The 57,671-nt window shown below is 70.5% G+C and carries 43 protein-coding genes, 1 tRNA gene and 1 pseudogene (2 of these 45 running past the window's edge); 17 read left to right on the forward strand and 28 right to left on the reverse strand.

The genetic code is table 11. The features are described 5' to 3' along the window. Positions 1 to 579 carry the 3' portion of a right-handed parallel beta-helix repeat-containing protein gene (locus AB0I16_RS00835; RefSeq protein WP_363247122.1) on the forward strand. Its footprint begins 393 nt before the window's first position, so 579 of the gene's 972 nt are visible here — the last part of the coding sequence; its start codon lies off the left edge, out of view; it ends in the stop codon at positions 577 to 579. A gap of 153 nt (positions 580 to 732) precedes the next feature. Here the strand turns inward: AB0I16_RS00835 and rpsA are convergent, their stop codons facing one another. Further along, the gene (gene rpsA, locus AB0I16_RS00840) at positions 733 to 2,241 is read right to left on the reverse strand and encodes a 30S ribosomal protein S1 (protein ID WP_062780336.1); all 1,509 of its coding nucleotides are present in this window, start codon (positions 2,239 to 2,241) and stop codon (positions 733 to 735) included. Between the two features lie 342 nt (positions 2,242 to 2,583). On the opposite strand from rpsA, the gene AB0I16_RS00845 reads away from it, so the two are divergent. Together AB0I16_RS00845 and hrpB are read left to right on the forward strand one after the other, a co-directional pair. Next, a complete protein-coding gene (locus AB0I16_RS00845) occupies positions 2,584 to 3,405 on the forward strand; it encodes a class I SAM-dependent methyltransferase (protein WP_363247123.1) in 822 nt (273 codons plus the stop codon). A gap of 25 nt (positions 3,406 to 3,430) precedes the next feature. Then, the gene (gene hrpB, locus AB0I16_RS00850) at positions 3,431 to 5,989 is read left to right on the forward strand and encodes an ATP-dependent helicase HrpB (RefSeq protein WP_363247124.1); all 2,559 of its coding nucleotides are present in this window, start codon (positions 3,431 to 3,433) and stop codon (positions 5,987 to 5,989) included. Positions 5,990 to 5,999: 10 nt separating this feature from the next. Here the strand turns inward: hrpB and AB0I16_RS00855 are convergent, their stop codons facing one another. From AB0I16_RS00855 to polA, 5 genes are all read right to left on the reverse strand, one after another. Further along, positions 6,000 to 6,998: a DUF3068 domain-containing protein gene (locus tag AB0I16_RS00855; protein ID WP_363247125.1), complete on the reverse strand. Its 999-nt coding sequence runs from the start codon at positions 6,996 to 6,998 to the stop codon at positions 6,000 to 6,002. A 42-nt stretch (positions 6,999 to 7,040) separates the two neighbouring features. Further along, on the reverse strand, positions 7,041 to 7,175 hold the full coding sequence (locus AB0I16_RS00860; RefSeq protein WP_363247126.1) for an SPW_0924 family protein: 135 nt from the start codon (positions 7,173 to 7,175) through the stop codon (positions 7,041 to 7,043). A gap of 174 nt (positions 7,176 to 7,349) precedes the next feature. Then, positions 7,350 to 9,161 carry a lytic transglycosylase domain-containing protein gene (locus tag AB0I16_RS00865; RefSeq protein ID WP_363247127.1) on the reverse strand — a complete coding sequence of 604 codons (1,812 nt, stop codon included), beginning with the start codon at positions 9,159 to 9,161 and terminating at the stop codon, positions 7,350 to 7,352. Positions 9,162 to 9,342: 181 nt separating this feature from the next. After that, positions 9,343 to 10,392, reverse strand: a complete 1,050-nt coding sequence (locus AB0I16_RS00870) for a serine hydrolase (RefSeq protein ID WP_363247128.1) — start codon at positions 10,390 to 10,392, stop codon at positions 9,343 to 9,345. A gap of 437 nt (positions 10,393 to 10,829) precedes the next feature. Next, positions 10,830 to 13,493 (reverse strand): DNA polymerase I, encoded by a 2,664-nt coding sequence (gene polA, locus AB0I16_RS00875; RefSeq protein ID WP_363247306.1) that lies wholly within the window; start codon positions 13,491 to 13,493, stop codon positions 10,830 to 10,832. 215 nt (positions 13,494 to 13,708) lie between these two features. Between polA and AB0I16_RS00880 the strand changes: the two genes are divergently transcribed. From AB0I16_RS00880 to AB0I16_RS00920, 9 genes are all read left to right on the forward strand, one after another. After that, complete coding sequence (locus AB0I16_RS00880; protein ID WP_363247129.1) at positions 13,709 to 16,003, forward strand: FdhF/YdeP family oxidoreductase; 2,295 nt, start codon at positions 13,709 to 13,711, stop codon at positions 16,001 to 16,003. Positions 16,004 to 16,058: 55 nt separating this feature from the next. Next, a complete protein-coding gene (locus AB0I16_RS00885; protein ID WP_363247130.1) occupies positions 16,059 to 16,532 on the forward strand; it encodes a hotdog fold thioesterase in 474 nt (157 codons plus the stop codon). 118 nt (positions 16,533 to 16,650) lie between these two features. Continuing rightward, a complete protein-coding gene (locus AB0I16_RS00890; protein WP_363247131.1) occupies positions 16,651 to 17,052 on the forward strand; it encodes a hypothetical protein in 402 nt (133 codons plus the stop codon). Continuing rightward, the gene (locus tag AB0I16_RS00895; protein ID WP_363247132.1) at positions 17,049 to 17,690 is read left to right on the forward strand and encodes a Tat pathway signal sequence domain protein; all 642 of its coding nucleotides are present in this window, start codon (positions 17,049 to 17,051) and stop codon (positions 17,688 to 17,690) included. The genes AB0I16_RS00890 and AB0I16_RS00895 overlap by 4 nt, the downstream gene beginning before the upstream one ends. Positions 17,691 to 17,980: 290 nt before the next feature. After that, positions 17,981 to 19,231, forward strand: coding sequence for a branched-chain amino acid ABC transporter substrate-binding protein (locus AB0I16_RS00900; protein ID WP_363247133.1), 1,251 nt, complete (start codon positions 17,981 to 17,983; stop codon positions 19,229 to 19,231). Positions 19,232 to 19,349: 118 nt separating this feature from the next. Continuing rightward, positions 19,350 to 20,279, forward strand: a complete 930-nt coding sequence (locus AB0I16_RS00905; RefSeq protein ID WP_363247134.1) for a branched-chain amino acid ABC transporter permease — start codon at positions 19,350 to 19,352, stop codon at positions 20,277 to 20,279. A gap of 5 nt (positions 20,280 to 20,284) precedes the next feature. Beyond that, positions 20,285 to 22,129 carry a branched-chain amino acid ABC transporter permease gene (locus tag AB0I16_RS00910; RefSeq protein ID WP_363247135.1) on the forward strand — a complete coding sequence of 615 codons (1,845 nt, stop codon included), beginning with the start codon at positions 20,285 to 20,287 and terminating at the stop codon, positions 22,127 to 22,129. A gap of 3 nt (positions 22,130 to 22,132) precedes the next feature. After that, entirely contained in the window at positions 22,133 to 22,957 is an 825-nt protein-coding gene (locus AB0I16_RS00915; RefSeq protein ID WP_363247136.1) for an ABC transporter ATP-binding protein, read from the forward strand. Next, the gene (locus tag AB0I16_RS00920; protein WP_363247137.1) at positions 22,954 to 23,670 is read left to right on the forward strand and encodes an ABC transporter ATP-binding protein; all 717 of its coding nucleotides are present in this window, start codon (positions 22,954 to 22,956) and stop codon (positions 23,668 to 23,670) included. Before AB0I16_RS00915 ends, AB0I16_RS00920 begins: the two co-directional genes overlap by 4 nt. Positions 23,671 to 23,758: 88 nt before the next feature. Here the strand turns inward: AB0I16_RS00920 and AB0I16_RS00925 are convergent, their stop codons facing one another. Beyond that, positions 23,759 to 24,418, reverse strand: a complete 660-nt coding sequence (locus tag AB0I16_RS00925) for a response regulator (protein ID WP_363247138.1) — start codon at positions 24,416 to 24,418, stop codon at positions 23,759 to 23,761. Positions 24,419 to 24,518: 100 nt separating this feature from the next. On the opposite strand from AB0I16_RS00925, the gene AB0I16_RS00930 reads away from it, so the two are divergent. Beyond that, positions 24,519 to 24,591 (forward strand) — tRNA-Leu (locus tag AB0I16_RS00930). Positions 24,592 to 24,699: 108 nt separating this feature from the next. Further along, positions 24,700 to 25,479: a helix-turn-helix domain-containing protein gene (locus AB0I16_RS00935; RefSeq protein ID WP_363247139.1), complete on the forward strand. Its 780-nt coding sequence runs from the start codon at positions 24,700 to 24,702 to the stop codon at positions 25,477 to 25,479. 3 nt (positions 25,480 to 25,482) lie between these two features. On the opposite strand, the gene pyk is transcribed toward AB0I16_RS00935, so the two are convergent. Together pyk and AB0I16_RS00945 are read right to left on the reverse strand one after the other, a co-directional pair. Further along, the gene (gene pyk / locus AB0I16_RS00940) at positions 25,483 to 26,919 is read right to left on the reverse strand and encodes a pyruvate kinase (RefSeq protein WP_363247140.1); all 1,437 of its coding nucleotides are present in this window, start codon (positions 26,917 to 26,919) and stop codon (positions 25,483 to 25,485) included. Between the two features lie 123 nt (positions 26,920 to 27,042). Continuing rightward, complete coding sequence (locus AB0I16_RS00945) at positions 27,043 to 27,762, reverse strand: SIMPL domain-containing protein (protein WP_363247141.1); 720 nt, start codon at positions 27,760 to 27,762, stop codon at positions 27,043 to 27,045. Between the two features lie 155 nt (positions 27,763 to 27,917). On the opposite strand from AB0I16_RS00945, the gene AB0I16_RS00950 reads away from it, so the two are divergent. Beyond that, complete coding sequence (locus AB0I16_RS00950; RefSeq protein ID WP_363247142.1) at positions 27,918 to 29,729, forward strand: 5'-nucleotidase C-terminal domain-containing protein; 1,812 nt, start codon at positions 27,918 to 27,920, stop codon at positions 29,727 to 29,729. A 31-nt stretch (positions 29,730 to 29,760) separates the two neighbouring features. On the opposite strand, the gene AB0I16_RS00955 is transcribed toward AB0I16_RS00950, so the two are convergent. The 8 genes and pseudogenes from AB0I16_RS00955 to AB0I16_RS00990 form a co-directional block, all read right to left on the reverse strand. Continuing rightward, positions 29,761 to 30,960: a GDSL-type esterase/lipase family protein gene (locus AB0I16_RS00955; RefSeq protein ID WP_363247143.1), complete on the reverse strand. Its 1,200-nt coding sequence runs from the start codon at positions 30,958 to 30,960 to the stop codon at positions 29,761 to 29,763. A gap of 87 nt (positions 30,961 to 31,047) precedes the next feature. Beyond that, positions 31,048 to 32,499, reverse strand: a complete 1,452-nt coding sequence (locus tag AB0I16_RS00960) for a SidA/IucD/PvdA family monooxygenase (protein WP_363247307.1) — start codon at positions 32,497 to 32,499, stop codon at positions 31,048 to 31,050. Beyond that, the gene (locus tag AB0I16_RS00965; RefSeq protein ID WP_363247144.1) at positions 32,496 to 33,920 is read right to left on the reverse strand and encodes an aminotransferase class V-fold PLP-dependent enzyme; all 1,425 of its coding nucleotides are present in this window, start codon (positions 33,918 to 33,920) and stop codon (positions 32,496 to 32,498) included. The genes AB0I16_RS00960 and AB0I16_RS00965 overlap by 4 nt, the downstream gene beginning before the upstream one ends. Positions 33,921 to 34,057: 137 nt before the next feature. Beyond that, on the reverse strand, positions 34,058 to 34,570 hold the full coding sequence (locus AB0I16_RS00970; RefSeq protein ID WP_363247146.1) for a hypothetical protein: 513 nt from the start codon (positions 34,568 to 34,570) through the stop codon (positions 34,058 to 34,060). Positions 34,571 to 34,695: 125 nt separating this feature from the next. Beyond that, positions 34,696 to 34,914 (reverse strand): annotated as a pseudogene (locus AB0I16_RS00975) (NAD(P)H-binding protein); the annotation flags it as partial. A gap of 142 nt (positions 34,915 to 35,056) precedes the next feature. Further along, complete coding sequence (pepN, locus tag AB0I16_RS00980; RefSeq protein ID WP_363247147.1) at positions 35,057 to 37,621, reverse strand: aminopeptidase N; 2,565 nt, start codon at positions 37,619 to 37,621, stop codon at positions 35,057 to 35,059. 86 nt (positions 37,622 to 37,707) lie between these two features. Further along, positions 37,708 to 38,106, reverse strand: coding sequence for a chorismate mutase (locus tag AB0I16_RS00985; RefSeq protein ID WP_363247148.1), 399 nt, complete (start codon positions 38,104 to 38,106; stop codon positions 37,708 to 37,710). A gap of 11 nt (positions 38,107 to 38,117) precedes the next feature. Continuing rightward, positions 38,118 to 39,026 carry an AraC family transcriptional regulator gene (locus tag AB0I16_RS00990; RefSeq protein ID WP_363247149.1) on the reverse strand — a complete coding sequence of 303 codons (909 nt, stop codon included), beginning with the start codon at positions 39,024 to 39,026 and terminating at the stop codon, positions 38,118 to 38,120. Between the two features lie 133 nt (positions 39,027 to 39,159). On the opposite strand from AB0I16_RS00990, the gene AB0I16_RS00995 reads away from it, so the two are divergent. Then, a complete protein-coding gene (locus tag AB0I16_RS00995; protein WP_363247151.1) occupies positions 39,160 to 40,908 on the forward strand; it encodes a beta-galactosidase family protein in 1,749 nt (582 codons plus the stop codon). Positions 40,909 to 40,958: 50 nt separating this feature from the next. Here AB0I16_RS00995 and AB0I16_RS01000 read toward each other — a convergent pair whose 3' ends face one another. Together AB0I16_RS01000 and AB0I16_RS01005 are read right to left on the reverse strand one after the other, a co-directional pair. Further along, positions 40,959 to 44,066, reverse strand: a complete 3,108-nt coding sequence (locus AB0I16_RS01000) for an endo-alpha-N-acetylgalactosaminidase family protein (protein WP_363247152.1) — start codon at positions 44,064 to 44,066, stop codon at positions 40,959 to 40,961. A 191-nt stretch (positions 44,067 to 44,257) separates the two neighbouring features. Next, on the reverse strand, positions 44,258 to 45,055 hold the full coding sequence (locus tag AB0I16_RS01005) for a serine protease (protein WP_363247153.1): 798 nt from the start codon (positions 45,053 to 45,055) through the stop codon (positions 44,258 to 44,260). Positions 45,056 to 45,330: 275 nt separating this feature from the next. Between AB0I16_RS01005 and AB0I16_RS01010 the strand changes: the two genes are divergently transcribed. Next, the gene (locus AB0I16_RS01010; protein ID WP_363247154.1) at positions 45,331 to 46,266 is read left to right on the forward strand and encodes a hypothetical protein; all 936 of its coding nucleotides are present in this window, start codon (positions 45,331 to 45,333) and stop codon (positions 46,264 to 46,266) included. A 112-nt stretch (positions 46,267 to 46,378) separates the two neighbouring features. Here the strand turns inward: AB0I16_RS01010 and AB0I16_RS01015 are convergent, their stop codons facing one another. The 9 genes from AB0I16_RS01015 to gltB all read right to left on the reverse strand — a co-directional run. After that, positions 46,379 to 47,227 carry a pentapeptide repeat-containing protein gene (locus AB0I16_RS01015; protein ID WP_363247155.1) on the reverse strand — a complete coding sequence of 283 codons (849 nt, stop codon included), beginning with the start codon at positions 47,225 to 47,227 and terminating at the stop codon, positions 46,379 to 46,381. Positions 47,228 to 47,867: 640 nt separating this feature from the next. After that, complete coding sequence (locus AB0I16_RS01020) at positions 47,868 to 49,418, reverse strand: DEAD/DEAH box helicase (protein ID WP_363247156.1); 1,551 nt, start codon at positions 49,416 to 49,418, stop codon at positions 47,868 to 47,870. Between the two features lie 142 nt (positions 49,419 to 49,560). Then, entirely contained in the window at positions 49,561 to 49,764 is a 204-nt protein-coding gene (locus AB0I16_RS01025) for a cold-shock protein (protein ID WP_037661310.1), read from the reverse strand. A 235-nt stretch (positions 49,765 to 49,999) separates the two neighbouring features. Continuing rightward, on the reverse strand, positions 50,000 to 50,572 hold the full coding sequence (locus AB0I16_RS01030) for a dihydrofolate reductase family protein (RefSeq protein ID WP_363247157.1): 573 nt from the start codon (positions 50,570 to 50,572) through the stop codon (positions 50,000 to 50,002). A gap of 166 nt (positions 50,573 to 50,738) precedes the next feature. After that, the gene (locus AB0I16_RS01035; protein WP_363247308.1) at positions 50,739 to 51,533 is read right to left on the reverse strand and encodes a carbohydrate ABC transporter permease; all 795 of its coding nucleotides are present in this window, start codon (positions 51,531 to 51,533) and stop codon (positions 50,739 to 50,741) included. Between the two features lie 83 nt (positions 51,534 to 51,616). Continuing rightward, the gene (locus AB0I16_RS01040) at positions 51,617 to 52,558 is read right to left on the reverse strand and encodes a sugar ABC transporter permease (RefSeq protein WP_363247310.1); all 942 of its coding nucleotides are present in this window, start codon (positions 52,556 to 52,558) and stop codon (positions 51,617 to 51,619) included. 95 nt (positions 52,559 to 52,653) lie between these two features. Beyond that, positions 52,654 to 53,919: a sugar ABC transporter substrate-binding protein gene (locus AB0I16_RS01045; protein ID WP_363247158.1), complete on the reverse strand. Its 1,266-nt coding sequence runs from the start codon at positions 53,917 to 53,919 to the stop codon at positions 52,654 to 52,656. A 331-nt stretch (positions 53,920 to 54,250) separates the two neighbouring features. Continuing rightward, entirely contained in the window at positions 54,251 to 55,711 is a 1,461-nt protein-coding gene (locus AB0I16_RS01050) for a glutamate synthase subunit beta (RefSeq protein ID WP_363247159.1), read from the reverse strand. Beyond that, on the reverse strand, positions 55,704 to 57,671 hold the end of the coding sequence (gltB, locus tag AB0I16_RS01055) for a glutamate synthase large subunit (RefSeq protein ID WP_363247160.1). The gene runs 2,610 nt beyond the window's last position; the window shows 1,968 of its 4,578 coding nt (coding positions 2,611-4,578); its start codon lies beyond the right edge, outside the window; the stop codon is at positions 55,704 to 55,706. The genes AB0I16_RS01050 and gltB overlap by 8 nt, the downstream gene beginning before the upstream one ends.

A 57,671-nucleotide genomic window follows, 5' to 3' on the forward strand; every position in this document is an offset into this window, starting at 1 on the left:
GACGGCGTCACGGTGCACGGCCTCGCCATGGAGGGCGTCCACTTCCGCAAGTCGAGCCGCGACGGCGTGATCAGGAACTCGCGCGTGTACGACACGGGCAAGGACGGCCGCGGCATGGGCGAGGGCATCTACGTGGGCACCGCCAACACGCTCTCCGACAGGAGCGACAACGTCCAGATCCTCGGCAACACGATCGGACCCGGCGTCGGCGGCGAGGCGGTCGACATCAAGGAGGGCACCACGGGCGGCAAGGTCGCGGGCAACACGTTCGACGGCAAGGGCCTGACCGGCGTCCACTACGACGACTCATGGGTCGACGTGAAGGGCAACGACTACGTCATCGAGAACAACACCGGCAAGAACACCACGAACAACGGCTACGAGACCCACTCCCAGCAGTCCGGCTGGGGCTGCGGCACGGTCTTCCGCGGCAACAGGTCCACGCTGACGGGCGCGACGGGCGACAAGCGGCTCGCCATCAACGTGACGAACCACCGCGGCGGCTGCGAGACGACGGTCCACGCCGACAACACGGTCACGGGCGGCAGGGGCCTGACGAACATCCCGGTCACGCCGTAGCAGTGGCGGCGGAGCCCCGGAAGAGGACCCGGAGGGTCCCTGAAGGGGTGCGGGGAACCGCGCGACAAGCCCCCGGCACGCGAAACGGGCCCGCGTCCCCCCGAAGGGAAACGCGGGCCCGCAGCGCTATTCAGCTACGCCCAGGGGCGAGCCTCAGCTCTGGCCACCGGCCAGCTTCTCGCGGAGCGCGGCGAGCGCCTCGTCCGAAGCCAGGGCGCCGGAGTTGTCGTCCGACTCCGAGGAGTACGAACCGCCGCCGCCACCGGACGCGGCCGGAGCGGCGCCGGCCGGAGCCGCCGCACCCTCGGCCTCGGCCTGCGCGTCGGCCTCGCGGCTCTTGATGACCTGGGCCTGGTGCTGCTCGAAGCGCTGCTGCGCCTCGGCGTACTGGGTCTCCCAGGCCTCGCGCTGGGTCTCGTAGCCCTCGAGCCAGTCGTTGGTCTCGGGGTCGAAGCCCTCGGGGTAGATGTAGTTGCCCTGGTCGTCGTAGGACGCGGCCATGCCGTACAGGGTCGGGTCGAACTCGACGGCCGACGGGTCGGCGCCGAAGGACTCGTTGGCCTGCTTCAGCGACAGCGAGATCCGGCGACGCTCAAGGTCGATGTCGATGACCTTGACGAAGATCTCGTCGTTGACCTGGACGACCTGCTCCGGGATCTCCACGTGGCGCTCGGCCAGCTCGGAGATGTGGACCAGGCCCTCGATGCCCTCGTCGACGCGCACGAACGCACCGAACGGAACGAGCTTGGTGACCTTACCGGGGACGACCTGCCCGATCTGGTGCGTACGGGCGAACTGCTGCCACGGGTCTTCCTGCGTCGCCTTGAGCGACAGGGACACGCGCTCGCGGTCCATGTCCACGTCGAGGACCTCGACGGTGACTTCCTGGCCGACCTCGACAACCTCGGAGGGGTGGTCGATGTGCTTCCAGGAGAGCTCGGAGACGTGCACGAGACCGTCGACGCCGCCGAGGTCCACGAACGCACCGAAGTTGACGATCGAGGAAACGACGCCGGAGCGGACCTGGCCCTTCTGCAGGGTCGTGAGGAAGGTCTGGCGGACCTCGCTCTGGGTCTGCTCAAGCCAGGCACGGCGGGACAGGACCACGTTGTTGCGGTTCTTGTCCAGCTCGATGATCTTGGCCTCGAGCTCCTTGCCCACGTAGGGCTGGAGGTCGCGGACGCGGCGCATCTCGACGAGGGAGGCCGGCAGGAAGCCACGGAGGCCGATGTCGAGGATGAGACCACCCTTGACGACCTCGATGACGGTACCGGTGACGATGCCGTCTTCTTCCTTGATCTTCTCGATCGTGCCCCAGGCACGCTCGTACTGAGCGCGCTTCTTGGACAGGATCAGACGGCCTTCCTTGTCCTCCTTCTGGAGAACCAGGGCCTCGATCTCGTCACCGACGGCGACGACCTCGTTCGGGTCGACGTCGTGCTTGATGGAGAGCTCGCGGCTCGGGATGACGCCTTCGGTCTTGTAACCGATGTCGAGCAGGACCTCGTCCCGGTCGACCTTCACGATGACGCCGTCGACGATGTCGCCGTCGTTGAAGTACTTGATCGTCTCGTCGATCGCGGCGAGGAAGGCTTCCTCGTTACCGATGTCGTTGACCGCTACCTGCGGGGTGGTGGCGGTGGTCTCGGTGCTGCTCGTCATGTGGGTAAGGGCTCCGGTACGGACATTGAAGTCGTAGGTACTGCAACGCCGGAGCCGATTTCGCTCTGCAGAAGCCGGACAGCCTAGGAAGCGCGACTCCCGGAAAACGGAAGGCGCCTCGACAACCGAGGGGACATACAACAGACGCGAGCGCAGCCTGCTATGTCTGAGGAGCGCAGGCTCGCAGCGCAACTTGTAGCATACGGGGGCAGCCGGGCAGGGTCAATGCGCGAAGGCGCACACCCGGGGCGGATCGCCGCATACCCGGCACAAAACCTGTCACATGAGGCCACACGGGCCGCACGGCGCGCCCTCGCGACGGGTCCGACGAAGATTACGACGATGGAGCCGATCATCCAAGAGTCCGAACCGCCCGAGCCGGAAGCCACCCGCCGTGAGGCAGACGTCACCGAGAGCAGCCGCGCCAACCGCGGCTGGTGGGACCGGAACGCCGACGACTACCAGATCGAGCACGGCACGTTCCTCGGCGACGACCGCTTCGTGTGGGGCCCCGAGGGGCTCGACGAGGTGGAGGCGGAGCTCCTCGGCCCGCCCGAGGAGCTGAAGGGCAAGGACGTCCTGGAGATCGGCGCCGGCGCCGCCCAGTGCTCGCGCTGGCTGCTCTCCCAGGGTGCCAGGCCCGTCGCCCTCGACCTCTCGCACCGCCAGCTCCAGCACGCGCTGCGCATCGGCGGTTCCGTGCCGCTGGTGCAGGCCGACGCCGGGGTGCTGCCCTTCAGGGACGGCTCCTTCGACCTGGCCTGCTCCGCCTACGGCGCGCTGCCCTTCGTCGCCGACCCGGTGCTCGTCCTCAAGGACGTGCACCGCGTGCTGCGGCCCGGCGGCCGGTTCGTCTTCTCCGCCACGCACCCCATCCGCTGGGCCTTCCCCGACGAGCCCGGCCCCGAGGGCCTTTCCGTGGCGGCCTCCTACTTCGACCGCACTCCGTACGTGGAGCAGGACGAGGAGGGGAACGCCGTCTACGTGGAGCACCACAGGACCATCGGCGACCGGGTGCGGGACATCGTGGCGGGTGGCTTCCGCCTGGTCGACATCGTGGAGCCGGAGTGGCCCGCCTGGAACACCCAGGAGTGGGGCGGCTGGTCCCCGCTGCGCGGCAACCTGATCCCGGGTACGGCCATCTACGTGTGCGTACGGGACTGACCGGATCATCCCTGAGACTGACCGGGTGATCCCTGACGCCGCCGCACTGAACCTGCCCGTCCGCGAGGCGCTGCCCGCCCTCCGCACCGCTCTGGAGGGCCCCGGCAGCGCCGTGCTCTGCGCGCCGCCCGGCACCGGCAAGACGACGCTGGTGCCGCTGGCGCTCGCGGGCCTGGTCGACGTGGCGGGCGCCAGTACCGGCGTACGCCGTGTCGTCGTCGCCGAGCCGCGGCGGATCGCCGCGCGGGCCGCCGCCCGGCGCATGGCCTGGCTGCTCGGCGAGCAGGTGGGCGACCGCGTCGGCCACACCGTGCGCGGGGAGCGCGTCGTGGGCCCGCACACGCGCGTGGAGGTCGTCACGACCGGTGTCCTGCTCCAGCGGCTCCAGCGCGACCAGGAGCTGGACGGCGTGGACGTGGTGATCATCGACGAGTGCCACGAGCGGCACCTGGACGCCGACACCGTGGCGGCCTTCCTCGTCGACGTACGGGCCGCGCTCCGGCCCGAGCTGCGTCTGGTGGCCGCGTCCGCGACGACCGACGCGGCGGGCTGGGCGCGGGTCCTCGGGGACGCGCCCGTGGTGGAGGCGCGGGGCGTCAGCCACCCGGTGGAGGTCGTCTGGGCGCCGCCCGCGGCTCCCGTGCGGCCCCCGCACGGCATGCGGGTCGACCCCGCGCTGCTCACGCATGTGGCGTCCGTGGTGCGGCGGGCCCTCGCCGAGCGGGACGGGGACGTCCTGTGCTTCCTGCCCGGGGCCGGCGAGATCGCGCGGGTGGCCGGGCAGCTCGACGGCCTGGGCGTGGAGGTGCTCCAGGTGCACGGGCGGGCTCCCGCCGCGGTGCAGGACGCGGTCCTCGCCGGTTCCGCGGGCCGCCGGGTCGTGCTCGCCACGTCCGTGGCCGAGTCGTCGCTGACGGTGCCGGGGGTGCGCGTGGTCGTGGACTCGGGGCTGGCGCGCGAGCCGCGCGTGGACCACGCCCGGGGGCTGAGCGCCCTCGCGACGGTGCGCGCCTCGCAGGCGGCGGGGCGGCAGCGCGCGGGCCGGGCGGGGCGCGAGGCGCCGGGCGCCGTCTACCGCTGCTGGGCGGAGGCCGAGGACGGGCGCCTGCCGCGCTTTCCGGCGCCGGAGATCAAGGTGGCCGACCTCACCGCGTTCGCCCTCCAGGCGGCCTGCTGGGGCGATCCCGACGCCTCTGGGCTCGCTCTGCTCGACCCGCCGCCCGGCGGTGCGATGGCGGCGGCGCGTGGCGTGCTCGCGGCGGTCGGGGCGGTGGACGCGGAGACGGGGCGGGTCACGGAGCGCGGCGCCCGGCTGGCCCGGGTGGGCCTGCATCCGCGCCTGGCCCGCGCCCTCCTCGACGCGGCGCCCCTGGTGGGCCCGCGGGAGGCCGCGGAGGCCGTCGCCCTGCTGAGCGAGGAACCGCCGCGGGAGTACGGGGACGACCTGGGCGCGGCGTGGCGGTCGGCGCGCCGGGGCGGGGACGGGTACGCGGGGCGGTGGCGCGCGGAGACGAGGCGGCTGGCCGGGGCCCTGACCACCGCCGGGGGGCAGGCGGGCGGGAAGGGGGGCGTCCGCGGGGGCGGTGCCGTGGAGGCGGCTGCGGGGGCCGTGGCGGCGCTGGCCTTTCCCGAGCGGGTGGCCCGGCGGGTCGGTGGCGGGGCCTATCTCATGGCCGGCGGAACCCGTGCCGAGCTGCGGCCGGGGTCGGCGCTGACCGGCGCCCCCTGGCTGGCCGTGGCCGCCGCGGACCGTCCCGTCGGCGCCGGCCACGCGCGCGTGCTGCTGGGCGCGCCCATCGACGAGGACGTCGCGCGGAGCGCCGCCGCGGCGCTGTACCGGGCGGGGGACGAGGTGGCCTGGTCCGGGGGCGATCTCGTGGCGCGGCATGTCGAGTACCTCGGAGCGGTGGAGCTGAGCGCCCGCCCGCTCCGTGACCCGGAGCCCCGTCTCGTACGACAAGGTCTGTTGAGCGGGCTGCGGGATGAGGGGACCGAGCTGCTGAAGTGGTCCCGTGGGGCGCGTGAGCTGCGGCAGCGGCTGGCGTTCCTGCGCCGGCACCTCGGCGCGCCCTGGCCCGACGTGTCGGAGGACGCTCTCCACGCGTGCGTGGACGAGTGGCTGGAGCCCGAGCTCTCGCGGGCGCGGCGCCGCTCCGACCTCGGCGGGATCGACGCGGGGCAGTGCCTCGCGCGGCTGCTGCCGTGGGCCGGGGGCCAGGCCGTGCGCCTGGACGAGCTGGCCCCCGAGCGCCTCGAAGTGCCGAGCGGGTCGCGTGTGCGGCTCGACTACGCCGATCCGGAGCGGCCCGTCCTGGCGGTGAAGCTCCAGGAGATGTTCGGCCTGGCGGAGACTCCGCGGATCGCGGACGGGGCCGTGCCCGTCCAGGTCCATCTGCTCTCCCCCGCGGGGCGCCCGGCGGCCGTCACGGCCGACCTCGCGTCGTTCTGGCGCGAGGGCTACCGCGCGGTCCGTGCCGAGCTGCGCGGCCGGTACCCGAAGCACCCCTGGCCCGAGGACCCCGCGGCAGCGGAGCCGACCCGGTACACCAAGGCCCGCCAGGCGCGTCGTGAGGCGGGTGCGTGACGCCCCGCGCCTAGGCGGTGGCCGGCTGCGGTGCGGTGCCGCTGGAGGCCGTCGGTCCGGGGCCGCCCCTTCCGCGGCCGCGGGCCTCCAGCCAGAGCGAGAGGGCGAGCAGGAGCAGCCCGAGGCCGAGGAAGCCCCAGGGCAGGTAGGAGGTCAGCAGGAGCACCAGGACGCGCTGGGACGTGACGAGGTCGACCGTGTCCTCGACGTAGTCCCCGCGCATCTTCACGTGCCCCTCGAAGACCGTGAGCTTGTCGCGGTCGCCCAGGAGGGTGCCGCCGCGCAGCTCGTTCTTCTGGATCTCCTCGCCGTAGACGGGTGCCCCGGTGGCCGGTTCGACCCAGAACTTGCGGACGGTGGTGTACCAGCGTGTCGTGCCGGTCTCGCTGAGCGACTCCGCGGTGATGCCCTTGACCGGCATCGTCTTGGGGAAGGGGACCTTCGTCCAGGGGATGGTCTGCTCGAAGTAGTAGACCTCCAGGCCCCGGAAGTTCCGCGTCCCCTTGTAGTGGATGGGCTTGGTGACGCGGGCCTGCGCGTCGAAGTACGCGTAGTCACGCTTCTCGGTCAGGAACGGCCACTTGAACTCGATGCCCTGGCGCCTGACCGGGTCCCCGTCGACGGACTCCCCCGCCGCGTGCACCGGTTCCTGGCTGTGGGCGTCGAAGATGTAGCGCTCGGGGATCTTGGAGACCATCTTGCCCTTGTCGTCCTCGACGTAGCTGAGGGCGTCCCAGACCACGACGTCGCGGTCGGTGCTCTCCTCGATCTTCTCGGACGCCTCCACGTTGCCCTTGAGGGTCTGCACGATGGTGACCTTGTCGATCTTCTTGGCGGTCATCGTCCCGTAGTCGATCAGGGTGGGGTTCTCCGCCTCCAGAACCGCGTCCTGGTACTGGCCCGGCGGGATCTTCGCGAGGCGCGGGAAGGCGTACCAGCGCGTGAGCGGTGACATGGCCGTGAAGAACACGGCGAAGGCGAGCAGGACGAGGCCTGCCTTGCGGCGCATCGCGACGGGCCCTCCCTCCGTCTACGGGGCTCTGGGCGGTGGCTAGGGGTGCTCGGGCACCGTGGTGAGCAGCGGCTCCGGTGAGGTCTCGCCCGGCGGGGCGCCGATCGCCGTGACGGTCAGGACCAGGGCGAACGCTGCCGCGAGCCCGATGGCGGCGGCGACGAGAGCGCGCATACGGGGCCTTTCTGCCGGACTCCGACGGGAACTGATAGGGCGTCAGGTCCGGGCACCGTAGCAACGCGGCGGCCAGATGAGAACACGTCGCACGAGAGGACCGCCCCCGCGCCGTGGTCGGCGCGGGGGCGGTCCTCTCGTGGCTTCGCGGGCGTCCCGCGTCGCGGGGGCGGGTCAGGCGGCGGGCCCGTCCGTCGCCTCCGGGGCGTCCGGTGCGGTCGTGGCGCCGGGTGCGGTCGTGGCGTCCGGTGCCGCCGTCTCCGCGACCTTCAGTTCGACGGTGAGCGTGGCACCGCCCTCGGTGACGACGCGGAGCACGTACGTGCCCGCCGCGTCGTCCGCGTACAGCTTCGGCAGCCGCAGCAGGCCGTCGCGGTCGGTCTTCAGGCCCTTCAGGGCGCGCACCGGCCTGCCGTCCGCGTCCTTGAAGTAGGGGCCCTTGTCGTTGACGGTCGCGTCCGCCGCGGACTTGACGAGGGTGGCGGTGGCCGCGACGCCGTCGGCCGCCTCGCCCTTGTAGGTGGCCCTGACCTCGACCCGGTCCGCGAACTCCTTGCCCGGCGCGCAGGTCAGGGCCTTGTCGCTGGTCCTCTTGAGGGCGTCGGCCCGGCGCGCGGTGACCTCGCCGGCGACGTCGAGGCCCGGCAGCTTCCGGCCCACGACCGTGGCCCGCACGGCGAACGCGCCCGTCTTCTCCCCCGCCCTCAGCGCGGGAGCGGTGGCCTTGCCCGCGGCGTTGGTGGTGACGTAGACGCTGCGCACCCCGCCCTCGAAGCGGGTGTCGGTGTCGCCGACGACCCTGAACTTCACCTTGACCTTGCCGACGGCCGCGCCCGACTTGGCCTCCGCGCGCACCGAGACGCGCCCGGCGAAGGCGTCGCCCGCCGTCGCGGAGAGCTTGCCGGTGCCCGCGTTCTCCAGGCGGGCGACCCGCTCGGAGGGCGAGGGGGTCGGGCCGGGGGTCTCGGAGCCGCCGCTGGACGGGGGCGTGGTGGGTCCCGTGCCGCCGCCGTTGCCCGGGGTGGTCGGGTCCGTCGGCTTGCCGGAGCCGCCGGGCCCGTCCGGGTTCTTCGGCTTGTCCTGCTTGTTCGACCCGCCGGGCTTCGGGGTGGTCGACGGAGGGGGCGTGGTGACCGGCGTCGGGCTCGCGCCGGGGACGTTCTCGTCGCTGCGGTCGTCCGGCAGCACACCCTTGCCGTCCGGGACCTCGTGGGTGCCCTTGCGGTAGTACTCCAGCCACGACAGGACGGTGTTGTAGTACTCCGTGGAGCGGTTGTAGCTCAGGATCGCCTGGCGCAGGTCGGCGGCGACGGACAGGTCACGGTCGTTGGCGCACAGGTAGTGGCCGGCCGCGAGCGCCGCGTCGTAGATGTTGTTGGGGTCCTTCTTGCCGTCGTCGTTGCCGTCCCGGCCCGCGAACGCCCACGTCGAAGGGATGAACTGCATGGGGCCGACCGCGCGGTCGTGCGTCGTGTCGCCGTCGTAGGCGCCCTTGTCGGTGTCGGTGATCTTCGCGAAGCCGATGCCGTTGAGGGGCGGGCCGAGGATCGGCTTGAGCGTCGTGCCGTCGGCGTCGACACGGCCGCCGCGGGCCTGGCCCGACTCGACCTTGCCGATGGCGGCGAGCAACTGCCAGGGCAGGTTGCAGCCGGGCTTGGACTCGGCGAGGGCGGACTCAGCCTTCTTGTATGCGTCGAGGACGGTGGCGGGCAGGCCCGCCTCCACCTCCTTGTCACCGCCGTTCGGCGGGGCGCCGGTCGGCGGCACGGGGCTGTGCAGGGGCGGCAGATCCGTGTAGTAGGGCGAGTCACCGGTCGCCGAGTCGCCCGACGGCGAGGGCGCGTCCGCGGCTCCCGCCGCCGTCCCGTCGCGCGGGACACCCGTCACGCCCGGAGCCTGCGACGCGGCGAGCGCCGCCACCGCCGCCGCGGCGACCGCGCTGGTCACCGCTCCCCTCCGCAGCCGCCTGCCCAATACCGGCGCCATGACCGAGCCACCCCTCCCCTTCGCAGACCGTTGCGCGCCGACCCCGCCTCCGTACACGCCTGCCTACGTGCGCGCGTGCTCCCCGGCGGGGTGACCCTGGCGACACTACGACAACTTCCGGCGCCCGGGCACCCGTTCGTGCCCGGTTTTTACCGGTTGACCGACGGTCGCGACAGGGCTGTTACGTCATGGGGCCGCCGCCCGGCCTCTCCGCCGGAGCCGAACCGTCCGGAACCTCGCTGATCTCGCTCTCCGGCGTGAAGTCCTGGCCGACGGCGCGGCCCCTGTTGAGGTTGCGGTGCACCGCCTGCGCGACCCGTTCCACGGTCCGTACGCCGTAGGCCATCGAGGGGTTGCCGTGGGAGAGGATCGCCATGCGGTACGTGCGGCCGTCGCCGGCGAACGTGCCGATGCTGTGCACCCGCCAGCCGTGCTTGGCGCGCGGCAGCCAGCCGTTCTTGAGGTGGGCGCGGACGCCGCGCGGCACCCCCGCCGGCACGCCCCAGCGCTGGTCGCGCCGTACGTCGGCCATCTGCCGCAGCCCGTACGCACGCGCGCGTGCCGTGAGGACGCCCCGGTCGTCGGCGAGCGCGCCGAGCAGGCGCAGCTGGTCGGCGGCCGTGGTGGCGGTCAGCCCCCAGTAGCCGTAGGAGCCCGGGGTGGTGCGGGTCGTTCCCGCGACGCGCAGGAACCGCTTGAGGTAGGCGTGGCCGAGGTCGGCCCAGAGCCGCCGGGCGGCCTCGTTGTCCGAGCGGGTGATCATGGGGCGGATCTTCGCCCGCTCCCAGGAGGTGAGCGAGCGCCGCAACCCCTGCGCCCGGCGCAGCGTGGCCTCCATCATCAGGACCTTGGCGATGCTCGCCGAGTCGTAGCGGCGGTGGTTCGCCAGCCGGCAGACGGTGCGGGTGCGGCTGTCGTACACGGCGATGGAGACGGTGCCCCGCCGGTGGGCCAGCGCCGCCCTGATGTCCTGGCTCATCCGGCCGGCGAGGGTCCGGTCCCCGTCGGCGGTACACAGGTCCGTGCCCGTGCCCGTGCCCGTGCCCGTGGCCGCGCCGCCCGCCGTGCCCGTGGCCGCGCCGCCCGCCACTCCGGCTGCCGTGCCCGTGGCCGCGCCGGTGCCCTGCGCGTGGCCGGCTTCGGCGGCGGTCACCGGCACCGGGGCCAGGAGGACCGCGGCGAGTGCCGCGGCGAGCACGGAGCGGCGGCGCTTCGGCAGGCTAGGGATCATTTCGCCATCCTTGCCGCGTCCGCGGTGCCGGGCGCGGGGGCGACCCCCACGCGAGTGAGGCCGTCCCTCGTCAGCCCCGGAAAGGGCGAAGCCTGGCAGAAGCGAAGCCCCGGGCAAGGGGCGCGGGGAACCGCGCGAACACCCCGGACGCACCCGCGGCCGAACACGAACCCGCAAGCCCCGGCGCAACCACCGCCACGGGCCTCCGGTGCCCGTACACCTACAGGCGCATCGTGGCCGACCGCGCAGTTCCCCGCGCCCCTCACGGGGCACCCCCCAACCCCGGAAGAGGGCGAAGCCCCCGCCAAGAGACGCGGGGAACCGCGCGAACACCCCGGACGCACCCGCGACCGAACACGAACCCGCAAGCCCCGGGAAGGGGCGAAGCTCGGCAGGGGCGAAGCCTCGGGCAGGGACCGCTGCCCCGCCCGGGAGGGCTAGTGCGCCGCGGATTCCCAGTTCGGGCCCACCCCGACCGACACGTCCAGCGGAGCCCGCAGCGTCACCGCTCCCGCCATCTCCCTGCGCACCAGCTCCTCCACCCGGGCGCGCTCGCCCGGGGCGATCTCCAGGACGATTTCGTCGTGGACCTGGAGCAGCATGCGGGAGTCGAGCTCCGCCTCCGTCAGGGCACGGTGCACGTTCAGCATGGCGATCTTGACGATGTCCGCCGCCGTGCCCTGGATCGGGGCGTTCAGCGCCATCCGCTCGGCCATCTCGCGGCGCTGGCGGTTGTCGCTGTTGAGGTCGGGGAGATAGCGGCGGCGGCCGAGCATCGTCTCCGTGAACCCCGTGGCGCGGGCCTCGTCGACCGCGCGGCGCAGATAGTCCCGCACCCCGCCGAACCGCTCGAAGTAGGTGTCCATCAGGCCCCGCGCCTCACCCGCGTCGATGTTCAGCTGCTGGGAGAGGCCGAACGCGGAGAGGCCGTACGCCAGGCCGTAGGACATGGCCTTGATCTTGCGGCGCATCTCGGCGTCGACGGCGTCACGCTCGACGGCGAAGACCTGCGAGGCCACCGTGGTGTGCAGGTCCTCGCCGGAGGTGAACGCCTCCAGGAGGCCCTCGTCCTCGGAGAGGTGCGCCATGACGCGCAGCTCGATCTGGCTGTAGTCCGCGGTCATCAGCGATTCGAAGCCCTCGCCGACCACGAAGCCGCGCCGGATCGCCCGGCCCTCGTCCGTGCGGACGGGGATGTTCTGGAGGTTCGGCTCCGTGGAGGAGAGGCGGCCCGTGGCCGCGACCGTCTGGTTGAACGTGGTGTGGATGCGGCCGTCCGCGGCGATCGACTTGATCAGGCCCTCGACGGTGACCCGCAGCTTCGCCTGCTCGCGGTGGCGGAGCATGATGACCGGCAGCTCGTTCTCCGTCTGGGCGGCGAGCCAGGCCAGGGCGTCGGCGTCCGTGGTGTACCCGGTCTTGGTCTTCTTCGTCTTCGGCAGGTTCAGCTCGCCGAAGAGGACTTCCTGGAGCTGCTTGGGCGAGCCGAGGTTGAACTCGTGGCCCGCGGCGGCGTGCGCCTCCTTCACCGCCTGCTGCACGGCTCCGGCGAACTGCTGCTCCATCGCCTCCAGGTGCGCGCGGTCGGCGGCGATGCCGTGCCGCTCCAGCCGGGCCAGGAGCGCGGACGTCGGCAGCTCGACGTCGGCGAGCAGCTCGCTGGCGCGGACCTCCCGCAGCTTTTCGCCGAAGGCGGTGCCCAGGTCGAGGACGGTGCGGGCCTGCGACATCAGCGAGTCGGCCTCGGCCCGGTCGTCGTCCTCCGTACCGAAGGCGAGCTGCCCGTCGGCGGCGGAGGCGGGCGCCAGCTCACGGCCCAGGTACTCCAGGGAGAGCGCGTCCAGGGCGAAGGAGCGGCGGCCCGGCTTGACCAGATACGCGGCGAGGGCGGTGTCCATGGTGACGCCGTCCACGCTCCAGCCCTGCTCGGGGAAGACCCGCATCACCGACTTGGCGTTGTGCATGACCTTGGGCTTGGCCGGGTCGGAGATCCACGCCGCGAAGGCGTTCTCGTCCGCCTCGTCCAGGGTGGCCGGGTCGAACCAGGCGGCCGCTCCCCCGGCGGCGGCGAGCGCCACCTCGGTGACCGTGCCCGAGCCGAGCTGCCAGGTGTCGACCGTGGCGATGCCGAGGACCGCCTTGCCGTGCTCGGCCAGCCACGGGGCCAGCTCGCCCGCGCCGAGCACCGCGCCGTCCAGCTCGACGCCGGGCTCGGCCGGGGTCTGCTCGGCCTCCTCGGCGCCCGGGTCCACGGCGAGGAGCCGCTCGCGCAGCGAGGGGTTACGGATCTCCAGGGTGTCCAGGACCATGGCGAGCGCCGTCCTGTCGTACGGAGCGCGCTCCAAGTCGTCGACCGTCCTGGGCAGTTCGACGTCGCGGACCATCTCGGTCAGGCGGCGGTTGAGCTTGACCGCCTCCAGGTGGTCGCGGAAGTTCTGCCCGGCCTTGCCCTTGACCTCTTCGGCGCGCTCGACCAGGTCGGCGAAGGAACCGAACTGGTTGATCCACTTCGCGGCGGTCTTCTCGCCGACGCCGGGGATGCCGGGGAGGTTGTCCGACGGGTCGCCGCGCAGCGCCGCGAAGTCGGGGTACTGGCTGGGGGTGAGGCCGTACTTCTCCTGGACCTTCTCGGGGGTGAAGCGGGTCAGCTCCGAGACGCCCTTCGTGGGATACAGCACCGTGACGTGGTCGGTGATGAGCTGGAAGGAGTCCCGGTCGCCCGTGACGATGAGGACCTCGAAGCCGGCCGCCTCCGCCTGCGTGGCGAGCGTGGCGATGACGTCGTCCGCCTCGAAGCCCTCGACGGCGAAACGCACCGCGTGCATCGCGTCGAGCATCTCGCCGATCAGCTCGACCTGCCCCTTGAACTCGTCCGGGGTCTTCGAGCGGTTCGCCTTGTAGTCGGAGAACTCCTCGGAGCGCCACGTCTTGCGCGACACGTCGAACGCCACCGCGAAGTGCGTGGGCGCCTCGTCGCGCAGCGTGTTCGCCAGCATCGACGCGAAGCCGTAGATCGCGTTCGTCGGCTGGCCCGTCGCCGTCGTGAAATTCTCCGCGGGCAACGCGAAGAACGCCCGGTAGGCCAGGGAGTGCCCGTCCATGAGGAGCAGGCGCGGGCGCTGCCCGGCGCTCGCCTCGCCGGCCTTCGTCGCCGCGGTCTCGGACTTCTTCTTCGCTGCTGTTTCTGCCACGTCCCCGATCCTGCCACGCCCCACTGACAGTCCCGGACTCCACGGCACCCGGACCCGGCGATGTCACCGCCGCGTGCGAGGATCGAAGGACGTAGCTCACGCCCGTGCTCGAAGGGGAGCCGACCATGGCAAGCAAGCCGCCCAAGGGCGATCCGGTCCAGGACGCGCCGCAGGTCGCCCCGGCGCAGCACGCGGCGGCGGGCCTTCCCGCCATCGGTCACACCCTGAAGACGGCGCAGCGGCAGATGGGCGTGCGCCGCACCGCCCTGACCCTGCTCCGCGTCAACCAGAAGGACGGCTTCGACTGCCCCGGCTGCGCCTGGCCCGAGCCGGACCACCGCCACAAGGCGGAGTTCTGTGAGAACGGCGCGAAGGCGGTCGCCGAAGAGGCCACGCTGCGCCGCGTCACGCCCGCCTTCTTCGCCGAGCACCCGGTGGCCGACCTCGCCACCCGCAGTGGTTACTGGCTGGGCCAGCAGGGCCGCCTCACCCACCCGATGTATCTCGCGGAGGGCGCCGAGCGGTACGAACCGGTCTCGTGGGAGCGGGCCTTCGACATCGTCGCCGAGGAGCTCACCGCGCTGGACAGCCCGGACGAGTCCGTCTTCTACACCTCGGGCCGCACCAGCAACGAAGCCGCGTTCCTCTACCAGCTCTTCGCCCGCGAGTTCGGCACGAACAACCTCCCCGACTGTTCGAACATGTGCCACGAGTCGTCCGGCTCCGCCCTGACCGAGACGCTCGGCGTCGGCAAGGGCAGCGTCCTCCTCGACGACCTCCACCGGTCGGACCTGATCATCGTCGCCGGGCAGAACCCGGGCACGAACCACCCGCGCATGCTCTCCGCCCTGGAGAAGGCGAAGCACAACGGCGCGAGAATCATCACCGTCAACCCGCTGCCCGAGGCGGGCCTGGAGCGCTTCAAGAACCCCCAGACCCCGCAGGGCATGCTCAAGGGCACCGCCCTGACCGACCTCTTCCTCCAGGTCCGCCTCGGCGGCGACCAGGCCCTCTTCCGCCTCCTGAACAAGCTCATCCTCCAGACGGAGGGCGCGGTCGACCAGGAGTTCATCGACGCCCACACCCATGGGTACGAGGAGTTCGCCGCCGCCGCGCGGGACGCCGACTGGGACGACACCCTGAAGGCCACGGGCCTGGAGCGCGCCCGCATCGAGGAAGCCCTGCGCATGGTCCTCGCCTCCGAGCGCACCGTCGTGTGCTGGGCGATGGGCCTGACGCAGCACAAGCACTCCGTGCCCACCATCCGCGAGGTCGTCAACTTCCTCCTGCTGCGCGGCAACATCGGCCGCCCCGGCGCCGGCGTCTGCCCCGTCCGCGGCCACTCGAACGTGCAGGGCGACCGCACCATGGGCATCTTCGAGCGGCCCGCGCCCGCCTTCCTCGACGCCCTGGAGAAGGAGTTCGGCTTCGCCCCGCCCCGCCACCACGGCCTGGACGTCGTCCGCGCCATCCGCGCCCTGCGCGACGGCGACGCGAAGGTCTTCTTCGCCATGGGCGGCAACTTCGTGGCGGCCTCCCCCGACACCGAGGTGACCGAGGCGGCCATGCGCAAGGCCCGCCTGACCGTCCACGTCTCCACCAAGCTGAACCGCTCGCACGCCGTCACCGGCGCCCGCGCCCTGATCCTGCCCACCCTCGGCCGCACCGAGCGCGACGTCCGGGGCGGCACGGAGCAGTTCGTGACCGTCGAGGACTCCATGGGCATGGTGCACGCCTCCCGCGGCCGCCTGCGGCCCGCGAGCCCGGCGCTCCTCTCCGAGCCCGCCATCGTGTGCCGCCTGGCCCGCCGCGTCCTCGGCAGCGCCTCGCGCACCCCCTGGGAGGAGTTCGAGCGGGACTACGCCGCCGTGCGCGACCGCATCGCGCGCGTGGTCCCCGGCTTCGAGGACTTCAACGCGAGGGTCGCGGCCCCCGGCGGCTTCGCCCTGCCGCACGCCCCGCGCGACGAGCGCCGCTTCCCCACCGCCACCGGCAAGGCCAACTTCACGGCCGCCCCCGTCGAGTACCCGGCCGTGCCCGAAGGGCGGCTGCTGCTGCAGACCCTGCGCTCGCACGACCAGTACAACACCACCATCTACGGCCTCGACGACCGCTACCGCGGCATCAGGAACGGCCGCCGCGTGGTCCTCGTCAACCCCGACGACGCCCGCGCACTCGGCTTCCCCGACGGGGCCTACGCCGACCTGGTCAGCGAGTGGCGGGACGGCGTGGAGCGCCGCGCGCCCGGCTTCCGGATCGTGCACTACCCCACGGCGAGGGGCTGCGCCGCCGCGTACTACCCCGAGACCAACGTCCTGGTGCCACTGGACGCCACCGCGGACACCAGCAACACCCCTGCCAGCAAGTCCGTCGTCGTACGCCTGGAACAATCGGCGGTCGACCAAGCGTTCGCCCAGTGATGGCTGAGCGCTTGCTCAGCGACAGGTGCGACGACGAACGGACGGAGCCGGGCCCATGGGCGAGCAGCACAGCGTGAAGTTCCCGCAGGAAGTCATCGACGAGTACGCCGCACTCGGCGTGGACCTGCCCTCCCTGTTCTCCGCGGGACACCTCGGCACCCGCATGGGCGTCCAGATCCTCGAAGCCTCCGCCGAGCGCGTCGTCGGCACCATGCCCGTCGAAGGCAACACCCAGCCCTACGGCCTGCTGCACGGCGGCGCCTCCGCGGTGCTCGCCGAGACCCTCGGCTCCGTCGGCGCCATGCTCCACGGCGGCATCACCAAGCTCGCCGTCGGCGTGGACCTGAACTGCACCCACCACCGCGGCGCCCGCTCCGGCCTGGTCACCGGAGTGGCCACCCCCGTCCACCGGGGCCGCTCCACGGCCACGTACGAGATCGTCATCACCGACGAACAGGACAAGCGGGTCTGCAGCGCCCGCCTGACCTGCATGCTGCGGGACGCCCCCGACGGCGGCGCACCCCACTGACCACCACCCCGGGGCCCGGCCGCTCCCCGGCACCGCCGAGGAGAGCAGCCGGGCACCGGGTTACGCCGGAGCCGCGCGCACCATTGTCGGCGCGCGCACCCCGGTCTAGCGTCGTCGCATGAGGCACCGGACACGGCTCTGTGCGCTCGCCCTCACCACCACCCTCACCCTCACGACGGCCGCCTGCGCCGATCCCGGCCCGGACCCCGGCCACGCCGACGGCACCGCCGCCCCCACACCCTCCGCCCGCACCACCTCCCCCGCCGAGCTGTGCACCGCGATCATCACCAAGTGGGCCCGGCAGCTGTACGCAGCGCGCGACTCGACGTACGGCGACTACCAGTCGATGGGCCTGTCCAACGGGCAGTACACGATCCTGCGCGACATCCTGGACGCCGCCCGCGCCGAGCGCGAGGAAGGCTCCGAGGCGGCCGGACGCAAGCTGATCGACCGGCAGGCGCGCGAACGCTGCGCCGAACGCCACCAGGACGGCGGACCGAGCGGCGGGCCCTGGGTGTGAACGCCATCGGCCCCGTCGAACCGGGCGAGGACACCTACGACCGCGAGAGCACCCCCGCGCCCCCGCTCCCCCGGCTCTCCCCGCGCCGGCTCTCCCCGCGTCACCTCTCCCCGCACCGCCTCTCCCCCCGCCGCGCCCCGCACCGCCGCACCGCCCTCGCCGCGGTCGCGGCAGCCTGCGCCGGCGCCGCCGGAGTGACCCTGTACCTGACGCGGCCGGCACCGCCGCCCGAGCCGCTCCCGCCCTGGCCGTCGCAGAGCGTGTCGGTGGCATACGCCGGCGAGATGTCACGACCGCACGCCGGGGACCGGAACTTCACCTTCGCCGTCATCTTCCGGCAGGGGGCGGCCCCGCCCACGACCGTCCGCCGCGTCGCCCAGCCCTCGGCAGCCCTTTCGGTGACCGCATCACCGCCCACCCCATTCGCGGTGAAAACAGGAAAACCCCGGAAGTTGATCATCACGATGCACATTCGCGAATGCGGAGAAGTGCCACGGAATGCCGGACTCCCTTTCCTGGAAGTAACACTGCGTAATGCGCGCGCAAACGAGAAGCACAGTTACATCCTCGGTCCGGAATACGCGAACGATCTTTCCGGAGCGCTGACCGCCGCATGCCCGCGAACACCGCTGTCATGAGTCAAACACCCCGACACTCCTGCAAGTTGCGCTGGGAGTTCTCAGCATGTGGATACGCCGAGAACGGACGAATGAGGCTGGATTCAGCCCCAACCACCCCTCCCGTTCCAGCCCGGAATACTCCGTGGCATAACAAGAGCGTCACAGCCTTGGTCCGACCACTCCACCTGGCACAAAGCCACCCTTAGAGTCACGGCCAGTCACCGCGCCCACCGGATTCCTGTCAGTTCGGTTCCGCGCTCGACTCGGCATCCCAACAAGGGACAGCCGTGCCAGGGAAAGGACTGATCGTGCGTCAACGTTCGCTCATAGCCATTACCGCCGCACTCACCGCGGGGGCCCTCACCCTCACCGCCTGTGGCTCGCGCGACGACAGCAAGGACAAGGACGACGCCGGGGGCGGCGGCACCACAGTCGTCATCGGCGTCGACGCGCCACTGACCGGTGACCTCTCCGCACTCGGCCTCGGCATCCGCAACTCCGTCGACCTCGCCGTCAAACAGGCCAACCAGAAGGACTACGTCGACGGCATCACCTTCAAGATGGAGTCCGCCGACGACCAGGGCCAGCCCTCCTCCGGCCAGACGAACGCCACCAAGTTCGTCGCCAACAAGGACATCCTCGGCGCCGTCGGCCCCCTCAACTCCTCCGTCGGCGAGTCCATGCAGAAGGTCTTCGACGACGCCAAACTCGTCCAGGTCTCCCCCGCCAACACCAACCCGGCCATGACCCAGGGCCCGGACTGGAACGGCGGCAAGAAGGTCCGCCCCTACAAGGCCTACTTCCGCACCGCCACCACCGACGCCATCCAAGGCCCCTTCGCCGCGCAGTACCTGTACAACAAGGCCAAGAAGAAGAAGGTCTTCGTCATCGACGACAAGAAGACCTACGGCGCCGGCCTCGCCGCCACCTTCAAGGACGAGTTCACCAAGCTCGGCGGCAAGGTCGCCGGCACCGAACACGTCAACCCCGACACCAAGGACTTCGGCGCCGTCGCCACCAAGATCCGCAACTCCGACGCCGACGTCGTCTACTACGGCGGCGAGTACCCCGCCGCCGGCCCCCTCAGCAAGCAGATGAAGAAGGCCGGAGCCAAGATCCCCCTCGTCGGCGGCGACGGCATCTACAGCGCCGACTACATCAAGCTCTCCGGCAAGGACGGCAAGGGCGACTACGCCACCTCCGTCGGCCAGCCCGTAGAAGAACTCCCCTCCGCCAAGGAGTTCATCGCCAACTACAAGAAGGCCGGCTACAAGGAAGCCTACGAAGCCTACGGCGGCTACTCCTACGACTCCGCCTGGGCCATCATCGAAGCCGTCAAGAAGGTCGTCGAGGACAACGACGGCAAACTGCCCTCCGACGCCCGCGCCAAGATCGTCGACGCCATGCAAGACGTCTCCTTCGACGGCGTGACCGGCAAGGTCTCCTTCGACGAATACGGCGACGCCACCAACAAGCAACTCACGGTCTACCAGGTCAAGGACACCACCGACCCCGCCAAGGGCTGGAAGCCCGTCGAGTCCGGCACCTTCACCGGCTGACCCACCACCCGCAGCCACGACACAGCCGCGCGGGGCGCTGCCCGACAGCGCCCCGCGCGGCGTCACATCCGACACGTGTCGTCATCCGTCGTTATTCGAAAGACTCGGAGGACCTGCGGTGCACGAACTGCCGCAACAGCTGGTCAACGGCCTGCTACTGGGATCCATGTACGGCCTGATCGCCATCGGCTACACAATGGTCTACGGCATCGTCCAGCTCATCAACTTCGCCCACGGCGAGATCTTCATGGTCGGCGGCTTCGGCGCCCTCACCGTCTGGCTCTGGCTCCCCGGCGGCACCACCATGTGGGTGGCCATACCCCTCATGCTCATAGGCGCCGTCATCGTCTCCACCACCGTCGCCGTCGGAGCCGAACGCTTCGCCTACCGCCCCCTGCGCGGCGCCCCCCGACTCGCACCACTCATCACCGCCATCGGCCTCTCCCTCGCCCTCCAGCAAGCCATCTGGGCCTGGTACCCCAACGCCAAATCATCCCGCACCTTCCCCGAGATCCCCGGCGACTCCATCCACATCGGCAGCGTCACCATCCAGCCCGGCGACGTCTTCCTCGTCGTGGCCGCACCGATCTGCATGTTCGCCCTCGGCTGGTTCGTGATGAAGACCCGCGTCGGCCGCGGCATGCAAGCCACCGCACAAGACCCCGACACCGCCAAACTCATGGGCGTCAACACCGACCGCGTCATCGTCGTCGCCTTCGCCCTCGGAGCCGCCTTCGCCGGCATCGCCGCCGTCGCCTACGGCTTCCGCTACGGCGAAGTCAACTTCCGCATGGGCTTCCTCTGGGGCCTCAAAGCCTTCACCGCCGCAGTCCTCGGCGGCATCGGCAACATCTACGGCGCCATGATCGGCGGCCTCGTCCTCGGCGTCGCGGAAGCACTCGCCACCGCCTACATGAACAACATCCCCGGCATGGACAAGCTCGGCGGCCAGTCCTGGGCCGACGTCTGGGCGTTCGTACTCCTCATCGTCGTCCTCCTCGTCAGGCCCCAAGGCCTGCTCGGCGAGCGCGTCGCGGACAGGGCGTGAGAACCATGAACACACACACCACCACGGCCGACAACGCCCACCCCCACAAGGAAAAGCCGGCCACCGGCCTCATCCCCCTCCCCACCACCACCGCCCGCGCCCTCGCCACCGGCGGCGGCGCCCTCACCGTCGTCTCCGCCTTCCTCGCCTGGACCTGGACCGCCGCATTCCCCGGCGACCTCACCGTCTACGGCTACCCCGGCGGCCTCCAATGGCTCGTCCTCATCACCGGCGCCCTCACCACCCTCTTCGGACTCGCCTCCTACGACATCAAGGGCATCCGAGCCATCACACCCGGCAACGCCGACGCCGCCACCAAATACGCCGCCCTCGCAGCCTTCACCACCACCTGGTACACCGTCCTCGCCATCAGCGTCCAACTCGGCGGACTCGCCAACCTCGACCCCGGCGGCTGGATCGCCGCCATCGCCACCCTCACCGCCCTCACCGGCGCCCTCGCCCTCCCCTTCCCACGACCCCACACCTACCCCATCGACCCCGAAGACACCGGCCTCGAACAGTTCAAACACCGCATACGCAACGGCACCACCGTCCTGCGCAGCGCCTTCGCCGCCGAAGCACCACCCACCCCACGCCGACTCAACTCGTACCTCGAAATCCTCATCATCATCACCGCCCTCGCCACCGGCCTCCTCGTCTTCACCTACGGCATCGGCACCGAATACGACGAACTCTTCATCGGCTTCCTCATCTCCGTCGGCCTCGGATTCGCCGCACTCGCCAAAGCCGGACTCGTCGCCCAGATCTCCGTCTACACCGCACGCCACCGCAACATCACCCTCATCGGCGCCTTCCTCGCCGCCGCCGCATTCCCCTTCACCCAGAGCGACGACCAATACGCCACCATCGGCGTCTACATCCTCATCTTCGCCACCGTCGCCCTCGGCCTGAACATCGTCGTCGGCCTCGCCGGACTCCTCGACCTCGGATACGTCGCCTTCCTCGGCGTCGGCGCCTACGCCGCCTCCATGGTCTCCGGCTCCCCCAGCAGCCCCTTCGACATCCACCTCCCCTTCTGGGGAGCCATCCTCGTCGGCGCCGCCGCCTCCCTCGTCTTCGGCGTCATCATCGGCGCACCCACCCTCCGCCTCCGCGGCGACTACCTCGCCATCGTCACCCTCGGATTCGGCGAAATCTTCCGCATCGTCGCCATGAACTCCGACGGCGCCTCAGGACCCGACATCACCAACGGCTCCAACGGCATCAGCTCCATCCCCAACCTCAAAATCCTCGGCTTCGACTTCGGCATCGAACACAGCATCGCCGGCTTCACCATCGGCCGATTCGCCAACTACTTCTTCCTGATGCTGCTCATCACCCTCGTCGTCGTCCTCGTCTTCCGCCGCAGCGGAGACTCACGCATCGGACGCGCCTGGGTCGCCATCCGCGAAGACGAAACCGCCGCCCTCGCCATGGGCATCAACGGCTTCCGCGTCAAACTCATCGCCTTCGCACTCGGCGCCTCACTCGCCGGACTCGCAGGCACCGTCCAAGCACACGTCACCTACACCGTCACCCCCGAGCAATACCAATTCGCCAACACCGTCCCACCCAACTCCGCGTTCCTCCTCGCCGCCGTCGTCCTCGGCGGCATGGGAACCATCAGCGGACCCCTCGTAGGCGCCGCACTCCTCTACCTCATCCCCAACAAACTCGCCTTCCTCGGCGACTACCAGCTCTTCGCCTTCGGACTCGCCCTCGTACTCCTCATGCGATTCCGCCCCGAAGGCCTCATCCCCAACCGACGCCGCCAACTCGAATTCCACGAGGCCGAACTCGCCCCCGGCGAGACACCGCCACCCGCAGTCCTCAGCAAGACAGGGGCCTGACCCATGACCACCCACACCACCCAAGAGGGCCAGACCCCGGCCACCCCCGCCGGACAGACCGTCCTCGACGCCCGCGGCGTCACCATGCGCTTCGGCGGCCTCACCGCCGTACGCTCCGTCGACCTCACCGTCAACAGCGGCGAAATCGTCGGACTCATCGGCCCCAACGGCGCCGGCAAAACCACCTTCTTCAACTGCCTCACCGGCCTCTACATCCCCACCGAAGGCGAAGTCCGCTACAAAGGCGACATCCTCCCCGCAAAATCCTTCAAAGTCACCGCCGCAGGAATCGCCCGCACCTTCCAGAACATCCGCCTCTTCGCCAACATGACCGTCCTCGAAAACGTCCTCGTAGGACGCCACACCCGCACCAAAGAAGGACTCTGGTCCGCCCTCCTCCGCGGCCCCGGCTTCCACAAGGCAGAAGCAGCATCCAAAGCACGCGCCATGGAACTCCTCGAATTCGTAGGACTGGCAGAGAAGGCCGACCACCTCTCACGCAACCTCCCCTACGGAGAACAACGCAAGCTGGAAATCGCACGCGCCCTCGCCAGCGAACCCGGCCTGCTCCTCCTGGACGAACCCACCGCCGGCATGAACCCCCAGGAAACCCGCGCCACCGAAGAACTCGTCTTCGCCATCCGCGACATGGGCATCGCCGTCCTCGTCATCGAGCACGACATGCGCTTCATCTTCAACCTCTGCGACCGCGTCGCCGTCCTCGTCCAAGGCGAAAAACTCGTCGAAGGATCCAGCGAAACAGTCCAACAGGACGACCGCGTCATCGCCGCCTACCTCGGCGAGCCCTTCGAGGAGAACAACTCATGACCGCACTCCTTGAGGTCGAGGACCTCCGCGTCGCCTACGGAAAGATCGAAGCCGTCAAAGGCATCTCCTTCACCGTCGAAGCCGGCCAGGTCGTCACCCTCATCGGCACCAACGGCGCGGGAAAGACCACCACACTCCGCACACTCTCCGGCCTCCTCAAGCCAGTGGGCGGCAGCATCAAATTCAACGGCAAAACTCTGCGCAAATACCGCGCCGACCAAATAGTCTCCCTCGGCCTCGCCCACTCCCCCGAAGGCCGCCACATCTTCCCCCGCATGACCATCGAGAACAACCTCCGCCTCGGCGCCTACCTCCGCTCCGACAAAACAGGCATCGAAAAAGACATCCAGCGCGCCTACGACCTCTTCCCCATCCTCGGAGAACGCCGCAAACAAGCGGCAGGCACCCTCTCCGGCGGCGAACAACAAATGCTCGCCATGGGCCGCGCCCTCATGTCACAACCCAAACTCCTCATGCTCGACGAACCCTCCATGGGCCTCTCGCCGATCATGATGCAGAAAATCATGGCCACCATCGCCGAACTCAAGGCCGGCGGCACCACGATCCTCCTCGTCGAACAGAACGCCCAAGCCGCGCTCTCCCTCGCCGACCACGGCCACGTCATGGAAGTCGGCAAGATCGTCCTCTCCGGCACGGGGGGCGACCTCCTGCACGACGAGTCCGTGCGGAAGGCGTACCTCGGCGAGGACTGACTCCTTGCCGCGCGCTTGTGCACACGAAGAGGCCCGCACCCCCTGGCCTGGGGATGCGGGCCTCTCCGTATGACCGTGCCTGGGCGGGCTAGCCCTTGGCCGCCTTCTTCTCCTCGGCGTCCTCGATGACCGCCTCCGCCACCTGCTGCATCGAAAGACGACGGTCCATCGACGTCTTCTGAATCCACCGGAACGCGGCCGGCTCCGTCAGGCCGTACTCCGTCTGGAGGATCGACTTCGCACGGTCCACCAGCTTCCGCGTCTCCAGGCGCTGCGAGAGGTCCGCGACCTCCTTCTCCAGCGTCTTCAGCTCCGTGAACCGCGAGACGGCCATCTCGATCGCCGGCACGACGTCACTCTTGCTGAACGGCTTCACCAGGTACGCCATCGCGCCGGCGTCCCGCGCCCTCTCCACGAGGTCGCGCTGCGAGAACGCGGTCAGCATGAGCACCGGGGCGATGGACTCCTCGGCGATCTTCTCCGCCGCGGTGATGCCGTCCATCACGGGCATCTTCACGTCCAGGATCACGAGGTCCGGCTTGTGCTCGCGGGCCAGCTCGACGGCCTTCTCGCCGTCACCGGCCTCGCCTACGACGGTGTAGCCCTCTTCCTCGAGCATCTCTTTGAGGTCGAGGCGGATCAGGGCCTCGTCCTCGGCGATGACGACGCGGGTCGTCAGCGGCGGCACGTGCGACTGGTCGTCGTCGGACACGTCGTCTGCGGGCTGGGGCGACTCGGGGGCGGTCACGGGGGCTCCTTGATGCGGGCAGATACTGCTTCCCAAGAGCCTACCCAGCTACGGTATGGTGGTGGCACAGCGGGTAACCGCTGACCTTCGTTTCGAAGGGGCCCCGGTAGCCCAGCGGTAGAGGCCATGGATTCAAAACCCATACAGCGTCGGTTCGAATCCGACTCGGGGCACTTTTCCTTCGATTCTACGGGCGCATGTGAATTGATCGGCTTCACGTGAACGTGTGAATGGCGCCGACTTGCTCCCCTTAAGCCCAGCGCGACAGCAAAGCTGCGTCCATGGATCAGCACAAACCTTCGGTGCGGGCAGAGGCGCTCGAACTGTTGCGTCAGGGCGTAGCCAATCGGATCGTGGCGGAGCGCCTGAATGTGCCGCGTGGCACCATCGGCTGGTGGCGCTCAGAGGAGCGAAAGCGCCAAGGTGTCCCGTACGAGCGCTCAACTGACTGCCCCCGTTGCACGGGCCGACAGTATGACCACGAGGCCTATGCATATCTCCTCGGCCTCTACCTCGGCGACGGGCACATCATTTCCAAGCCCAAGCAGCACCACCTGTCCATCTTCTGCAACGCAGAGCAGGTGGGCCTCATCGCTGCCGCCGCAACGGCGATGGTAAAGGTTATGCCCCTACCGAGGGTCCGGTGCCGCTACAAACCGGGGTGCACCGAAGTCAAGTCCTACACGAAGCACTGGACATGCATGTTTCCCCAGCACGGCCCCGGCAAGAAGCACGAGCGCAAGATCGCCCTGGAGCCCTGGCAGCAGGAGATCGTGGACGCCCATCCGTGGGAATTCGTCCGGGGGCTGATCCACTCCGACGGTTGCCGCGTCACGAACTGGACGACCCGCCTCGTCGGCGGCGAGCGCAAGCGCTACGAGTACCCCCGGTACTTCTTCACCAATGTCTCCGACGACATCCGGGAGCTGTACACCGGCACCCTCGACAAGCTCGGCATCGCCTGGACGCACTGCACCCGCCACGGCAGCCCGTACAACATCTCCGTGGCCCGCAAGGCCGACGTGGCCCTCATGGACGCCCACGTCGGCCCGAAGTACTGAAGGTCACCGCGGGCTGTCGTCCTCGCCGATGTGGTGGACCCGTACCAGGTTCGTGGAGCCCGCGACCCCCGGCGGGGAGCCGGCCGTGATGACGACCACGTCGCCCCGCTCGCAGCGGCCGCTGCGGAGGAGGAGTTCGTCGACCTGGTCGACCATCGCGTCGGTGGATTCGACGTGCGGGCCGAGCAGGGTCTCCACCCCCCACGTCAGGTTGAGCTGCGCGCGCGTCGCCGGGTCCGGGGTGAAGGCGAGGAGCGGGATGGGTGAGCGGTAGCGGCTGAGGCGGCGGGCGGTGTCGCCGGACTGGGTGAAGGCGACGAGGAACTTGGCGCCGAGGAAGTCGCCCATGTCGGCGGCGGCTCGGGCGACGGCGCCGCCCTGGGTGCGGGGTTTGTTGCGTTCGGTGAGGGGCGGGAGGCCCTTGGTGAGGATGTCTTCCTCGGCGGCTTCGACGATGCGGGCCATGGTGCGGACGGTTTCGATGGGGTATTTGCCGACGCTGGTCTCGCCGGAGAGCATGACGGCGTCGGTGCCGTCGATGACGGCGTTGGCGACGTCGGAGGCTTCGGCGCGGGTGGGCCGGGAGTTGTCGATCATCGAGTCGAGCATCTGGGTGGCGACGATGACCGGTTTGGCGTTGCGCTTGGCGAGTTTGATGGCGCGCTTCTGGACGATGGGGACTTGTTCGAGGGGCATTTCGACGCCGAGGTCGCCGCGGGCGACCATGATGCCGTCGAAGGCGGCGACGATGTCGTCGATGTTGTCGACCGCTTGGGGCTTCTCGACCTTGGCGATGACGGGGAGGCGGCGGCCTTCTTCGTCCATGATGCGGTGGACGTCTTCGATGTCGCGGCCGCTGCGGACGAAGGAGAGGGCGATGATGTCGCAGCCGGTGCGCAGGGCCCAGCGGAGGTCTTCTTCGTCCTTGTCGGAGAGTGCGGGGACGGAGACGGCGACGCCGGGGAGGTTGAGGCCCTTGTGGTCGGAGACCATGCCGCCTTCGATGACGGTGGTGGTGACGCGGGGGCCGTTGACGGCGGTGACTTCGAGGGTGACTTTGCCGTCGTCGACGAGGATGCGTTCGCCGGTGGTGACGTCGTCGGCGAGGCCGTCGTAGGTGGTGCCGCACTGTTGGCGGTCGCCTTGGGCGTCGGGTTCGACGGTGATGGTGAATTCGTCTCCGCGTTCAAGGAGTACGGGGCCTTCGTGGAAGCGGCCGAGGCGGATCTTCGGGCCTTGAAGGTCGGCGAGGATGCCGACGCTGCGGCCGCTCTCTTCGGAGGCCTTGCGCACGCGCTGGTAGCGCTCCTCGTGTTCGGCGTGGGTGCCGTGGCTGAGGTTGAGGCGTGCTACGTCCATTCCGGCTGCGACCAGTGCCTTGATCTGGTCGTACGAGTCGGTGGCGGGTCCCAGGGTGCTGACGATTTTTGCTCGGCGCATGGTTTCGAGCCTAGGGCTTACCGGCTGGTAGGGAATTGGTTGGACGTGACTGCTCAACAACCTTTGCGTGAAGGGTAATTGACAAGTGTTGAAGTGGGCGGGGCGTTGCTCCGATGAGCGGTTTTACGGTCCTTTCAGCTCGGGTGGGGCCATGGTGAAGCGGGCGTTGACGGTGGCGTAGACGTGCTGGCGTTGTGGTTCGAGGTCGAGGGGTGCGGCTTCGGTGGTGTGGTCGGCGGCTCCGGCGTAGGCGGCGCGCATGCCGCCCGCGGGGCCTCCGTAGCCGGCGAACGAGGGGGTGTTCTCGGCGCCGATGTCGGCGAGTTCGACGAGGGCGGCGAGTGAGGTGCCGAGGGCTTCGGCGTATTCGCGGGCGCGTTGGACGGCTTCGCGTACGGCTTGTTGCCTGGCCCGGCGGTGGGTGGGTGAGTCGGGGCGCAGGGCCCACCAGGGGCCTTCGACGCGGGTGAGTTCGAGGTCGGCGAGGCGGGTGGTGAGTTCGCCGAGTGCGGTGAAGTCGGTGAGTTCGGCGGTGATGTGGACGCGGCCGTGGTAGGCGCGGACGCGTTCGGTGCGGCCGTGTCGGGTGAGTTGGGGGCTGATGGAGAAGGTGCCTGTTTCGATGTTCTCGACGGCTTCGCCGTAGGTCTTGATGAGGTCGAGGGCGTGGGTGTTGCGGCGGGTGAGGTCGTTGAGGGCGTCGTGGCGGTCGGTGCCGCGGGCGTGGACGGTGATGGTGATGCGGGCGATCTCGGGGTCGGCTTCGAGGTGGGCTTCGCCGCGGACGGCGAGGCGTGGGGCGTCGGGGGTGCCGTAGGGGGTGGGGGCGGGGTTCGTGTCCATGGGGTCACTGTCGCATTGGTCGGGTGTGGTGGGGGTTCCTCTGACAGTCATCGGATCGCAACCTGTGGGGTCTGTTGCGGGTGTGGTGGTGGGGGCCAGAATCTACGCGCGTTATCTACGCGCGTTACCGAGGTCTGATCGAGGAGTTCTGAGAGATGCCGTTGAACCGCAGGAAGTTCTTGGGCACGTCTGCCGCGTCGGGTGTGGGTCTGGCTGTAGCGGGTGCGGTGGTGGCGCCGTCGGTGGCGGAGGCGCACGGGGGGCGGGGTGGGGGCGGCCGTCGGGAGAAGCGGTACTCGTTCACCGTCCTCGGCACCACTGATCTGCACGGCAATGTCTTCAACTGGGATTATTTCACGGACAAGGAGTTCGACGACAAGGATCACAATGATGTGGGTCTGGCGAAGATCTCGACGTTGGTGAATGAGGTGCGTGCGGAGAAGGGGCGGCGCAACACTCTTCTCATCGACGCGGGTGACACGATCCAGGGGACGCAGCTTTCGTATTACTACGCGAAGGTCGATCCGATCACGGCGAAGCGTGGTCCGGTGCATCCGATGGCGCAGGCGATGAACGCGATCGGGTATGACGCGGCGGCGTTGGGGAATCACGAGTTCAATTACGGCATTCCGGTGTTGCGCAAGTTCGAGGAGCAGTGTGATTTTCCGCTGCTAGGTGCCAACGCGCTGGACGCGAAGACGCGGCGTCCGGCTTTTCCCCCGTATTTCATGAAGCGGTTGCGGACTCCGCACGGGAAGGATGTGCGGGTGGCGGTGCTGGGGCTGACGAATCCGGGGATCGCCATCTGGGACAAGGCGAACGTGCAGGGGAAGATGGTGTTCCCGGGTCTTGAGGAGCAGGCGGCGAAGTGGGTGCCTAGGCTGCGGTCGATGGGTGCGGATGTGGTGATCGTGTCGGCGCACTCGGGGTCGAGTGGTACGTCGTCGTACGGGGATCAGTTGCCGTATGTGGAGAACGCGGCGGGTCTGGTGGCGGAGCAGGTTCCGGGCATCGACGCGATTCTGGTGGGTCATGCGCACACGGAGATTCCGGAGTACTTCGTGGAGAACAGGGCGACGGGGAAGAAGGTGGTGCTGTCGGAGCCGCTGAAGTGGGGGCAGCGGCTGACGTTGTTCGACTTCGACCTGGTGTGGGAGAAGGGCCGCTGGACGGTGGAGAAGGTGGGGGCGCAGGTCCTGAACTCCAATACGGCGGTGGAGGACAGGAAGATCACGCGGCTGCTGGCCGATGAGCACGAGAAGGTCGTGGCGTATGTCAATCAGGTCATCGGTACGTCGAAGGCGGCGATGAGCACGGCGGAGGGTCCGTACAAGGACGTTCCGATCATTGATCTGATCAATGAGGTGCAGCGGGAGACGGTGGCGGAGGCGTTGAAGGGCGGGGCGTTCGCGTCGCTTCCGGTGTTGTCGCAGGCGTCGTGTTTCTCGCGTACGGCGCGGATTCCGGCGGGTGAGGTGACGATCCGGGATGCGGCGGGGCTGTACCCCTTCGAGAACACGCTGGAGGCGCGGCTGGTGACGGGTGCGCAGCTGAAGGAGTATCTGGAGTTCTCGGCGCGGTACTACGTGCGGACGGCGGCGGGTGCTCCGGTGGATGCGGCGAGGCTGACGAATGCGGAGGGCATTCCGGATTACAACTATGACGCGGTGTCGGGTGTGACGTATGAGATCGACATCGCGAAGCCGGTGGGTTCGCGGATCGTGGGGTTGTCGTTCGGGGGTGTGGCGATCGATCCGAAGGCGGAGTTCGTGCTGGCGGTGAACAACTACCGGGCGAGTGGTGGCGGCAACTTCCCGCACATCGCGGGTGCCAAGCAGGTGTGGGCGAATTCGGAGGAGATCCGGAACACGATCATCGGTTGGGTGAAGGCGAAGGGGACGATCGACCCGGGTCAGTTCGCGTCGGTGGACTGGAGGCTGACCCGGGACGGTGCGCCGGTCTTCTAGGGCGTGCCGGTTTCTCTGGTGGCCGTGCCGCTCAGTTCTTGAGGGTGGCGAGGTCGACGGCGTCGGCGAGTGCTTGGGCGCCGGCGTCGTTGACGTGGAGGCCGTCGCCGCTGTCGTAGTCGTCGTGGATGCGGTCGGGGTCCGCGGGGTCGGCGACGGCGGCGGCGAAGTCGGCGTAGGCGTCGAAGGGGCTGTCGGTGCCGCGTATCCAGGCGTTGACCTCGCGGGCGACGGCGACGCCTTCGGGGGTGGAGTAGCCCTCGTAGATGGTGTCCTTGTAGGGGCCGACGGTGGTGGTGATGGCGGTGAGGCCGGCGGCGTGGATGCGGTCGGCGAGGGTGGTGAGGCCGGTGATGAGGTCGGCGGCGGTGGGGATGGGGGCGGGGGCGGGGTAGGCCATTTGGCCGGGGATGCCGAGGTCGTTGAGGCCGAAGTGGACGAGTACGTGGGTGGCGCCGGGGACGCCGAGTGCGTCGCGCTGGAGGCGGGCGAGGGCGTGTTCGCCGATCTCGTCGGTGAGCAGGCGGTTGGCCGAGATGCCGGTGTTGACGACCCAGCCGGTGTGTCCGGTGGCGCGCAGGCGGTTGTTGAGCAGGTCGGGGAAGCGGTTGTCGGTGTTGTCGGTGGTGCCGGCGCCTTCGAACCAGGAGTCGCCGAAGGCGACGGTGATGGGTGTGCCGGTGGGGGCGAGGACGTCGGCGCCGCTGATGAAGTGGCGGGTGGCGAGTTCTTGGAGGCCGTCGGTGCCGTCGAGGGTGGGGGCGGTGAGGGCGTTGCCGGGGGTGGCGTAGCCGGTGCGGAGGGGGACGGCGGAGTAGGTGGCGGGGCCGGTGTCGTCGGGGAGCCAGAGGGTGAGGGCCCATTCGTCGCCGGCGGTGACGGTTTGGTGGAGGGGGTCGGTGGTGACTTCGGCGCCGGCGGGGATGGTGAAGTGGTGGGCGCCGTCGACGCTGAGGGTGGTGTCGGTGGTGGGGTCGATGGTGCTGCCGGTGGTGCGTCGGGCGAGGTGGGCGCCGCCGATGTGGAGGGGTTGTCGGCCGTAGCGGTTGCTGAGGTGGAGGCGTAGGGCGGTGCCGCCGCCGTCGAGGCGGATGATCTGGCGGAGGGTCTGGGCGGTGAAGGTGCGGGTCTCGAAGAGGTCGATGGTCTCGTAGGGGCTGATGACGGCGGAGCGGAAGGCCGCGGTCCAGGTGGTGTCGGTGGCGGGTGTGGCGGTGGTGTCGGTGGTCATGCTGGGCTGAACGGCGTTGTGTGGCGGGGTATTTCGTCGTGGGGCGTTTTTGGCGGGGAATGTTCGGCGGCGGGTGTCGGGGTGGTTTCAGCTCTTGAGGCGGACGAGTCTTCCGCGTTGTCCGCCGATGTGTCCGGTGGTGGGGGTGCCGGGTGTGTGGGGGTGCTGGAGGCCGAAGCTGGTGAAGGCGGTGCGGGTCGGCAGTGGGTAGGGGTGGGTGCCGGTGAGGTGGTTGAGGATGGTGGCGCTGCGCCAGGCGGCGAGGCCGAGGTCGGGGGCGCCGACGCCGTGGGTGTGGCGTTCGGCGTTCTGTACGTAGATGTTGCTGCCGGTGCTGGTGATGGCGGGGTCGAGGTCGAGGCGGTAGTGCTCGTCGATGCGGGGGCGGTCGGCGGTGTCCTTGCGGATGTGGGGGTCGAGGGCGGCGAGGAGTGTGTCGAGGGGGCGTTCGCGGTAGCCGGTGGCGAGGATGACGGCGTCGGTGGTGAGGCGGGAGCGGGTGCCTTGCTGGAGGTGTTCCAGGTGGAGTTCGACGCGGGTGGCGCCGACGCGTCCCGCGGTGCGTACGGCGACGCCGGGGGTGAGGACGGCGTCGGGCCAGCCGCCGTGGAGGGTGCGTTGGTAGAGCTGGTCGTGGATGGCGGTGATGGTGTCGGTGTCGATGCCTTTGTGGAGTTGCCACTGGTGGGGGACGAGGGCGTCGCGTACGGCTTCGGGGAGGGCGTGGAAGTAGTGGGTGTAGTCGGGGGTGAAGTGTTCGAGGCCGAGCTTTGAGTACTCCATGGGTGCGAATGCTTCGGTGCGGGCGAGCCAGTGGAGTTTCTCGTGTCCGGTGGGGCGGGTGCGGAGCAGGTCGAGGAAGATTTCGGCGCCTGACTGGCCGGAGCCGATGACGGTGATGTGTTCGGCCTGGAGGAGGGTGTCGCGGTGGTCGAGGTAGTCGGCGGAGTGGATGACGGGGACGCCGGGTGCTTCGGTGAGGGGTTTGAGGGGGTCGGGGATGTGGGGGGCGGTGCCGATGCCGAGGGCGATGTTCTTGGTGTGGGTGCGGCAGAGGGCTTCGGCTTCGCCTTCGGTGTCGAGTGGGGTGTGGTCGACTTCGAAGAGGGCGTGTTCGGGGTTCCAGCGGACGGCGTCGACGTGGTGGCCGAAGTGGAGTCCGGTGAGGTTTTCGCTGACCCAGCGGCAGTAGGCGTCGTATTCGGCGCGTTGGATGTGGAAGCGCTCGGCGAAGTAGAAGGGGTAGAGGCGTTCGCGGGTCTTGAGGTAGTTGAGGAAGGTCCAGGGGTTGGCGGGGTCGGCGAGGGTGACGAGGTCGGCGAGGAAGGGGACTTGGAGGGTGGCGCCTTCGATGAGGAGTCCGGGGTGCCAGTGGAAGGCGGGCCGCTGGTCGTAGAAGGCGGTGTCGAGTGCGGTGAGGGGGTGGGCGAGGGCGGCGAGGGAGAGGTTGAAGGGTCCGATGCCGATGCCGACCAGGTCGCGGGGGGCTTCGGGGGTGGTGAGCGGCTCTGGTCCTGGCTGGTCGGGTGTGCCGGTCATCGGGGGGTGGTCCCTTCCGTGGGGTGGGGGGTGGTGGGGGCCGGGTGGTGGTGTGCGACGCGTGCGAGGAGTTCGGTGAGGTCTTCGGTGCGGGTGTGGGGGTTGAGCAGGGTTGCTTTGAGCCAGCGGTGTCCCGCGAGGTCGGCGCGGCCGAGGACGGCGGTGCCGCGGTCGAGGAGGTGTCGGCGGAGGCGGGCGATGTCGTGGTGGTCGGCGTGGGTGGGGCGGAAGAGGACGGTGCTGATGGTGGGGGTGGTGTGGAGTTCGAAGCGGGGGTGTTCGTCGATGAGGGCGGCGAGTTCCGCTGCGCGGTCGCAGACGTGGTCGACGAGGGCGCCGAGTCCTTGGCGGCCGAGTGCCTTGAGGGTGACGGCGATTTTGAGGATGTCGGGGCGGCGGGTGGTGCGCAGGGAGCGGCCGAGGAGGTCGGGGATGCCTGCTTCGGTGTCGTCGTCGGCGTTGAGGTAGTCGGCGCTGTGGGTGAGTGCGGTGAGGTCGGTGGGGTCGCGTACGGCGAGGAGTCCGGCGGCGGCGGGTTGCCAGCCGAGTTTGTGCAGGTCGAGGGTGACGGTGTGGGCGCGGTGGATGCCGTTGACGAGGTGTTTGCGGGTGTCGCTGAAGAGGAGGCCCGCGCCGTAGGCGGCGTCGATGTGGAGGCGGGTGGCGTGGGCGGCGCATACGTCGGCGATGTCGTCGAGGGGGTCGATGAGTCCGGCGTCGGTGGTGCCGGCGGTGGCGGCGACGAGGGGGGTGCCGGGTGGGCCGGGGAGGGTGGTGAGGGCTTTGTCGAGGGCGGCGGGGTCGAGGGTGCCGGTGGGGGTGGGGATGACGTGGGGGGCGGGCAGGCCGAGGAGCCAGGTGGCGCGGGCGAGGCTGTGGTGGGCGTTGGCTCCGACGAGGAGGCGTAGGGGTGCTCGGGTGGTGGGGTGTTCGCGGGCGAGGAGGAGGGCGAGCTGGTTGGCCTCGGTGCCGCCGGTGGTGACGAGGGCGTCGCCGTTGGGGTGGATCTGGGCGGTGAGGGTGCGGGTGAGGAGTGCTTCGAGTGCGGAGGCGGCGGGTGCCTGGTCCCAGGAGTCCATGGAGGGGTTGAGTGCGGACGCGGCGAGGTCGGCGGCTGCGGCGACGGCGAGGGGCGGGCAGTGCAGGTGTGCGGCGCAGAGCGGGTCGGCGGGGTCGGCGGTGCCCGCGGCGAGTGCGTGGACGAGGGTGCGCAGGGCGGTTTCGGCGCCTTCGCCGTGTTCGGGCAGGAGGGGCTGGGCGGCGGCGTGTACGCGGTCGGTGACGGCTTCGGGGCCCCCTGCTGGTAGGGGGCCCCGGCGGTCCTTGGCGCCTTGGTGGAGGGCGTCGAGGGTGGTGGCGAGCAGTGGCCGGAGGGCGTCGGGGCCGTGGGCGCCTCCGGCGAGGGGCGGCGGGGTGCTCATGGGTGTGTCCTTCGGATGCGCGCGTACAGGGGGACCAGCCTGTACAACGCACGCACCGTCTGCCCGGGTAGTTGGGGGAAGGGAACCCGAAAGTGGTACTTGCGTACTGGTGCCACGTGGTGGTGCCCGGTGGGGTGCTAGGGGGTGCGGAAGTCGTCCCTGTGGTCGTGGGCCCACTGGTCGAAGGTGCGGGCGGGGCGGCCGGTGACGGTTTCGACGGTGGTGGTGATCTCGGGTTCGGTGCCGACGGTTTCGGCGAAGGAGGCGAGGAGGGCGGGCAGTATCTGCGGCGGGACGTGCGGGAACGTCTCGGGGCCGATGTCCTCGGGGGGTACGTCGATGAAGCGCAGGTTTCTGCCGAGTGCGGTGCCGATGGCGTGGATCTGCTGTTCGGTGGTGACGGCGTGGGGTCCGGTGAGGCGGTGGACGGCGCTCTTGTGGGTGTCGTCGAGGAGGGTGCGGGCGGCGACGTCGGCGATGTCGGCCTCGTGGATGGGGGCGGTGGCGGCTTGGGCGAAGGGGCCGCGGACGGTGTCGCCGGCGTGTATCTGGGGTGCCCATTGCAGGGCGTTGGCGGCGAAGGCGTTGGGCCGCAGGAGGGTGTGGTCGAGGCCGCTGTGCCGTACGTGGGCTTCGAGTGCGGTGTGCATGACGTGGATGGGGTGGGTGGTGTCGGCGCCTTCTTGGATGATGCCGGAGGAGAGGACGGTGACGTGGGTACTCCGGCTGTCGCTGCGGCTTCGAGGAGGGCCGCGGTGTGTTCGCCCGCGCCCATCAGGTGGAGGAAGAGCCGGGTGGCGTCCTTGAACGCGTTGGTGAGGTCGTCGGGGGCGGTGTGCTCGTCGGAGAGGTCGAGCCGGGTGATGTGGGCGGCCGGGTGGAGCCGGGCCCGTCGGGGGTCGCGGGTGAGGGCGCGTACGGGGGCGCCTTCGGCGCCGAGGCGGTCGACGAGGGCGCGGCCTACGTTTCCGGTGGCTCCGGTCACGACGATCATGTGGGGCTCCTCTGGTCGGGAGGGCCGGGGTGGCAGGTCCGGCCCGGTCGTCGATCGAGCCTAGGGCGGACCTGCCGTGGGGTGGATCGTCGGTTGGGACCAGGGGGTGTGGGCCGCGGGTCCTACGTCCGGGGGTCCGGGGTCAGGCCGTGCCGTGTCCTTCGCGTACGCGCAACGCCCGTGCCAGGTCGTCGAGTTGGTCGGTGAGTCTGCGGCGCAGGGCGGGGGTGGGGTCGGCGTCGCGCAGGCAGCGTTCGCCGAGGCGGAGGGTCTCGGCTTCGACGAGCGGGGCGGGGAAGGCGAAGCCGCCGATGACCGTGGCGATGGCGGTGCCGCGGCGGGCGGCCGCGGTGACGGCGTCCTCGTAGTAGCGGGGGACGTATTCCCGTACGAGGTCGGCCTGTTCGGGCTGCCAGAAGCCCTGGGCGGTGGCTTTGAGGAGGTAGTTGGACAGGTCGTCGGTGGCGAACATGGCGTCCCACGCGGTCCGCTTGGCGGCGGCCTCGGGCAGTGCGGCGCGGCAGCGTGCGGCGCCTTCCTGGCCGGTGGCGCTGGGGTCGCGTGCCAGTTCGGCGGTGATGGTGTCCTCGTCGGTGGCGTCGAGGGCGGCGAGGCGGGTGAGGATGTGCCAGCGCAGTTCGGGGTCGAGTTCGGGGCCGCCGGGGACGGTGCCCTCGGTGAGCCATGCCTCCAGGGGCGCGGGCTGGGTGGCGATGTCGATGGCGGCGCGGACGGCGGTGAGGCGCAGGCCGGGGTGGGAGCCGTCCTCGGTGCGGCGGATCAGGTCGCGGCAGAGTTCGCCGAGGGTGGCGAGGGCGGCGGGTCGTTCGCCGGGTCCTGTGTAGCGGCCGGTGATGTGGGCGGTGGCGAAGGTGAGGACGCCCTGGACGATGGCGAGGTCGCTCTCTTCGGGGAGGTGGGTGAGGGCGGCCTTGAGGTAGCGGGCGGGCGGGAGTTCGCCGTCGCGGACCATGTCGCGCAGGCTGTTCCACAGGACGGCGCGGGTGAGGGGGTCGGGGACCTGGGAGAGGGCGGTGAGGGCAGTCTCCTGGGATGCCGCGTCGAGGCGGATCTTGGCGTAGGTGACGTCCTGGTCGTTGGGGACGACGAGGGCGGGGCAGCCGCCGTCGCGTTCGACGGTGGTGGTGCCGGGGATGTCGGTCTCGAAGCGCTCGCGGAGGACGAGTGCGGGGCCGCCCGCGAGGTCGCGGTCGTAGACGCCGACGGTGATGCGGTGGGGGCGGCCGTCCGTGCGGCCTCCGTCGCGGTCGATGCCGAGGGTCCATGCGCGTCCGGCGTGGTTGACCTTGGCGGTCAGGGTGTCGACGCCGGTCGTGCGCAGCCATGCCGTGGCCCAGGAGTGGACGTCGCGGTCGGTGGCGTGGGCGAGGGAGTCGATGAGGTCGGCGAGGGTGGCGTTGCTGAACTTGTGGCGGGCGAAGTGGGTGTTGATGCCGGCGAGGAAGTCCTTCTCGCCGAGCCAGGCGACGAGCTGGCGCAGGGCGCTCGCGCCCTTGGCGTAGGAGATGCCGTCGAAGTTGAGCATGGCGGACGCGGTGTCGGGGACGGCCGCGGGGTCGGGGGCGACGGGGTGGGTGGAGGGGCGTTGGTCGGCGTCGTAGCCCCAGGCCTTGCGGGCGATGGCGAAGTCGGTCCACGGGTCGGTGGACGGGGTGTCCCCTGCTCGCACGGAGTGGAGGGCTTGGGGAAGGGTGGCTTCGGCGATGGTCCGGTAGCCCATGTACTCGGCGAAGGACTCGTTCAGCCAGATGTCGTCCCACCAGCGCAGGGTGACGAGGTCGCCGAACCACATGTGGGCCATTTCGTGGGCGATGGTGACGGCGCGGCTCTGGCGTTCGGTGTCGGTGACGGCGGAGCGGAAGACGTACTCGTCGCGGAGGGTGACGAGGCCGGGGTTCTCCATGGCGCCGACGTTGAATTCGGGGACGAACGCCTGGTCGTAGGAGTCGAAGGGGTAGGGCTCCTCGAAGATGTCGTGGTAGCGGTCGTAGCAGGCGCGGGTGGTGTCGAGGATCTCGTCGGCGTCGGCTTCCATGAAGGGTGCGAGTGAGCGGCGGCAGTGGAGGCCGAAGGGCAGGCCGCGGTGTTCGGTGCGTACGGAGTGCCAGGGTCCGGCGGCGACGGCGACGAGGTAAGTGGAGATGCGGGGGGTGGGTGCGGCCCGCCACTCTCCGCCGCCGAGGTGTTCGGTGCTGCCGTTGGCGAGGACGGTCCAGCTCTCGGGGGCGGTGACGGTCATCTCGAAGACGGACTTGAGGTCGGGCTGGTCGAAGGCGGCGAAGACGCGTTGGACGTCTTCCATGAACAGCTGGGTGTAGAGGTAGGTCTCGCCGTCGCTGGGGTCGGTGAAGCGGTGCATGCCTTCGCCGGTGCGCGAGTAGCGCATGGCGGCGTGGACGCGCAGTTCGTGTTCGCCGGTGGTGAGGCCGGCGAGGGTGAGGCGGTTGCCGTCGAGTCCTGCGGGGTCGAGGGGCTGCCCGTCGAGGGTGGCGGAGCGCAGGACGGCGGGCTTCAGCTCGACGAAGGTGTCGCCGTCCGCGCGGGCGCTGAAGCGGATGGCGGTGCGTGACTCGAAGGTCTCGCCGGCGGGGTCGGCCGCCTGGGTCAGATCGAGTGCGACCGTGTACCGGTGGACATCGATGAGCTGGGCACGGGTCTGCGCTTCGTCGCGCGTCAGTACGAGCATGGCCCCATGCTGCCCGATGTCACCGGTATCGGTGTAGGACCCCGATCCCAGCGCCCACGCGCTGGGCGGGACTCTCGGAACACGCTCTAGGAGGACTTGGCGATCGTCTCGTGGTGGCGGATCACCTCGGCGATGATGAAGTTGAGGAGTTTCTCGGCGAACGCGGGGTCGAGTTTGGCGTTCTCGGCGAGTTCGCGCAGGCGGGCGATCTGCCGGGCCTCGCGGGCGGGGTCGGCGGGCGGCAGGTGGTGGTTGGCCTTGAGGTGGCCGACCTGCTGGGTGCACTTGAAGCGCTCGGCGAGCATGTGGACGACGGCGGCGTCGATGTTGTCGATGCTGTCGCGCAGGCGGGACAGCTCGGCGCGGACGGCCTGGTCGTCGGGGGCGCCGGCGCCGTTGTCCGCGGGGGCGTCGGCGCTCCGGGAGGTGTCTGTGCTCCTGGGGGCGTCCGCGCCGTGTCCGTCACTGGTGTGGCTGGTGGTCATGGGCCACGAGCCTACGTTGCCGTGCCGGGGCCGCTCGCGGCGGAAGAGCGCAGAATCGGTGGGTGGTCGGGGTCGGGTATCTGCTGGGACCAGCCGCCGGGTACGGCCCTGCCCTGCTGTTCGCGGAAGCGGACGGGGGCGGTGCCGACGCGGCGGGTGAAAAGGCGGGAAAAGTACGCCGGGTCGTCGTAGCCGACGCGGCGGGCCACGGCGGCGACGGGCAGCTCGGTGGCGGCGAGGAGTTCCTTGGCGCGGCCGAGGCGGATGCCGAGGAGGTAGTCCTTGGGGCTGCATCCGGCGCCGCGGCGTACGGCGGTGCGCAGCTCGGCGGGGGTCATGCCGTGCCGTGCGGCGTGTTCGGCGACGGACAGGGGCCGGCAGGCGTCGCGGGCGAGGGCCTGGAGGACGGGGTCGCCGTCGGGGGCGATGTCGGCGCGGGCGCGGCGCAGGGCGACGAGGAGTTCGTGGACGGCGGCTCCGGTCTCGACTTCGAGGAGGGGGTTGCCGCGGCGGGCGGCGCGGGCGATGCGGGCGACGGCGGCGCGGGCGCCCGCCGCGTCGGAGAGGGGTACGACGGCTCCGGTGGCCTCGATGTAGCCGAGTTCGGTGTAGGTGGCGGTGGCGGGTCCGGTGAAGTCGACGAAGCACTCGTCCCAGCCGGTGTCGGGGTCGGGCCCGTAGTGGTGGCGGACGCCGGGGGTGAGCCAGATGAGGGCGGGCGCGGTCACCGTCGTACGCCGTCCGTCGGGGCCGCGGAACCAGCCGCCGCCCGCGCTGATGACGACGGCGACGTGGTGGTCGAGGGTGCGGGGGCCCACGGCCGGCAGGTGTCCGTGCTGGAGGCCCACGCCGAGGCAGGCGAGGCCGAGCCGGTGGTGGGCCGGGCCGGGAGTGAAATACCGCATCCAGGTGTGGTACATCCGTGCCCCTTCCGGTGCGGGTCAGGCCGCTGACCCGCTCGCTGCGTCCAACCGGAACCGATCTTTGTCCATGGACCCCGCAGCCCGCCAGAGGTGATCGTGGGCGGGTGCGCGGTGGGCGAGGGGGGACACGATGGACGGTTTCGGGGTCGGTGCGGACGGTTTCGTGCTGGACGGGCGGCCGGTGCGGCTGCTCTCCGGCGCGCTGCACTACTTCCGGGTGCACGAGGAGCAGTGGGGGCACCGGCTGGCGATGCTGCGGGCGCTGGGACTGAACTGTGTGGAGACCTATGTGCCGTGGAACCTGCACGAGCCGGGTCCCGGGGAGTACCGGGACGTGGAGGCGCTCGGCCGTTTCCTGGACGCGGTGCGGGAGGCGGGTCTGTGGGCGATCGTGCGGCCGGGGCCCTACATCTGCGCGGAGTGGGAGAACGGTGGTCTTCCGCACTGGCTGACGGGTGTGGTGGGGGTGCGCGCGCGGACGCGTGACGAGGAGTTCCTGGGGCATGTGGGCCGCTGGTTCCGGCGGCTGCTGCGGGAGGTGGTGCCGCGGCAGCACGGCGGTCCCGGCGGCGGGCCCGTGATCATGGTGCAGGTCGAGAACGAGTACGGCAGCTACGGTTCCGACCAGGTCTACCTGGCCCGCCTCGCCGATCTGCTGCGGGCGGCGGGGGTGCGGGTTCCGCTGTTCACCTCGGACGGGCCCGAGGACCACATGCTGAGCGGTGGCTCGCTCCCCGGTGTCCTCGCCACGGTCAATTTCGGCTCGGGCGCGCGGGCGGCCTTCGCGAAGCTGCGGGAGCACCGTCCCCGGGGGCCGCTGATGTGCATGGAGTTCTGGTGCGGCTGGTTCGACCACTGGGGGGCCGAGCACGTCGTGCGGGACGCGGACGGCGCGGCGGCGGCGCTGGCGGAGATCCTGGAGTGCGGGGCGTCGGTGAATCTGTACATGGCGCACGGCGGCACGAACTTCGCGGGCTGGGCGGGCGCCAATCGCGGCGGCGCGCTGCACGACGGGGCGCTGGAGCCCGATGTGACCTCGTACGACTATGACGCGCCGATCGACGAGTACGGCCGTCCCACGGCGAAGTTCCGGGCGTTCAGGGAGGTCATCGCACGGTATGCGCCGGGGCCCCTGCCCGAGCCCCCGGCGCCGCTTCCGGTGCTCGGTGCCCCGGTGGCGGGGGCGCTCGTGGACTGGGCGCCGCTGGAGGCGGTCCTTGACCGTCTCGGGGGCCCGGAGGCGGAGCACGCCGTCCCGCCCACCTTCGAGGAGCTGGACGTGGACCGGGGCCTGGTGCGGTACGCGCTGACGGTGCCCGGTCCGCGCGGCCCCCACCCGCTGTCGGTGCGGGGGCTGCGCGACCGGGCGGTCGTGTACGTGGACGGGGAGCGGGCGGGGGTCCTGACCGAGGACGAGCCGGTCCTCGCGGGGCCGGTGGCGGGGCACGCGCGCGTGGAGCTGTGGGTGGAGTCCCTGGGGCGGGTCAACTACGGGCCGCGCGCGGGTGAGCCGAAGGGCATCGCGGAGGGCATCCTGCACGAGCGGCAGTATCTGCACGGTGTGCGGGCGCGGGGGCTGCGGCTCGACGCGTTCGACGTGGCGTCGGCGGTGCGGGAGATCCCCGGGGGCGGCCGGGGGCGGGGGCGTCCGGGCCTGTACCGGGGTTCGCTGTCGGTGCGCGGCGCGGGTGACGCCGCGCTGGAGCTGCCGGGCTTCACGCGGGGCTTCGTGTGGGTGAACGGCTTCAACCTGGGGCGCTACTGGTCGGTGGGCCCGCAGAGGTCGCTGTATGTGCCGGGGCCCGTGCTGCGGGAGGGCGGGAACGAGGTGTGGGTCCTTGAGCTGGAGGGGGGCGGCGAGCGGGTCACGCTGCGGTGAGGTGGTGCCGGCCGCGCGCAGCGTGCGGGTGCGCGCGGCCGGCGCAGGGGTCAGATCTCCCTCACCTCGAAGGCGTCGAGCACGAACTCCGCCGTGCCGTCGTCGCCGGTCTTGCGCAGGCCCACCCAGGCCTCGCCGTCGTCGGGGGCGGTGAACTCGTAGGCCAGGGTGGTGGGCACCGTCGCGACGGGCAGTTCCCTGCGGTCGAGTTCGCGGGTGGCGGGGGTGTCGACGGCGGTGATCCAGGCGTACTGGCCGGCCTTCTCGTTCTCGTACGGGAAGGAGACGCGGTAGCGCCTGCCCGGGGTGAAGCGGACGGTGTGCGGGACGGTGCGGTAGACGAGTCCGGTGTTCTCGCCGCGTGACTTCAGGGAGTTGGTGCCGTCGATGACGTCGTCGATTGCCTTGCCGTTCCAGCCGCGCTGGGTGTAGGGGGCGTGGCGCCGGGCGATGTGGGTGCGCGGGTCGGTGGTGCCGCCCGCGTCGCCCTTCACGAACGGGCCCCAGCCCTGCGGGACGTGTTCGAAGTCCTCGTGGACGAGGGTGCCGCGGGGCGGTTTCAGGGGGTGCGCGGGGACGATCCGTACGTTGTCGAAGCGCACGCGCGCGTGGCCCGCCTCGGCCCGCAGGGTCAGTTCGGCGGTGCCGCCGCCGTCGGGGACGGTGAAGCGGGTGGACATGCGCTGGAAGCGGGTGCCGTGCTTGCGGTCGGCGGCCACGTGGTTGCCCGCGGTGGAGGTCTCGGTGAAGTTGGCGGCGGTGACGCCGTCGGCGGTGCGCACCTCCAGGGACGCCTTGCGCCGCTCCCCCGCCTTCTCGCCGACCTCGACCTGCACGGAGGCGACGTACGTCCCGGCCTTGAGGCGGGCGAGCCGCTGCCCGACGGACGCCGCGCCGCCCGCGCCGATGACCAGCTCGAAGTCGCCGAGCGCGCTGAGCCGCACGGCGGCGGGCCCGCTGGTCTTCCAGCCCTTCAGGGAGCCGGAGTGGAAGCCCGGGTCGTGCAGCGGGGTGCCCTGGCCCCAGCGCGGGTCGGGCAGGGTCGCGGCCCGCTCGCGGTAGAGGACGTAGGGCTGCTTCGCCTCCGCCTCAAGGGTGACCTTGCCGCCCGCTACGGAGACGTACGACTCGAAGACCCTGCCCTGGTCGGTGAGCCGGTACAGGGCGATACGGGAGCGCTTCGCCCACCCGCGCGGGAGGTGCCATTCGCTGCTGCCGCCGGTGGGGTTGTAGTGGTACAGCTTGGCGGGGTCGGTGGCCTTGCGGGGCTCCCAGGGCAGCAGGTAGCGGCCGTCCTCGTAGACGACGTGTCCGTCCGTGGTGATGCGCCGCTTGCCGGAGGCGTCGGAGACCGTCGTCCCCCGCGCGCGGGAGCCCGCCGCCCCGAAGAAGGTGATCTCGTGCTCGCCCCACGTCTTGACGGGGTACGCCTGGAGGTACTTGGCGGGCAGCGAGTGGGTCCAGATCAGCTCGTAGAACGCGTGCCAGTCGGTCTTGCCGACCCAGCCCTCGAAGTTGCCCGTGCGGGCGACGCCGAGGAGGGTGGGCCACTTGTCGGCGAAGACGTCCTTCTGGTGGTTGCGGACGAAGCGGATCAGGCGGGAGTTGATGCCGCGCGAGGTGTCGCCGCCGTAGTCGGTCTCGGTGGCCCAGTGCGACCAGACCGCGGAGCGTTCGAGGCCGTGGCCCCACTCCGTGGTGAGGGTCCAGCCCTGTGCGCGCAGGGCGCGCTGGAGGCGGTCGGAGGTCCAGCCCGACTCGCGGAACACGTCGATGTACAGGGTGTCCAGGCCGTCGTCGGTCTGGGCGCGCAGATCGGCGAAGCGGCGCACGATGTCACCGGAGACGAGGTCGCGGCGCTGGTCGATGCGGTAGCTCTGGTCGAGCCAGTCCCACTGCTCGTCGCTCTTGTCGACGAGCTTCTCGGAGAAGGCGTTCGCGACGGGGTAGGACTCGGTGGCGTTGACGTGCACGCCGAAGGTGCTGTTCCACTTCTTGCCCTCCCGGACCAGGGTGTTGAGGTCGTCGAGGCCGCCCGCGCGCTCGTTGTAGTTGCCGGCGTAGTCGGGGTGGGCGGAGTCGTGGCCCTCGGACTGGTAGCCCTTGAGGAGCGTGTACTGGCCGAGGCCGTCGGTCGCCAGGTGGACGCGCTTGACGTTGTCGAGGGTGGCGAGGAAGGGGTTGGTGGCCTGGGAGGCGAAGTTGAACGGGATGTGCGGGACGACCCGCAGGTGCTGTTCGTCGGCGCCGAGCGGCGTCACCATGATGTCGCGGAAGGCGATCGCGGCGTCCTGCCAGTCGACCTTGCCGTCGCCGTTGCGGTCGCCGGTGATCACGACGGTGGCGTACGGGAGGGGTTCGGTGGCGTCGACGGGCGCGGTCGCGGCGCGGTGCGTCCACTGCCCGGGACTCAGCCTGGCCTCCGCGTGGTCACCCCTTCGCACCGTCTCGCGCCAGAGCCGGCCGTTCTCCCACGTGGTGCCCGCCTCACCGGTGGGCTTGTCGTAGACGGTGTTCGTCTCGACCGCCCCGCCGAGTCCGTCGTGCGCGACGACGGCGTACGCGCATCCGACGGCCGCCTCCGCGGGCGTGTCCTTCCCCGGCCTGACGAGCGTGTCGCCGCTCTTGGCCTTGTCCAGCTGCACCCTGGCGGCGAGCAGGGCGGCACCGGGCTGGTCACCGCGGACGGAGAGCAGGGCGAGTCCGGGTATCCGCAGGGTGCCGACCCGCAGCGCGTCCGTGTCCGCGATCCTCGTGACCCGCCAGTGGACCTGCCACCCCTCGACCGCGATCTCCACGTCGATCCGGGTACCACCGTCGAAGACCATGCCGTACGAGACGCGGTCCCCGCCCGGCGAAGCGGTGACGTCCGGCGTCCACTCGGCCTCGTCGACGAGCACCGTGCTCAGCGGCTCCGCCCGGCCGTGCAGCACGGCGCCGCTCGCGCGGTCGGTGTAGGAGATGACGCGCGGGAAGTCGCCCGCGACACGGACGTCGAGGTGTGCCGAGCGCAGCACCACCTCGGCCGCGGGGCGCTTTCCCGTGCCGGGCGCGCCGAACGCGCTTCCGGCCGCCCCCAGGGCGGCACCCACTCCGGCCAGCGCGCCCGTGGCGACCACGGCTCTGCGGCTCGGCCCTGACCTGTTCGACGGCAGCATGCGACACCCCTCGGCGGACGGAGATTCGTGACGGACACGATGCGCGGACCGGGCGGGGACGCCCATGGACAAAGGCGCGGCAGGTGTTGGACTAACGGGGCCGTGGGGGCGGGCCGGGACAGCGCGACGGGGCGCCCGCGGATCGCGGGCGCCCCGTGCGTGAGGTTGTGGAGCGTCGGCCGTGGCGGGACTCAGAGTCCCGCGGCGGCCTTCTCTATGTCGGCCGCGAAGGTCGACACCTCGGTGTAGACGCCGGGGAACTTCGGCCGCGCGCAGCCGTTGCCCCAGCTCACGATGCCGACCTGGAGGTACTCGCCGGCCTCGTCCTTGCGGAACATCGGGCCGCCGGAGTCGCCCTGGCAGGTGTCCGTGCCGCCCTCGGCGAGCTTGCCGGCGCAGAGCTCCTCACCGGGCGTCAGCTCCTCGCCGTACGCGGCCTCGCAGTCGGCGTCGCTGACGAACGGGACGGTGGCCTTGAGGAGGTGGCGCTGCTGCTGGCCGCCCTCCTTGTCGGCGCCCCAGCCGGCGACGGTGAAGTCGCCCTCGTTGTACTTGGTGTCCTTGGCGATCTTCAGCGTGGGCTGGTCGATCGGCTCGGCGAGCTTGACGAGCGCCCAGTCCTTGCCCTTGCCGTTGTAGCCGGGGGCCTGCAGGACCTTGGTGGACTTCACGCTGATCGCGTCGGGGCTCTCCAGGTCCACGACGCCGCCGGTGGCGGTGATGCTCGTGTTGTCGCCGGAGCCGTCCACGCAGTGGGCGGCGGTCAGGACGACGTCCTTGGCGTACAGCGAGCCGCCACAGCCCATGGAGAGACGGACCATGAACGGGAACTCGCCCTGTTCGGCGGGGGTGCCGCCGACGATGCGCTCACCCGGCTGGGGGCCCGGGTGCGGCGCCGCCTGTGCGGCCAGGGGCTGAAGGCTGACGGTGGCCAGAGCGATCGCGCCGAGGGTGGCGGCTCTCTTCACTCCACGCAGCTTGGTCTTCAATTGTCTTCCCTTCGTGGGGGGTTCGTGGGGGGATACACACCTGAGCGGGCCCCTGCCGGGCGCACGGAGTGCGTGCGGGTGGCATGAGCCCGCCAAAGCGTTGCTGCGGATTATGGAGATCAATGTCCGCTCAGGACAAGGGACGGTTTCCGGCCATGGCGTGTCGTGGGCGTGTCGCGTGCGCGTCGTGTGCGCGTCGGTCCGGGTGTCAGGGGTCGGTCGTACAGTGGGGTGGGCCGGCGGTGGGCCGGCGGTGGGCGTCAGGGGGTGGGGGCGTGGCGGACGGTGGGCCTGTCGTGCACGGCTATCCCCATCTGGAGACCGTGCGTGCCGCCATCACCGCGCTCTACAAACGCCTCTCGTACGACACCATCCGCGCCTTCGACACCAGCGTGGCCCCCGCCGACGTGGCCTTCAGCGACCAGGACGACCTGCATCTGGGCGCGCAGCGCGTGGCCCGCGAGATGGTGCGGCACCTGCGTCTGCCCGATGCCCGCGTGATCGTCGGATTCCGGGAGATGCGGCACGCGGCCTCCGTCGAACTCGCGGCGGGGCCCGAGTACTTCGTCGAGCTCAACGACCGGTTCCGCACCCACCGGCGGGACATCGGCGCGGCCCTCGCCCACGAGGTCATGCACGTGTATCTGCACCGCCTCGACCTGACGTTCCCCGGCACCCGCGCCAACGAGATCCTCACCGACACCGCCGCCGCGTACCTGGGCGCCGGGTGGCTGCTCCTCGACGCCTACCGCGAGGACGGCGCCTCCTCGCAGAAGCTGGGCTATCTGACGCCGGAGGAGTACGGATACGTCCTGGCCAAGCGGGCCTCGGCCTTCGGCGAAGCCCCGGAGACGTGGTTCACCAGCGCGCAGGCCTACACCGCGTACACCAAGGGCCTGGCCCAGGCCCGCCGCGACGAGCAGCAGCCTCCGCTGACGGCGGCCGGGTGGGCGGGGAAGCGGCGGTACGCCAAGGACCGGCGGTACGCGGTGGAGCGTGGGGGCGCCGGAGCTTTCGGCAGCGGGGCGGGGGGCGGCGGCGCGGACGGGGCCGGGGCCGCCGGGGGGTACTCGTTCTCCGGGGACGGGCGGGGGGCGCTGCGGGTGGCGTTCGCGTGTCCGGTCTGCCGGCAGCGGATACGGGTGCCGGTTCAGGGGCGGGTGCGGGTGCGGTGCGGGTTGTGCAGGGCCGTGCTCGACTGCGACACGTAGGCGGGCCTTCGGCCTGGGCTGGGTCTGGCCTGGGCTGGCTCGGCCTGGCTCGGCCTGGCTCGGCCTGGCTCGGCCTGGTTTGGGTCTGGGTCGGCCTGGGGCGGGGGCTGGTTCAGGCCGGGGGCCAGTGGCTCGGGCGGTCCAGGTTGCCCGGGAGCCTCGTGCGGGCGTCGCCCCTGGCCGCGTTCACCTGTGACCGTGTGAGGAACAGCGCGTCGGTGAGGTCCGCGCCGCGCAGGTCCGTGTCGCGGAAGTCGGCGCCGATCAGGTCGGCCTCCCTCAGGTCCGCGTCGCGCAGGTCGGCGCCGATCAGGTAGGCGCCGCGGAGGTCCGCGGCCTTGAGGTCGGCGGACCTCAGCCGGGCGCCGATCAGGTCGGCGCCTCTGCGCTGCTTCTTCTTGTCGCCCTTGCCGTTGCCGTTGCCCTTGCCGGTGTTGCGGACGAGTTCGCTGGTGCGGAGGAGGAGGACGTTGACGTCCTGGCGGTGGGCGGCCACGTCTACCGCTGCCACGGCCTCGGGGGTGCCCGCGGCCAGGCGCTCCGTCTTGGCCAGGGCCTGCTTCAGCTCCGCGGTGATCGGGGCGGTCCGGGGGCGGCTCAGGGCGTCCGTCAGGTACCAGAGGAGTTCGTGGAGCTGCCGCATGACCGGGAAGACCTCGAACATCCGGCGCGCGGTGTCCTTGTCCTCGCGCCAGCTCCTGCCGTCGAAGGTGTGCTGCGAGACGTGCTGGCCTGCGCCGAAGCAGTCGTAGACCGTGCAGCCCTGGAAGCCCTTGTTCCGGAGGTCGCCGTGGATTCCGCAGCGGTAGTCCTCGCGGAGGTTGGTGCAGGGCCGGCCCGCGGCCTTGTTCACGGCGAAGTCCGTGGACCTGGTGAAGGTGAGGGCTACGCAGCAGAGGCCGAAGCAGTTGGCGCAGTCTGCGCGGAGGGCGGCGGGGTCGCGGCGGTGCTCCGGGGCCATGGGGGGTCCTTCGGGCGTCTCGGGGGTGTGGCGTGACGATTCTGCTCGGGGGGTCTGCGCTGGGGGTCGGGGGGGGGTGGTGCTGCCGGGTGCGCGGGTGCTGGTGCCAGGGCTGGTGCCGGGGCTGGTGCCGGGGCCGGGGCTGGTGCCGGGGCTGGTGCCGGTTCGGTGAGGCGGTGACGCGTGCGCTCGTGGTCCGGCTGTTCGTCGTGGGGCGGGGCCGCGCCGGTATGTCCGTCCTCGCTATCTTGGCGCGGGCGTCTCGTGCTGCGGTCCGGGCAGCTCTGACTACTGTGCTCCGGGCGGACATACCGGCACGTCCCCTCCGGTCTCGACGGCCCCCGCCCGCCGGACCTCCCGACCCTTCCCACGCCCCCGGCTTCCCGTCCGCTGGCTCCCGGCTCTCCCCGCGCCCCCGGCTTCCCGACTCTTCCCACACCCCCCGGCCCCGGCTTCCCGTCCCTACAGGGAGGCCCTGACCGGCGGCAACGGGTGGGTCGGGTGGGAGACTCCCCGCCGCGGAGCGGCGGGGAGGGCGATACGGCGGGAGAGCCGAGGGAGGACGGTCAGCCCAGCGGCCCGCGCCCCGGCAGGCATGGCCGAGGGCACGGAGGTGGACGGTCAAGGCACAGCGGCAGCGTTACGCCGCGCTGCGGCGACCCCCCTGCCCGCCCCCGGCCGGACGGCCCCTGCGGGGCTGCCCCCCGCCCTGGCGGGGAACCCGGCGCTGCCCCTGCCCGGAGGCAGCCGCGGAGCCGCCGCGGGGACGGCGCCGGCGGGAACCCTGCCCGGCGGCGGGCTGCTGCGCGGGCTGCGGGACCTCGATGACCACCGGCACCCCGGAGGGCTCCCGCGCCCCGGTGAGCCGTACGAGCTCCTCGTCGGAGGAGGAGATACGGGCCGTCCGGGGACGGATGTCCGCGTCGGACATGAGCCGCGTCATGTCCCGCTTCTCCTCGGGGAGGACGAGCGTGACGACGCTGCCGGACTCCCCGGCCCGCGCGGTGCGCCCGCCGCGGTGGAGGTAGTCCTTGTGGTCGGTGGGCGGGTCGACGTTGACGACCAGGTCGAGGTCGTCGACGTGGATGCCGCGCGCCGCGACGTTCGTGGCGATCAGGGCCGTGACCTGGCCGGTCTTGAACTGGTCCAGGGTGCGGTTGCGCTGCGGCTGCGAGCGGCCGCCGTGCAGGCCGGAGGCCCGTACGCCGTTGGCGAGGAGCCGCTTGGTGAAGCGGTCCACGGCCCGCTTGGTGTCCAGGAACATGATCACGCGGCCCTCGCGGGCGGCGATCCGCATGGCGACGGCCTTCTTGTCGGTCTCGTCGGCGACGTAGAGCACGTGGTGCTCCATCGTCGTGACCGCGCCCGCGGACGGGTCGACGGAGTGCACGACGGGGTCGGTGAGGAACATCCGGACCAGGCGGTCGATGTTCTTGTCGAGCGTCGCCGAGAACAGCATGGTCTGGCCGCCCTGCTCGACCTGCTTGAGCAGCGCCGTGACCTGCGGCATGAAGCCCATGTCGGCCATCTGGTCGGCCTCGTCGAGGACGGTCGTGCGCACCTGGGACAGGTCGCAGTCGCCGCGTTCGATCAGGTCCTTGAGGCGTCCCGGCGTGGCCACGAGGACCTCCGCGCCGCGACGCAGCGTGTTCGACTGCTTGCTGATCGACAGGCCGCCGACGACGGTGGCGAGGCGGAGGTTGACGGAGGTCGCGTACGGGGTGAGGGCGTCCGTCACCTGCTGGGCCAGCTCACGCGTGGGGACCAGGACCATGGCGAGCGGCGACTTCGGCTCGGCGCGCCGGCCCGCCGTACGGGCCAGGAGGGCGAGGCCGAAGGCCAGGGTCTTGCCGGACCCGGTGCGCCCGCGGCCGAGGATGTCGCGGCCCGCGAGGGAGTTCGGGAGGGTGGCGGCCTGGATCGGGAAGGGCGCGGTGACGCCCTGGGCGGCCAGCGTCTTCAGGAGGGCTTCGGGCATGTCCAGGTCGGCGAAGGCCTCGACGGCCGGCAGGGCCGGCGTGAGGCTCTCGGGCAGCGCGAACTCGCCGCCCTGTGCGGGCTTGGGCTTGCGGCCTGCGGACTTCCTCGCGGAACCCGCGGCGCCCTTCGCCTGTCCGTTCGGCCGGCCCCTGCCGCCCGCGTTGGTGGAGCGCTTGCGTGCGGGTCGTGCCTGGCCTTCGGAGCGGTTCATGCAGTGATGCCTTCCTGGTCGCTGGACTTTCCGGACCTCTGAGCCGGTGCGGCTCTGGGCCCGTCGGGCCCGATGACAGCGCAAGCCGAGGCCCGCACCCGAAGGTGCGGGCCTCGGCTGTGAGGTTCGCGCGCTGCGACGATCAGGCAGGAACGATGTTCTCGGCCTGCAGGCCCTTCTGGCCCTGGGTCACGTCGAAGGAGACCTTCTGGCCCTCAAGCAGCTCACGGAAGCCCGAGGACGCGATGTTGGAGTAGTGGGCGAAGACGTCGGGGCCGCCGCCGTCCTGCTCGATGAAGCCGAAGCCCTTTTCCGAGTTGAACCACTTAACGGTGCCGGTTGCCATGTCAATCTCCTCAACAGGGGCAGAGTATGGGGAACCACCGAATTGTGAGACCCCAGCGCCGCAATGACCCCATCCGGAGAGAACCGGAAAAAACAAATATGCGCCCTCGGAGCATTCCCGTCAGGCGCACATAAAGTTCATGGGTACCAAAACTGCAACACATAACTTTAACATGCCGCGGCGGCCGGTTGTTCCCGGCCACCGCGACCCCGGGTCCGCGGGGGTGGGGGGCCGGTCAGCGGACCACGTCGAAGACGTTCTTCTGGAGGCCGTTCGCGTACGCCTCGTGCTCCACGAGGCGCAGCTTCTGGGTGTCCTTGTCCGTGGCGCTGAAGAGCCGCTTGCCCGCGCCGAGCAGGAGCGGGAAGACGAGCAGGTGGTAGCGGTCGATGAGGCCGGCGTCGGAGAGGCCCTGGTTCAGGGTGGCGCTGCCGTGGACGATGATCGGGCCGCCCTCGGTCTCCTTCAGCGCGGCGACGTCGTCGAGGGTGCGCAGGATCGTGGTCTCGCCCCAGTTCGTCACCAGGTCGTCCTCGGTGAGGGTGCCGGACACGACGTACTTCGGCAGCTGGTTGTAGTCGGCGAAGTCCGCCATGCCGGGCCATACCGCGCTGAACGACGCGTAGCTGACCCGGCCGAGCAGCATCGCGGACGCTTCCCCCTGCTCGCGGTCCTTGATCTCGAAGGCCTCGGGGAGGAACTCCACGTCCTTGAAGGTCCACCCGGAGTTCCGGTAGCCGGGCTCGCCGCCGGGGGCCTCGACGACGCCGTCGAGGGAGATGAAGGCGGTGCTGATCAGAGTGCGCATCGGAGGTTCCTCGGGTCTCGGGGCCGGTCTGGGGCCGGGGCGGGCTCGCCCCGTGTGCTGTGCCGTGCGTGTTCTCTGACCGTGGGGGCCGCGGGAACTCATCGGTGCGTCCGCGCGAGGCGGTCCGGTGGGAGGCGGACCGGCCGTCGCCCACCGGGCCTGGGCGTCAGCCCTTGACCGCGCCCGCCGCCAGGCCCGAGCCCAGCTTGCGGTGGACGATCACGAAGAAGATCATCACCGGCACGGTGACCAGCGTGGAGCTGGCCATGACGGGGCCCCAGGACGTCGAGTTCTCCCCGAAGAACTGGTAGATGCCGACGGCGGCGGTGTACTTGTCGCTGCCCTTCATGAAGGTGTACGCGAAGACGAACTCGTTCCACGCCGTGATGAAGGCGAAGATCGACGTGGCGACCAGTCCGGGCCCGACCAGCGGCAGAAGGACCGACCAGAACATCCGGAACCAGGACGCCCCGTCGATGTAGGCGGCCTCCTCGACCTCCTTGGGGATGGTGGCGACGAAGCCCCGCAGCGTCCAGATCGCGAAGGGCAGCGAGAGCGCGATGTAGACGATGCTCAGGCCGAGCAGGGAGTTGAGCAGTTCGTAGTCCCGCATCTGGATGAAGAGCGGGATGACGAGCGCCTCCAGCGGCACCATCTGCACGATCAGGATCATGATCAGTACGGAGGTGCGGAAGCGGAACTTGAACCGGGCCACCGCGATGGCCGCGAAGAGCGAGAGCAGCGCGGCGGCGACGATCGTGGCGAGGCCGACGAGGGCGGAGTTGAGCAGGTAGGTGCCGAAGTTGCCCTTCTCGAAGACGAACGTGAAGTGTTCGAAGCTGACGCCGCTCGGCAGCACGTCCGAGCCGCGGCTGATCGCCTTGGGGTCGAGGGCCGTGGAGATCATCCAGTACACGGGGAAGAGCGTGAAGACCAGCAGCGCGACGACCGCCAGCGGCAGTCCGACGCGTGAGGCGAGCGAGGTGCGGCGGCGGGGCTTGCCCGCGGCCGGTGGCGCCGGCCGTGCCGGGAGCTTGGCGGTGGTCACAGGTCCTCCTCCCCCTGTCGGAACAGCGTGCGGATGTAGACGATCGTGATGAGCAGGAGCAGCAGGGTCAGCAGGACGGCCGCCGCCGCGCCCGCGCCGTAGTCGTTCTTGGCGAAGGCCTGGATGTAGGAGAAGACGCCGAGGTTGTAGACCTCTTCGTTGGAGCCGTCACCGCCGGGCTGCAGGTAGATCTGGGTGAAGACCTTGAAGTCCCAGATGGTGGAGAGGATGGTCACCACGAGGAAGACCGGCTTGATCGTCGGCACGGTGATCTTCCAGAACCGCTGCCAGGCGTTGGCGCCGTCCAGTTCCCCGGCCTCGTACAGTTCCTTGGGGATCGTCATCAGGCCCGCGAGGACGGTGATGGCGACGAACGGGAAGCCGTGGTGGATGACGTTCAGGGTGGCGATCGCGTAGAACGGTCCGCGTTCGGTGAACCAGTTGGTGGTCTCCGGGTCGATCAGGCCGATCGAGCCCGCGATCTGGCTGACCATGCCGTCCTGTGGCTGGAAGAGCCAGATCCACACGTACGTGCCGGTCACCGCGGGCATGGCCCAGGCGGCGAGGATCGCGATGGAGCAGATCAGCCGCCAGGTGGTGCCGAGGCGGTTGAGCAGCAGCGCCACGAGGGTGCCGAGCGCGACGGTGAGGCCGACGCAGGCGATGGCGAAGAAGACGGTGTTGGGCAGGACCGTCTTCCACAGCAGGCCGCTGGAGAGCAGGTCGCTGTAGTGGTCGAAGCCGGTGAACGTGCTGACGCCGCCGCCGAACTTGACCTCGTAGTCCTCCATGGAGAGCTTGCCGACCTGGATCAGCGGCCAGAGCAGCAGGCCCGCGAGGACCACCAGGGAGGGGGCGAGCAGGAGCCAGGGCCGGGTGAGGTTGATCAGGTTCTTGCGGCGGCGGGCCGCTTCGGCTCCGCCGGTGTCCCGCTTCAGGGGGCCGCGGCGGGCCGGAGTCTCCTCCGGCCCGTCGGCGACGAGCGCGTCTGTCACGACTGTCGCGTCCTTCACTGTGCCGAACTCGACCTCGCTCACTTGTCCTTGGCGAAGATCGCGTCCATGTCCTTGGCTGCCTTGCCGGCGGCTTCCTCGACGGAGGCCTTGCCGGTCAGGATCGACTGGACCATGCCGGGGATGACCTTGGATGCCTGGATCTCGCCGTACGCCTTGGTCTTGGGGACCGTGGCGCCCGCTTCGAGCATCTGCTTGGCGAACGGCTCGACCAGCGGGTCCTTCTTCGCGGCGATCTTCTTCAGCTCGGAGTTCTGGCCGGGGAAGTAGTTGGTCTGCTCGGCCCACTTGGCGGCGAACTCACCGGTGGTGAGCATCTTGACGAACTCCCAGGCGAGTTCCTTCTTGTCCGTGTTGAACGTGGACAGGTAGGAGCCGCCGAGGAAGGACTTGCTCATGCCGCCGTTCTCGCCGGGGATCGGCACCGCGCCGAGCTTGCCCTTGAGGTCGGGGTTGGCGTCGACGATGGCCTTCGGGGTCCAGTTGCCGCCGATGGCCATGGAGATCTCGCCCTTGTTCCAGGCGTCGCCGACCTCCTTCTCGGTCCAGGTGTTGACCTTGGCCGGGGAGACCTTGTCCTTGGTGGCGAGGCCCGTGTAGAACTCGATGCCCTTGATCGCCTCGGGCGAGTCGATGCCCGACTTCCACTTGCCGCCGGACTCGGTGGCCAGTTCGCCGCCCGCGCCCCAGACGAAGGGGGCCGCGAACATCTCGGCGCCGCCCGCGACGGGGAAGGCCACCTTCCCCGGCTCCTTCTCCTTGAGCGTCTTGGCGGTGGCCTGGAGTTCCTTCCAGGTGGTCGGGGGCTTCAGGTCGTGCTTCTCGAAGAGGTCCTTGCGGTAGACGATGGACCGCACGCCCGCGTACCACGGCATGCCGTACTGCTTGCCGTCGAGCGTGCCGGCGTCCTTCAGGCCCTCGACGAGGTCGTCGCCGAGGCCGGACTTCTTCACGTCGTCGGTGACGTCGACGAGCGCGTCGGTCTCGGCGAACTGCGGCACCCAGGTGGTGCCGACCTCCGCCACGTCGGGCACCTGTTCGGCTCCGCCCTCGATGGCGGTCGTGAACTTCTTCTGGGCCGTGGCCCACTGCTGGTACTCGACCTTGATCTTGGCGCCGGTCTTCTTCTCGAAGGCGTCGCCGGCCTCCTTGAAGAACGGGCGGGCGTCGGGGTTGGTCCCCTCCATGATCCACACGGTCAGGGTCTTGCCCTTGCCGTCGGTGGCCTTGCCGCCGTCGCCGCCGTCATCGCCGCCGCACGCCGTGGCGGTCAGTCCGATACTCATGGCGATACAACCAGCTGCGATGACAGGTCGCTTCATGCCGGCCCCCTCCAGGTTCGATTGGTGGGAGCGATTGTGGTCACACGGGGTCTAGGCGGTCTAGACCCATTGGGATAAGCGGCCGAACCGTAATGAGGGTTGCGGGTGACGCAACATACGCTCATACCATTGCGTCACATGCAACGCAGGCGTCGCGGGACCCGGTCCCGCGACCGCCCCCGAACGCCACGACGCCCGCCTCCGTCCGGTCGGGGACAAAGCGGGCGCCGCGTCAGTTCCGCACACCGTTGTACGGGACGTTCTCGGGGTGTCGTACGCGATGACGGCGTACGGGTCAGACCATGAGGGCTCGGTCGGTCGGGCGGATCGGGGCCGGAAGATCACTCGCACCGGTGAGGAAGCGGTCGACCCCGCGTGCCGCCGAACGGCCCTCGGCGATCGCCCAGACGATGAGCGACTGGCCGCGGCCGGCGTCACCGGCGACGAAGACGCCGGGGACGTTCGTCTGGTAATCGCCGTCGCGGGCGATGTTGCCGCGCTCGTCGAGCTCCAGGGCGAACTGGTCCACCAGGCCGTTCTCCCGGTCCGTGCCGGTGAAGCCCATCGCGAGGGTGACGAGCTGGGCGGGGATCTTGCGCTCCGTGCCCGGCTTCGGCGTCAGCCTGCCCTCGATGAACTCCACCTCGACCATGTGCAGGAACTGGACGTTGCCGTCCTCGTCCCCCTCGAAGTGGGTGGTGTTGACGGAGTAGACCCGCTCACCGCCCTCCTCGTGCGCGGAGGTGACCTTGTACAGCATCGGGAAGGTCGGCCACGGCTGGTGCGGCGCGCGGTCCTCGCCCGGCTTCGGCATGATCTCCAGCTGGGTCACGGAGGCCGCGCCCTGGCGGTGGGCCGTGCCCACGCAGTCCGCGCCGGTGTCGCCGCCGCCGATGACGACGACGTGCTTGCCCGCGGCGGTGATGGGGGGCGCCACGAAGTCGCCCTCCTGGACCTTGTTGGCGAGCGGCAGGTACTCCATCGCGAAGTGGATGCCGTTCAGGTCGCGGCCGGGCACCGGCAGGTCGCGGGAGACGGTGGCGCCCGCGGCGATGACCACGGCGTCGTAGCGCTTGCGCAGCTTCGCCGCGTCGATGTCGCGGCCGATCTCCACGCCGGTGCGGAACTTGGTGCCCTCCGCGCGCATCTGCTCGATGCGGCGGTTGATGTGCCGCTTCTCCATCTTGAACTCGGGGATGCCGTAGCGCAGCAGGCCGCCGACGCGGTCGGCGCGCTCGTAGACGGCGACCGTGTGGCCGGCCCGCGTGAGCTGCTGGGCGGCGGCGAGGCCCGCGGGGCCCGAGCCGATGACCGCGACCGTCTTGCCGGAGAGCCGCTCCGGGGCCTGGGGCGCGACGTCGCCGCGGTCCCAGGCCTGGTCGATGATCGAGACCTCGACGTTCTTGATGGTCACGGGCGGCTGGTTGATGCCGAGCACGCACGCCGACTCGCACGGGGCCGGGCAGAGGCGGCCGGTGAACTCCGGGAAGTTGTTCGTGGCGTGCAGGCGCTCCTGCGCGGCCGACCAGTCCTCGCGGTAGGCGTAGTCGTTCCACTCCGGGATGAGGTTCCCCAGCGGGCAGCCGTTGTGGCAGAAGGGGATGCCGCAGTCCATGCAGCGCGAGGCCTGCTTGGAGATGATCGGCAGGAGCGAACCGGGGACGTAGACCTCGTTCCAGTCCTGGACGCGCTCACCGACCGGGCGGGTCCGCGCGACCTCGCGGCCGTGGTTCAGAAAGCCCTTGGGATCAGCCATGGGTCGCCGCCTCCATCATCTTCTCGGTGATCTCGGTCTCGGAGAGACCGGCTCGCTCGGCGGCGTCCTTGGCGGCGAGCACTGCCTTGTACGTGCTGGGGATGATCTTGCTGAAGCGGTCCACGGAGACGGACCACTCGGCGAGGAGCTTCTCGGCGACGGTGGAGCCCGTCTCCTCGTGGTGGCGGCGCACGACGTCGTGCAGCCACTGCTCGTCGGACTCGTCGAGCGGTTCGACGGCCGCCAGGTTGCCGGCGTTGACGTTGTCGCGGTCCAGGTCGATGACGTACGCGACGCCGCCGGACATGCCGGCCGCGAAGTTGCGGCCCGTCTCGCCGAGGACGACCGCGTGGCCGCCGGTCATGTACTCGCAGCCGTGGTCGCCCACGCCCTCGGAGACCACCGTCGCGCCGGAGTTGCGGACGCAGAAGCGCTCGCCGGTGCGGCCCCGCAGGAACAGCTCGCCGCCGGTCGCGCCGTACGCGATGGTGTTGCCGGCGATCGTCGAGTACTCGGCGAGGTGGTCGGCGCCGCGGTCCGGGCGGACGATGATCCGGCCGCCGGAGAGGCCCTTGCCGACGTAGTCGTTGGCGTCGCCCTCCAGGCGGAGCGTGACGCCGCGCGGCACGAAGGCGCCGAAGGACTGGCCGGCCGAGCCGGTGAAGGTGATGTCGATGGTGTCGTCGGGCAGGCCCGCGCCGCCGAACTTCTTCGTCACCTCGTGGCCGAGCATGGTGCCGACCGTGCGGTTGATGTTGCGGATGGCGACCTGCGCGCGGACGGGCTGCGCGTCGGTGGCGCCGGTGGCCGAGAGCGCGTCGGCGGAGAGCTTGATCAGCTCGTTGTCGAGCGCCTTCTCCAGGCCGTGGTCCTGGACGGCGATCTGGTGGCGCACGGCTCCGGCGGGCAGGGCCGGCACGTGGAAGAGCGGTGCCAGGTCGAGGCCCTGCGCCTTCCAGTGCGAGACGGCCTTCTCGGTGTCGAGCAGCTCGGCGTGGCCGACGGCCTCCTCGATGGAGCGGAAGCCCAGCTCGGCGAGGAGCTCGCGGACCTCTTCGGCGATGAACTCGAAGAAGTTGACGATGTACTCGGCCTTGCCGGAGAAGCGCTCGCGCAGCGCCGGGTTCTGCGTGGCGATGCCGACCGGGCAGGTGTCCAGGTGGCAGACGCGCATCATGACGCAGCCGGAGACGACGAGCGGCGCGGTCGCGAAACCGAACTCCTCGGCGCCGAGCAGCGCGGCGATGACGACGTCGCGGCCGGTCTTCAGCTGGCCGTCGGTCTGGACGACGATGCGGTCGCGCAGGCCGTTGAGCAGCAGGGTCTGCTGGGTCTCGGCGAGGCCCAGCTCCCAGGGGCCGCCCGCGTGCTTCAGCGAGGTCAGCGGGGACGCGCCGGTGCCGCCGTCGTGGCCGGAGATGAGGACGACGTCCGCGTGGGCCTTGGAGACACCCGCGGCGACCGTGCCGACGCCGACCTCGGAGACCAGCTTCACGTGGATGCGGGCCTGCGGGTTGGCGTTCTTCAGGTCGTGGATCAGCTGGGCGAGGTCCTCGATGGAGTAGATGTCGTGGTGCGGCGGCGGCGAGATGAGGCCGACGCCGGGCGTCGAGTGGCGCGTCTTGGCGACCCACGGGTAGACCTTGTGGCCGGGCAGCTGGCCGCCCTCGCCGGGCTTCGCGCCCTGCGCCATCTTGATCTGGATGTCGTCGGCGTTGACCAGGTACTCGGAGGTCACACCGAAGCGGCCGGAGGCGACCTGCTTGATGGAGGAGCGGCGCGCCGGGTCGTACAGGCGCTCCGGGTCCTCGCCGCCCTCACCGGTGTTCGACTTGCCGCCGAGCTGGTTCATGGCGATGGCGAGTGTCTCGTGCGCCTCGCGGGAGATCGAGCCGTACGACATGGCGCCGGTGGAGAACCGCTTGACGATCTCGGAGGCCGGCTCGACCTCGTCGAGGGA

Origin of the sequence: Streptomyces sp. NPDC050703 (genome assembly GCF_040654435.1) — a bacterium.
GTDB lineage: Bacteria > Actinomycetota > Actinomycetes > Streptomycetales > Streptomycetaceae > Streptomyces.

Bases quoted from the DNA above. Each gene is read 5' to 3' on its own strand.
- AB0I16_RS00920 (WP_363247137.1), top strand. From the start codon at position 22,954: ATGACCGCACTCCTTGAGGTCGAGGACCTCCGCGTCGCCTACGGAAAG.
- AB0I16_RS00915 (WP_363247136.1), top strand. From the start codon at position 22,133: ATGACCACCCACACCACCCAAGAGGGCCAGACCCCGGCCACCCCCGCC.
- AB0I16_RS01030 (WP_363247157.1), bottom strand. From the start codon at position 50,572: ATGCGCACTCTGATCAGCACCGCCTTCATCTCCCTCGACGGCGTCGTC.
- AB0I16_RS00990 (WP_363247149.1), bottom strand. From the start codon at position 39,026: ATGTACCACACCTGGATGCGGTATTTCACTCCCGGCCCGGCCCACCAC.
- AB0I16_RS00965 (WP_363247144.1), bottom strand. From the start codon at position 33,920: ATGAGCACCCCGCCGCCCCTCGCCGGAGGCGCCCACGGCCCCGACGCC.
- AB0I16_RS00855 (WP_363247125.1), bottom strand. From the start codon at position 6,998: ATGCGCCGCAAGGCAGGCCTCGTCCTGCTCGCCTTCGCCGTGTTCTTC.
- AB0I16_RS00955 (WP_363247143.1), bottom strand. From the start codon at position 30,960: ATGACCACCGACACCACCGCCACACCCGCCACCGACACCACCTGGACC.
- AB0I16_RS01025 (WP_037661310.1), bottom strand. From the start codon at position 49,764: ATGGCAACCGGCACCGTTAAGTGGTTCAACTCGGAAAAGGGCTTCGGC.
- AB0I16_RS00985 (WP_363247148.1), bottom strand. From the start codon at position 38,106: ATGACCACCAGCCACACCAGTGACGGACACGGCGCGGACGCCCCCAGG.
- AB0I16_RS00870 (WP_363247128.1), bottom strand. From the start codon at position 10,392: ATGATCCCTAGCCTGCCGAAGCGCCGCCGCTCCGTGCTCGCCGCGGCA.
- AB0I16_RS00945 (WP_363247141.1), bottom strand. From the start codon at position 27,762: ATGGACACGAACCCCGCCCCCACCCCCTACGGCACCCCCGACGCCCCA.
- AB0I16_RS00885 (WP_363247130.1), top strand. From the start codon at position 16,059: ATGGGCGAGCAGCACAGCGTGAAGTTCCCGCAGGAAGTCATCGACGAG.
- AB0I16_RS01015 (WP_363247155.1), bottom strand. From the start codon at position 47,227: ATGGCCCCGGAGCACCGCCGCGACCCCGCCGCCCTCCGCGCAGACTGC.
- AB0I16_RS01020 (WP_363247156.1), bottom strand. From the start codon at position 49,418: ATGAACCGCTCCGAAGGCCAGGCACGACCCGCACGCAAGCGCTCCACC.
- pepN (WP_363247147.1), bottom strand. From the start codon at position 37,621: ATGCTCGTACTGACGCGCGACGAAGCGCAGACCCGTGCCCAGCTCATC.
- AB0I16_RS00995 (WP_363247151.1), top strand. From the start codon at position 39,160: ATGGACGGTTTCGGGGTCGGTGCGGACGGTTTCGTGCTGGACGGGCGG.
- AB0I16_RS00970 (WP_363247146.1), bottom strand. From the start codon at position 34,570: ATGCACACCGCACTCGAAGCCCACGTACGGCACAGCGGCCTCGACCAC.
- AB0I16_RS00880 (WP_363247129.1), top strand. From the start codon at position 13,709: ATGGCAAGCAAGCCGCCCAAGGGCGATCCGGTCCAGGACGCGCCGCAG.
- polA (WP_363247306.1), bottom strand. From the start codon at position 13,493: ATGGACGGGCACTCCCTGGCCTACCGGGCGTTCTTCGCGTTGCCCGCG.
- AB0I16_RS00890 (WP_363247131.1), top strand. From the start codon at position 16,651: ATGAGGCACCGGACACGGCTCTGTGCGCTCGCCCTCACCACCACCCTC.
- AB0I16_RS00960 (WP_363247307.1), bottom strand. From the start codon at position 32,499: ATGACCGGCACACCCGACCAGCCAGGACCAGAGCCGCTCACCACCCCC.
- rpsA (WP_062780336.1), bottom strand. From the start codon at position 2,241: ATGACGAGCAGCACCGAGACCACCGCCACCACCCCGCAGGTAGCGGTC.
- pyk (WP_363247140.1), bottom strand. From the start codon at position 26,919: ATGCGCCGAGCAAAAATCGTCAGCACCCTGGGACCCGCCACCGACTCG.
- AB0I16_RS00935 (WP_363247139.1), top strand. From the start codon at position 24,700: ATGGATCAGCACAAACCTTCGGTGCGGGCAGAGGCGCTCGAACTGTTG.
- AB0I16_RS00910 (WP_363247135.1), top strand. From the start codon at position 20,285: ATGAACACACACACCACCACGGCCGACAACGCCCACCCCCACAAGGAA.
- AB0I16_RS00950 (WP_363247142.1), top strand. From the start codon at position 27,918: ATGCCGTTGAACCGCAGGAAGTTCTTGGGCACGTCTGCCGCGTCGGGT.
- AB0I16_RS00845 (WP_363247123.1), top strand. From the start codon at position 2,584: ATGGAGCCGATCATCCAAGAGTCCGAACCGCCCGAGCCGGAAGCCACC.
- AB0I16_RS01000 (WP_363247152.1), bottom strand. From the start codon at position 44,066: ATGCTGCCGTCGAACAGGTCAGGGCCGAGCCGCAGAGCCGTGGTCGCC.
- AB0I16_RS00865 (WP_363247127.1), bottom strand. From the start codon at position 9,161: ATGGCGCCGGTATTGGGCAGGCGGCTGCGGAGGGGAGCGGTGACCAGC.
- AB0I16_RS01050 (WP_363247159.1), bottom strand. From the start codon at position 55,711: ATGGCTGATCCCAAGGGCTTTCTGAACCACGGCCGCGAGGTCGCGCGG.
- AB0I16_RS01045 (WP_363247158.1), bottom strand. From the start codon at position 53,919: ATGAGTATCGGACTGACCGCCACGGCGTGCGGCGGCGATGACGGCGGC.
- AB0I16_RS00860 (WP_363247126.1), bottom strand. From the start codon at position 7,175: ATGCGCGCTCTCGTCGCCGCCGCCATCGGGCTCGCGGCAGCGTTCGCC.